At 68.2% G+C, this 56,530-nt stretch carries 58 protein-coding genes (2 of these 58 cut by a window edge); 28 read left to right on the forward strand and 30 right to left on the reverse strand.

Translation table 11 applies throughout. From position 1 onward, the window contains the following. The 3 genes in view from VNF71_01310 to VNF71_01320 are tightly spaced (at most 58 nt apart) and all read left to right on the forward strand, a layout consistent with a single transcriptional unit that may run on beyond the window. A protein-coding gene (locus tag VNF71_01310) for a hypothetical protein (GenBank protein ID HVA73188.1) crosses the window boundary here: on the forward strand, positions 1-71 show its end. It extends 850 nt beyond the left edge of the window; the window shows 71 of its 921 coding nt (coding positions 851-921); its start codon lies off the left edge, out of view; its stop codon occupies positions 69-71. Positions 72-129: 58 nt separating this feature from the next. Beyond that, positions 130-567, forward strand: a complete 438-nt coding sequence (locus VNF71_01315; GenBank protein ID HVA73189.1) for a VOC family protein — start codon at positions 130-132, stop codon at positions 565-567. Between the two features lie 11 nt (positions 568-578). Then, positions 579-869, forward strand: coding sequence for a hypothetical protein (locus tag VNF71_01320; GenBank protein ID HVA73190.1), 291 nt, complete (start codon positions 579-581; stop codon positions 867-869). Positions 870-892: 23 nt separating this feature from the next. Here VNF71_01320 and VNF71_01325 read toward each other — a convergent pair whose 3' ends face one another. Beyond that, a complete protein-coding gene (locus VNF71_01325; GenBank protein HVA73191.1) occupies positions 893-1,351 on the reverse strand; it encodes a response regulator transcription factor in 459 nt (152 codons plus the stop codon). A gap of 221 nt (positions 1,352-1,572) precedes the next feature. On the opposite strand from VNF71_01325, the gene VNF71_01330 reads away from it, so the two are divergent. Then, positions 1,573-3,147: a PP2C family protein-serine/threonine phosphatase gene (locus VNF71_01330; protein HVA73192.1), complete on the forward strand. Its 1,575-nt coding sequence runs from the start codon at positions 1,573-1,575 to the stop codon at positions 3,145-3,147. A gap of 38 nt (positions 3,148-3,185) precedes the next feature. Here VNF71_01330 and VNF71_01335 read toward each other — a convergent pair whose 3' ends face one another. Together VNF71_01335 and VNF71_01340 are read right to left on the reverse strand one after the other, a co-directional pair. After that, positions 3,186-4,685: an MFS transporter gene (locus VNF71_01335; protein HVA73193.1), complete on the reverse strand. Its 1,500-nt coding sequence runs from the start codon at positions 4,683-4,685 to the stop codon at positions 3,186-3,188. Beyond that, on the reverse strand, positions 4,682-5,317 hold the full coding sequence (locus VNF71_01340) for a TetR/AcrR family transcriptional regulator (GenBank protein HVA73194.1): 636 nt from the start codon (positions 5,315-5,317) through the stop codon (positions 4,682-4,684). Before VNF71_01340 ends, VNF71_01335 begins: the two co-directional genes overlap by 4 nt. A 95-nt stretch (positions 5,318-5,412) precedes the next feature. Between VNF71_01340 and VNF71_01345 the strand changes: the two genes are divergently transcribed. Beyond that, on the forward strand, positions 5,413-6,975 hold the full coding sequence (locus VNF71_01345; GenBank protein HVA73195.1) for a gamma-glutamyltransferase: 1,563 nt from the start codon (positions 5,413-5,415) through the stop codon (positions 6,973-6,975). A gap of 23 nt (positions 6,976-6,998) precedes the next feature. On the opposite strand, the gene VNF71_01350 is transcribed toward VNF71_01345, so the two are convergent. The 8 genes from VNF71_01350 to VNF71_01385 form a co-directional block, all read right to left on the reverse strand. Beyond that, positions 6,999-7,352, reverse strand: a complete 354-nt coding sequence (locus VNF71_01350; GenBank protein HVA73196.1) for a VOC family protein — start codon at positions 7,350-7,352, stop codon at positions 6,999-7,001. A 129-nt stretch (positions 7,353-7,481) separates the two neighbouring features. Then, entirely contained in the window at positions 7,482-8,594 is a 1,113-nt protein-coding gene (menC, locus tag VNF71_01355; protein HVA73197.1) for an o-succinylbenzoate synthase, read from the reverse strand. Next, entirely contained in the window at positions 8,575-9,369 is a 795-nt protein-coding gene (locus VNF71_01360; protein HVA73198.1) for a GNAT family N-acetyltransferase, read from the reverse strand. The genes menC and VNF71_01360 overlap by 20 nt, the downstream gene beginning before the upstream one ends. Before the next feature lie 7 nt (positions 9,370-9,376). Continuing rightward, positions 9,377-10,495: a M20 family metallopeptidase gene (locus tag VNF71_01365; protein ID HVA73199.1), complete on the reverse strand. Its 1,119-nt coding sequence runs from the start codon at positions 10,493-10,495 to the stop codon at positions 9,377-9,379. Between the two features lie 10 nt (positions 10,496-10,505). Beyond that, on the reverse strand, positions 10,506-11,324 hold the full coding sequence (locus tag VNF71_01370; GenBank protein HVA73200.1) for an alpha/beta hydrolase: 819 nt from the start codon (positions 11,322-11,324) through the stop codon (positions 10,506-10,508). Further along, on the reverse strand, positions 11,321-12,727 hold the full coding sequence (locus tag VNF71_01375) for a tryptophan 7-halogenase (GenBank protein ID HVA73201.1): 1,407 nt from the start codon (positions 12,725-12,727) through the stop codon (positions 11,321-11,323). The genes VNF71_01370 and VNF71_01375 overlap by 4 nt, the downstream gene beginning before the upstream one ends. Positions 12,728-12,798: 71 nt before the next feature. Then, on the reverse strand, positions 12,799-14,247 hold the full coding sequence (locus VNF71_01380; GenBank protein HVA73202.1) for an MFS transporter: 1,449 nt from the start codon (positions 14,245-14,247) through the stop codon (positions 12,799-12,801). A gap of 19 nt (positions 14,248-14,266) precedes the next feature. Then, on the reverse strand, positions 14,267-14,818 hold the full coding sequence (locus VNF71_01385; protein ID HVA73203.1) for a PadR family transcriptional regulator: 552 nt from the start codon (positions 14,816-14,818) through the stop codon (positions 14,267-14,269). Positions 14,819-14,895: 77 nt separating this feature from the next. On the opposite strand from VNF71_01385, the gene VNF71_01390 reads away from it, so the two are divergent. Then, positions 14,896-15,360 carry a limonene-1,2-epoxide hydrolase family protein gene (locus tag VNF71_01390; protein HVA73204.1) on the forward strand — a complete coding sequence of 155 codons (465 nt, stop codon included), beginning with the start codon at positions 14,896-14,898 and terminating at the stop codon, positions 15,358-15,360. Here the strand turns inward: VNF71_01390 and VNF71_01395 are convergent. The 4 genes from VNF71_01395 to VNF71_01410 form a co-directional block, all read right to left on the reverse strand. Then, entirely contained in the window at positions 15,357-16,274 is a 918-nt protein-coding gene (locus tag VNF71_01395; GenBank protein ID HVA73205.1) for an alpha/beta hydrolase, read from the reverse strand. The genes VNF71_01390 and VNF71_01395 overlap by 4 nt on opposite strands. An 11-nt stretch (positions 16,275-16,285) precedes the next feature. Further along, positions 16,286-16,975, reverse strand: coding sequence for a TIGR02206 family membrane protein (locus VNF71_01400; protein ID HVA73206.1), 690 nt, complete (start codon positions 16,973-16,975; stop codon positions 16,286-16,288). 106 nt (positions 16,976-17,081) lie between these two features. Continuing rightward, positions 17,082-17,807: a hypothetical protein gene (locus tag VNF71_01405; GenBank protein ID HVA73207.1), complete on the reverse strand. Its 726-nt coding sequence runs from the start codon at positions 17,805-17,807 to the stop codon at positions 17,082-17,084. Between the two features lie 18 nt (positions 17,808-17,825). Next, a complete protein-coding gene (locus VNF71_01410; protein HVA73208.1) occupies positions 17,826-18,587 on the reverse strand; it encodes a class I SAM-dependent methyltransferase in 762 nt (253 codons plus the stop codon). Between the two features lie 63 nt (positions 18,588-18,650). Between VNF71_01410 and VNF71_01415 the strand changes: the two genes are divergently transcribed. Then, complete coding sequence (locus VNF71_01415; GenBank protein ID HVA73209.1) at positions 18,651-20,042, forward strand: geranylgeranyl reductase family protein; 1,392 nt, start codon at positions 18,651-18,653, stop codon at positions 20,040-20,042. Here VNF71_01415 and VNF71_01420 read toward each other — a convergent pair. The 3 genes from VNF71_01420 to VNF71_01430 are packed head-to-tail and all read right to left on the reverse strand — an operon-like array spanning position 19,926 to position 23,500. After that, entirely contained in the window at positions 19,926-20,405 is a 480-nt protein-coding gene (locus VNF71_01420; protein HVA73210.1) for a hypothetical protein, read from the reverse strand. The genes VNF71_01415 and VNF71_01420 overlap by 117 nt on opposite strands. Before the next feature lie 53 nt (positions 20,406-20,458). Further along, positions 20,459-21,730, reverse strand: a complete 1,272-nt coding sequence (locus VNF71_01425) for an acyl-CoA dehydrogenase family protein (GenBank protein ID HVA73211.1) — start codon at positions 21,728-21,730, stop codon at positions 20,459-20,461. A 60-nt stretch (positions 21,731-21,790) separates the two neighbouring features. Further along, positions 21,791-23,500 (reverse strand): MFS transporter, encoded by a 1,710-nt coding sequence (locus tag VNF71_01430; GenBank protein ID HVA73212.1) that lies wholly within the window; start codon positions 23,498-23,500, stop codon positions 21,791-21,793. 47 nt (positions 23,501-23,547) lie between these two features. On the opposite strand from VNF71_01430, the gene VNF71_01435 reads away from it, so the two are divergent. Next, positions 23,548-25,308: an MFS transporter gene (locus VNF71_01435; protein ID HVA73213.1), complete on the forward strand. Its 1,761-nt coding sequence runs from the start codon at positions 23,548-23,550 to the stop codon at positions 25,306-25,308. A gap of 3 nt (positions 25,309-25,311) precedes the next feature. On the opposite strand, the gene VNF71_01440 is transcribed toward VNF71_01435, so the two are convergent. After that, positions 25,312-25,929: a TetR/AcrR family transcriptional regulator gene (locus tag VNF71_01440; GenBank protein HVA73214.1), complete on the reverse strand. Its 618-nt coding sequence runs from the start codon at positions 25,927-25,929 to the stop codon at positions 25,312-25,314. 144 nt (positions 25,930-26,073) lie between these two features. Between VNF71_01440 and VNF71_01445 the strand changes: the two genes are divergently transcribed. Genes VNF71_01445 through VNF71_01455 form a run of 3 tightly spaced genes read left to right on the forward strand, consistent with a single transcriptional unit; the run spans position 26,074 to position 29,535 of the window. Beyond that, entirely contained in the window at positions 26,074-26,451 is a 378-nt protein-coding gene (locus tag VNF71_01445) for an SCP2 sterol-binding domain-containing protein (protein HVA73215.1), read from the forward strand. Positions 26,452-26,465: 14 nt separating this feature from the next. Beyond that, positions 26,466-28,196, forward strand: coding sequence for an amidohydrolase family protein (locus tag VNF71_01450; GenBank protein ID HVA73216.1), 1,731 nt, complete (start codon positions 26,466-26,468; stop codon positions 28,194-28,196). Between the two features lie 19 nt (positions 28,197-28,215). Continuing rightward, complete coding sequence (locus VNF71_01455; protein ID HVA73217.1) at positions 28,216-29,535, forward strand: FAD-dependent oxidoreductase; 1,320 nt, start codon at positions 28,216-28,218, stop codon at positions 29,533-29,535. Between the two features lie 231 nt (positions 29,536-29,766). On the opposite strand, the gene VNF71_01460 is transcribed toward VNF71_01455, so the two are convergent. Both VNF71_01460 and VNF71_01465 read right to left on the reverse strand, forming a co-directional pair. Then, on the reverse strand, positions 29,767-30,735 hold the full coding sequence (locus VNF71_01460) for a helix-turn-helix domain-containing protein (GenBank protein ID HVA73218.1): 969 nt from the start codon (positions 30,733-30,735) through the stop codon (positions 29,767-29,769). Further along, entirely contained in the window at positions 30,723-30,929 is a 207-nt protein-coding gene (locus VNF71_01465; protein ID HVA73219.1) for a hypothetical protein, read from the reverse strand. The genes VNF71_01460 and VNF71_01465 overlap by 13 nt, the downstream gene beginning before the upstream one ends. A 295-nt stretch (positions 30,930-31,224) precedes the next feature. Here VNF71_01465 and VNF71_01470 point away from each other — a divergent pair, with 295 nt between their 5' ends. Genes VNF71_01470 through VNF71_01530 form a run of 13 tightly spaced genes read left to right on the forward strand, consistent with a single transcriptional unit; the run spans position 31,225 to position 43,226 of the window. Continuing rightward, on the forward strand, positions 31,225-32,616 hold the full coding sequence (locus VNF71_01470; protein ID HVA73220.1) for an ABC transporter substrate-binding protein: 1,392 nt from the start codon (positions 31,225-31,227) through the stop codon (positions 32,614-32,616). A 3-nt stretch (positions 32,617-32,619) separates the two neighbouring features. Next, positions 32,620-33,363: an ABC transporter ATP-binding protein gene (locus VNF71_01475; GenBank protein HVA73221.1), complete on the forward strand. Its 744-nt coding sequence runs from the start codon at positions 32,620-32,622 to the stop codon at positions 33,361-33,363. Further along, a complete protein-coding gene (locus VNF71_01480) occupies positions 33,360-34,088 on the forward strand; it encodes an ABC transporter ATP-binding protein (GenBank protein ID HVA73222.1) in 729 nt (242 codons plus the stop codon). Before VNF71_01475 ends, VNF71_01480 begins: the two co-directional genes overlap by 4 nt. Then, the gene (locus tag VNF71_01485; GenBank protein HVA73223.1) at positions 34,085-34,954 is read left to right on the forward strand and encodes a branched-chain amino acid ABC transporter permease; all 870 of its coding nucleotides are present in this window, start codon (positions 34,085-34,087) and stop codon (positions 34,952-34,954) included. The genes VNF71_01480 and VNF71_01485 overlap by 4 nt, the downstream gene beginning before the upstream one ends. Beyond that, positions 34,951-36,000 (forward strand): branched-chain amino acid ABC transporter permease, encoded by a 1,050-nt coding sequence (locus tag VNF71_01490; GenBank protein ID HVA73224.1) that lies wholly within the window; start codon positions 34,951-34,953, stop codon positions 35,998-36,000. Before VNF71_01485 ends, VNF71_01490 begins: the two co-directional genes overlap by 4 nt. Beyond that, positions 36,001-36,813, forward strand: a complete 813-nt coding sequence (locus VNF71_01495) for a CoA-transferase (GenBank protein ID HVA73225.1) — start codon at positions 36,001-36,003, stop codon at positions 36,811-36,813. Further along, on the forward strand, positions 36,810-37,556 hold the full coding sequence (locus VNF71_01500) for a CoA-transferase subunit beta (protein ID HVA73226.1): 747 nt from the start codon (positions 36,810-36,812) through the stop codon (positions 37,554-37,556). The genes VNF71_01495 and VNF71_01500 overlap by 4 nt, the downstream gene beginning before the upstream one ends. A 1-nt stretch (position 37,557) precedes the next feature. Continuing rightward, on the forward strand, positions 37,558-38,751 hold the full coding sequence (locus VNF71_01505) for an acetyl-CoA C-acyltransferase (GenBank protein HVA73227.1): 1,194 nt from the start codon (positions 37,558-37,560) through the stop codon (positions 38,749-38,751). A 5-nt stretch (positions 38,752-38,756) separates the two neighbouring features. Beyond that, entirely contained in the window at positions 38,757-39,461 is a 705-nt protein-coding gene (gene pcaH / locus VNF71_01510; GenBank protein ID HVA73228.1) for a protocatechuate 3,4-dioxygenase subunit beta, read from the forward strand. After that, positions 39,458-39,952 (forward strand): hypothetical protein, encoded by a 495-nt coding sequence (locus VNF71_01515; protein HVA73229.1) that lies wholly within the window; start codon positions 39,458-39,460, stop codon positions 39,950-39,952. Before pcaH ends, VNF71_01515 begins: the two co-directional genes overlap by 4 nt. Further along, entirely contained in the window at positions 39,942-41,288 is a 1,347-nt protein-coding gene (pcaB, locus tag VNF71_01520) for a 3-carboxy-cis,cis-muconate cycloisomerase (GenBank protein HVA73230.1), read from the forward strand. Before VNF71_01515 ends, pcaB begins: the two co-directional genes overlap by 11 nt. Beyond that, positions 41,285-42,433 (forward strand): 3-oxoadipate enol-lactonase, encoded by a 1,149-nt coding sequence (gene pcaD, locus VNF71_01525; GenBank protein ID HVA73231.1) that lies wholly within the window; start codon positions 41,285-41,287, stop codon positions 42,431-42,433. Before pcaB ends, pcaD begins: the two co-directional genes overlap by 4 nt. Beyond that, the gene (locus VNF71_01530) at positions 42,426-43,226 is read left to right on the forward strand and encodes an IclR family transcriptional regulator (GenBank protein ID HVA73232.1); all 801 of its coding nucleotides are present in this window, start codon (positions 42,426-42,428) and stop codon (positions 43,224-43,226) included. Before pcaD ends, VNF71_01530 begins: the two co-directional genes overlap by 8 nt. On the opposite strand, the gene VNF71_01535 is transcribed toward VNF71_01530, so the two are convergent. Together VNF71_01535 and VNF71_01540 are read right to left on the reverse strand one after the other, a co-directional pair. Beyond that, entirely contained in the window at positions 43,223-44,278 is a 1,056-nt protein-coding gene (locus VNF71_01535) for an aromatic ring-hydroxylating dioxygenase subunit alpha (GenBank protein ID HVA73233.1), read from the reverse strand. The genes VNF71_01530 and VNF71_01535 overlap by 4 nt on opposite strands. 27 nt (positions 44,279-44,305) lie before the next feature. Continuing rightward, positions 44,306-45,481 (reverse strand): 4-hydroxybenzoate 3-monooxygenase, encoded by a 1,176-nt coding sequence (locus VNF71_01540; GenBank protein ID HVA73234.1) that lies wholly within the window; start codon positions 45,479-45,481, stop codon positions 44,306-44,308. 142 nt (positions 45,482-45,623) lie between these two features. Here VNF71_01540 and VNF71_01545 point away from each other — a divergent pair, with 142 nt between their 5' ends. Beyond that, positions 45,624-46,562: a TIGR03560 family F420-dependent LLM class oxidoreductase gene (locus tag VNF71_01545; protein HVA73235.1), complete on the forward strand. Its 939-nt coding sequence runs from the start codon at positions 45,624-45,626 to the stop codon at positions 46,560-46,562. Between the two features lie 1,323 nt (positions 46,563-47,885). Here VNF71_01545 and VNF71_01550 read toward each other — a convergent pair. Then, a complete protein-coding gene (locus tag VNF71_01550; GenBank protein ID HVA73236.1) occupies positions 47,886-48,920 on the reverse strand; it encodes an aldo/keto reductase in 1,035 nt (344 codons plus the stop codon). A gap of 37 nt (positions 48,921-48,957) precedes the next feature. On the opposite strand from VNF71_01550, the gene VNF71_01555 reads away from it, so the two are divergent. Then, complete coding sequence (locus tag VNF71_01555) at positions 48,958-49,269, forward strand: hypothetical protein (GenBank protein ID HVA73237.1); 312 nt, start codon at positions 48,958-48,960, stop codon at positions 49,267-49,269. Beyond that, positions 49,269-49,568 carry a putative quinol monooxygenase gene (locus VNF71_01560; protein HVA73238.1) on the forward strand — a complete coding sequence of 100 codons (300 nt, stop codon included), beginning with the start codon at positions 49,269-49,271 and terminating at the stop codon, positions 49,566-49,568. The genes VNF71_01555 and VNF71_01560 overlap by 1 nt, the downstream gene beginning before the upstream one ends. Before the next feature lie 244 nt (positions 49,569-49,812). Here the strand turns inward: VNF71_01560 and VNF71_01565 are convergent, their stop codons facing one another. Beyond that, a complete protein-coding gene (locus VNF71_01565; GenBank protein ID HVA73239.1) occupies positions 49,813-51,132 on the reverse strand; it encodes an EAL domain-containing protein in 1,320 nt (439 codons plus the stop codon). A 185-nt stretch (positions 51,133-51,317) separates the two neighbouring features. Next, the gene (locus VNF71_01570) at positions 51,318-51,443 is read right to left on the reverse strand and encodes a hypothetical protein (protein HVA73240.1); all 126 of its coding nucleotides are present in this window, start codon (positions 51,441-51,443) and stop codon (positions 51,318-51,320) included. 262 nt (positions 51,444-51,705) lie between these two features. On the opposite strand from VNF71_01570, the gene VNF71_01575 reads away from it, so the two are divergent. Next, positions 51,706-51,936: a 4-oxalocrotonate tautomerase family protein gene (locus tag VNF71_01575; GenBank protein ID HVA73241.1), complete on the forward strand. Its 231-nt coding sequence runs from the start codon at positions 51,706-51,708 to the stop codon at positions 51,934-51,936. Between the two features lie 246 nt (positions 51,937-52,182). Here VNF71_01575 and VNF71_01580 read toward each other — a convergent pair whose 3' ends face one another. The 4 genes in view from VNF71_01580 to VNF71_01595 are tightly spaced (at most 54 nt apart) and all read right to left on the reverse strand, a layout consistent with a single transcriptional unit that may run on beyond the window. After that, a complete protein-coding gene (locus tag VNF71_01580) occupies positions 52,183-52,905 on the reverse strand; it encodes an MBL fold metallo-hydrolase (GenBank protein ID HVA73242.1) in 723 nt (240 codons plus the stop codon). A gap of 14 nt (positions 52,906-52,919) precedes the next feature. Beyond that, the gene (locus tag VNF71_01585; GenBank protein ID HVA73243.1) at positions 52,920-54,395 is read right to left on the reverse strand and encodes an FAD-binding oxidoreductase; all 1,476 of its coding nucleotides are present in this window, start codon (positions 54,393-54,395) and stop codon (positions 52,920-52,922) included. A gap of 54 nt (positions 54,396-54,449) precedes the next feature. Further along, positions 54,450-54,575 carry a hypothetical protein gene (locus VNF71_01590; protein HVA73244.1) on the reverse strand — a complete coding sequence of 42 codons (126 nt, stop codon included), beginning with the start codon at positions 54,573-54,575 and terminating at the stop codon, positions 54,450-54,452. A gap of 30 nt (positions 54,576-54,605) precedes the next feature. Then, a protein-coding gene (locus tag VNF71_01595) for a cation-translocating P-type ATPase (protein ID HVA73245.1) crosses the window boundary here: on the reverse strand, positions 54,606-56,530 show its 3' portion. Its footprint extends 748 nt past the window's final position; the window shows 1,925 of its 2,673 coding nt (coding positions 749-2,673); the start codon falls outside the window, past its right edge; it ends in the stop codon at positions 54,606-54,608.

Below are 56,530 nucleotides of genomic sequence, written 5' to 3' on the forward strand. Positions count from 1 at the left end.
CGCTGCTGGCTTCCCTCGGGCTGTTCCTGTTCCTCGGCCTTCGAGGGTTCCGCCGGCGCGTGCTGGCCTAGCCGTGACCGTCCGACGGTTCGGCTGCGGCGCGGCCGCGATGAGCGTATCGTCTGGCGCATGACCGACAGCCGGCGCGCCATCACCGGGATCCACCATTTCGCTTCCACCGTCCGCGACGTCGAGGCGAGCGCGCAGTGGTACCAGGAGGTCTTCGGCCTCGAGAGGGTTCCGGTGACATTCCCGCATCACGAGCGAGAGGAGACCGGATATGCCGTCCTCCTTATCGATCCCAAGAGCGGCCTGGCCTTCGGGCTTCACCAGAACACAGGCAATCAGGGTGAGAAGTTCGACGAGTGCCGTACCGGACTCGACCACATCGGTTTCAACGTCGCAGACCGGGCGGAGATGGATAGGTGGGCGGAGCATCTCACCAGCCTCGGCGTCGAGCACACCGGCATCCGTGACATCACCGGCCCGATAACCTTCTCGACCCTCGTGTTCCGCGATCCCGACAACATCCAGCTCGAGTTCTTCACGATGGGACAGCCGGGGTAGGCGCGGCAGCTGTGATAGAGATCCTCGCCTTCAACCTCGTCGAGGGGGCCGATGAGGAGACGTTCGTGCTCGCCGACAAGCGGGTGCAGACGGACTTCGCATACCAGCAGCCCGGACTGCTGCGCAGAACGACGGCGCGCAGCGCCGACGGCAGCTGGGTGGTCATCGATCTGTGGCGCAACGCCGAGGACGCTGACGCGGCCGAGGCCCGGTGGGCCGACGACCCTGCGGCCGTCGAGTTCATGTCGTTTGTCGACGGGGCGACCGTGCGATCGAAGCGGTACTTCGAGCGCGAGGAGTAGCCCGCCGGCGCCGAAGTCCCGGGTCAGGGTCGCCCGTTCCCCTTCCGCCCGACAGTCCGGTCCCGGAGATCGATCTCCGAGGCGCTGCCGCGTGAGGATCCGCGCTGGTCGCGCACGTCGACGATCCGGTGAAGCGTGGGTAGCAGCGACTCGGACAGCTCCGGCCCCTTATGCAGGAAAGCGGACGCACCGGAGCGAATCGCAGCGGATCTAACCGTGTCGTCTTGGACGCCGGTGACCATGACCACTGAGGCACCGGGCGCTGCAGCGCGGATCGCCGGAAGCGACGCCAAACCACCCGTTCCCGGCATCGTAAGGTCCAGCACCACGAGGTCGGGTTGCTTGGCCGCGGCGAGATCTGTGCCGGTCTCCCCGGTGTCGGCTTCGCCGACGAGGGCGAGCGACGGGTCGGCGTCGATGAGTACGGAGAAGAGCGCCCGCATGTCCGGATCGTCATCGATTACGACCACCGTGAACGGCATAGAGCTCTACCTGCCCCCCTCCACGTTTCCCTCGGGAAGGACCTGGCATCCCTTCCTGGTGCCATGATCCGGGATCGTTCTCAACACTTCCCCAATCATGCACCAATGTTTTGCTCGCGGCTCGACCGGGATGCCAGGCTTGTGGTGATACAGGCGTACATGTGCCTTCTAGGCGCGAGAAGTGGGGCTTAGTGTTGGACTCGTCCTCGACATCATCGACGGTGGAAACGCGGCCGTGGTGGCGCGCCGGCGCCGCTGCCCTGACCGTCCTGATCGTCGGGCTCGGCACCACTGCAGCGGGGGCGGTTCTCGCGTCGGTCAGCTACCAGCATTCCGAACAGCGCCTCGTGAACCTCGAGGCGAGGCTGTCAGGTTTGGCCCTCACCGGCGCCGCGTCCGACATCCAGCTGCAACTGGCTCCCCCCGCCCGCATCGCCGCCGAGGGCGGAACTGCGAGCGGTATAGAGCGCTCTCTTCCTTCGCCCTTGGCCCCCGGCGGCTTCGCGCTCACAGAGGTCCTTCACGTCTCAGGCTCGGATCCACAAGAAGTGGCCTCCACTGGGCAGGCAGCCGCCTCGGTCGTGTCGTCCCATCAGAGGACGCAGGTGGTCGACGCTGCCGCCGCACACCCGTCGTCACTCGTCGTCGGGCGACTCGGCACCGGCAACTCGCAGCACCTCCTGTACGCCCTGGGCGCGCAGGGGCAAGCGGGTATTTTCGTCGTGTTCGCCGAGCAAGCGGTGCCGGGTGGGCGTCGTGTGAGGGTCGATCCCACCAACCCGGGAGCGAATCTCAACTTCGCGATCTATTTCGGAAGGTCGACCGATGCGGACTCGCTGCTGGAGACGAACGCCGCGCAGCTGCCCATCCGCGGCACCCGGGCCTCGACCACCGTGCCGTTCGGGGACGAATCGCTGAGCCTCGTGATCTCGCCCCGCGACTCGCTCGCCGGCGGGCTGTCCGAGTACGCGATGTGGATGGTCCTCGGCGTAGGCCTGCTGTTCACTGGCGTCGCCGCTGGCCTGGTCGAAAGGACGGCTCGCGGCCGCCGGCACGCCGAGGCGCTCGCCCTGCAGAATCGCGAGCTGTTCGAGGCGCAGCGCGACGTGGCCCAGAGCCTCCAGCACGCACTCCTCCCGAAGACGCTGCCCGACCGTCCAGATCTCGAGATAGCGGTCCGCTACCTGGCGGGGACCGCCGGCATGGAGGTCGGGGGAGACTGGTACGACGTCATCGAAGTGGACGGGAACTCCGTGTTCTTCACGGTGGGCGACGTCGCCGGGCGTGGTCTGGACGCAGCGATCCTCATGGGTTCCCTTCGCAGCGCCATCAACGCGTATGCGGCCGAAGGTGACAACCCGGAGGCGGTCCTCTCGAAGCTCGACCGGCTGGTGGACCTCGCCACGGACGGGCGCTTCGCCACCGTCATATGCGGGCGCATCGACCTCGCGACCGGAGTGATCCGGATCGCCAACGCCGGCCATCCGCACCCACTGCTGGTGCACGACGGCAAGGCAGAGGTGGTCGCGGTCTCCTCCGGGCCGCCCGTCGGCGTCGGCCGGGATTACGAGGCCACCACGCTCTCGTTGCCCCCTGGAGGAGCGCTGCTCGCCTACACCGACGGCTTGGTGGAACGGCGTTCGGAGTCGATCAATCGCGGGATCGACCGGCTTCGAGTTGCGGCCGCCACGACAGGACCGCTGTCGGAGATGCTCGATCGCGTCCTCGACGAGCTCGTGCCGGAGCACCGTTCGGACGACGACGTGGCACTGCTCGGCATCCGCTGGACGCCGTAACGCCGGCGAGCGCCTGAGCGACGGCGGTCGGCCGGCGCTCAGCCGGCGGCCACCGGAGTGGCCGGCGCGCCCCCGGCGTGACCGCCTTGCACCGCGACGTCCTTGGGCACCCTGATCGCGACGATCGAGATCAACAGGGCCACGCCCATCATGATCGACGCCACCATGAACGCCGCGCTGTCCCCGTGCACCTGGGCGGCGTTCAGCAGCGCGGTTGTGGGCGCGTGCCCGGCCTGGATCGCCGACGTGGCGTAATGGCGTGCGGAGGAGATCGCGATCGTGCCGAGCACAGCCAGGCCGAGCGCGCCGCCGACCTGCTGGCCGGTGTTCACGAGTGCCGAAGCGATCCCCGCCTCCTCGGGTGCCACGCCGGACACGGCCGTCACGGTCAGCGGGACGAAGCACTGGCCCATGCCGAGGGCCAGGAGGAGCAGCGGAGCGAGGATGAAGCCGTAGCTCGTGCTCGGCGTGAGCTGGGTCAGCCAGAGCAATCCCGCGAGGGCGAATACAGGGCCGACGAGGAGTGGGATCCGGATCCCGATGCGGGCGAGCCACCGGGAGGTGACGATGGCTGCGAACATGATCCCGAACGTCATGGGCACGAAGCCGAGGCCCGTGCGCACCGCGCTGTAATGGTGGATGTTCTGCAGGTAGAGCGTCAGGAAGAAGAACATCGAGAACACCGCCATCCCGAGGAACAGCATCATCGCGTAGACGCCTGAACGGTTGCGCGACTCGAAGATCGACAGCGGCATCAGCGGAGCGTCAGCGCGCAGCTCAACCCAGATGAACGCTGCGAGCAGAACGCCGGCGGCTATGAGGGGAACGACGGTTCCTGCCGACCCCCACGAGTGGTCGGCGGCGTGGGTGAGCCCGTAGACCAGGCTGAGCATGCCGGCCGTCGCGGTGATCGCACCGGGTGTGTCGAGGCGCCCCGGCTTCGGCTCCGCTTCGACGAGCACACGCGGGGCGAGGATGAGGCCGAGCGCACCGATCGGCACGTTGACGAAGAAGATCCACCGCCACGACACGTAGCTCGTGAGAACCCCGCCCAGCAGCAGGCCGATCGCGCCGCCGGCGCCGGACATCGCGGAGTAGACGCCCATTGCACGGTTGCGCTCAGGACCTTCGGCGAAGTTGATCGCGATCAACGAAAGCGCCGTCGGTGACGCAATAGCTCCGCCTACTCCCTGCAGGCCTCGGGTGATGATGAGCCAGGCCTGATCCTGGGCGAGCCCGCCGAGAAGGGATGCGCCGGCGAAGATGGCTATGCCGACCATGAACATCCGCCGTTTGCCGTAGAGGTCGCCGGTGCGGCCTCCGAACAGCAGCAGGCCGCCGAAAGTCAGTGCATAGGCCGTCACAAGCCATTCCAGGTTCGCGGTCGAGAAGCCGAGTGAACGACGGATCGTCGGCAGCGCGACGTTGACGATCGTGGCGTCGAGGATGACCATGAGCTGCGCGCACGAGATCACCACGAGGGCGAGGCCGGGCCGGCGGTGCACGTGCGAGGGGACCTGAGCGGTGGTGGGGGTCATGGGCGTCCCTTCTTGCCATTCGGTCTTGTGGGGGTCTTTGGGTGCTGGAGCGCTGGGAGGATGACCGAGTCGATCACTGATTCGAAGAACTGCCTGTCCGGGGCGGCACCGGTCTTCATCAGACGGAACATGCACATGCCCGGTATGACGGAGAGGATGGTGTCGAGGTCGGCCGGAACCGCGATGTCACCTCTTTCCACCGCCCGCTGGATTATGGCGGTGGCCATCGCCGGCGGAGCCGACATGGTCCGAAGTGCATCGCGGAGCTCCGGGTTGGCGAGCATCGCCGAGAGCATTCCCGCCATGACGGCGCTGCGCGGGACATGCTCGTCGTCGAGCCAGATCCGCTCCGCGAGAGCCAGGAGGTCGGCCCGGAGCTCCCCCGTGTCGGGAGCCTCCACGCCCTTGAACCCGCTGCATGCGAACGCGTCTGCGACCAGCTCAGCCTTGCTCGTCCAGCGCCGGTAGACGGTCGCCTTGCTCGCCTTGACGCGGGCGGCAACCGCGTCGATGGTCAGGCGGTCGTAGCCGATCTCGGCGACCAGCTCGAGTGCCGCCTGGCGCAGCGCGTCATCGCGGGTGCCGTCGAGCGGGCGGCCGGTACCCCCACGATCGAGCGCTGTTCTCGACATGGAAACGATACTGTCTCGTTTCGTTAAGGAGGTCAATAGGCCTGAGGCGCGCCGGCCGTGCGAGCATGGCTTGCTCAAGGGAGGGATCGGGCGAGTTGGTACTGCAATCGCGGTTCTCGAGGTCGGCGATGGTCTGCAGCATCGACCATCTCGCCTCCCATGCCGGAGTGTCGATCATGAGCCGCGGCGGCAATGCGGTCGACGCCGCCATAGCTACGAACGCGGTCCTCGCCGTCACCAGCCAGCACATGTGTGGCCTGGGCGGTGACCTGTTTGCCCTCGTGCACGAGCCTGGCGCCGCGCGCCCGCACTCACTGAACGCGAGCGGCCGCAGCGGATCGGGTGCGGACCCGGAACACCTGCGCGCCGAGGGACATCGACGGATGCCGGCCAAGGGCGACATCCGGTCCGTGCCCGTGCCGGGATGCGTGGACGGCTGGATGGCTCTGCACGACCGGTTCGGGCGCCTACCGATGGAGACCGTGCTGGATGCAGCCGTCCATTACGCGTCGGACGGTTTTCCCGCGTCGCCGCTTCTGGCGTTCATGGCACCTACCGTGGCAGGTATACGCGGCGGCGCGGACTTCGCTGCCGCGACCGGCGTGGGTGCCGTCGTCCGCCGTCCGGGGGTGGCGCGGGCGCTGGACGCCGTCGCCGGTGACGGCCGGCACGGGTTCTACCAGGGCGAGTTCGGGCAGGGTCTCCTGGAGCTCGGCCGAGGCGAGTACTCGGCGCAGGATCTGATCGAGGGGAACGCCGATTGGGTCGATCCTCTCCATGTCGACGCGTGGGGGAGCCGGGTGTGGACGGTTCCTCCGAACTCTCAGGGTTACCTCGCGCTTGCAGGCGCGTGGATCGCAGACGGACTTCCGCTTCCGCCGGACGCGAATGACCCATCCTGGGTGCACCTTCTGATCGAGTCGGCTCGGGCTGCCGGCTTCGACCGCCCGGACGTGTTGAGCGAGACGGCCGACGGAGCAGCCCTGATCTCCGAGGAACGGCTGTCGCCTCGCCGCGATGAGATCAGGCTGGACAGAGCGGCCGACCTTGGCGGTTCTTACGACGCCGGCGACACCACTTACCTGTGTGCCGTTGACCCCGACGGTTGGGCGGTCTCACTCATCCAGTCCAACGCCGCCGGTTTCGGAGCGGAGCTGGCGGAACCTTCCACGGGGATATTCCTCCATAACCGCGGCATCGGATTCTCACTGCAGCCCGGCCATCCAGCCGAGTACGGGCCGCGAAGGAGACCCCCGCACACGCTTTCGCCGCTCATGGTTACCGATCCGAAGGGAAGCCTGAAGGCGGTGCTGGGAACCATGGGCGGCGACGCGCAGCCGCAGGTGCTCCTGCAGCTTCTCGACCGCCTCCTACGCCTTCGCGAACCTGTTGGTGCGGCGATCTCGGCGCCCCGCTGGATCCTGCAGGCCCGACACCAGCCCCGCGGTTTTGACACGTGGGACGAGCGGGGGGCGGTGCACGTGACTCTCGAGCCGGGGTGCCCCAGCAGCTGGCCGGCGGGGCTGATCGAGCGCGGTCACTCTGCCTCGGTCGCCGGCGCCAACTTCGGGCATGCCCACGCGATCGTTCGCCATGACGACGTCTTAGAGGGCGCCGCCGACCCGCGTGCACTTACAGGGGAAGCGGCAGGTTTCTGAAGGGGCTGCCCGTATCGCCGGCGCTACTGCTGGACGAGGCCGATGGCGTTGCCCTCGGGATCCGCGATCGACGCGATCGTCGCTCCCGCAGGCAGGTCGAACGGCTCGGCGAGAACACGGCCGCCGAGGTCGACCGCCTGCTCCAGCGACGCCTTCAGGTCGCGAACCTGTACGTAGAGGATCACCGCGCTGTGCTCTCCGGCGCGCATGTGCCCCCCGGGCCCGGGCTCGGGGCCCCCGATCCCGGCCGGGATGAACATGATCGGGCCCGGCCCCATCTCCCAGTTGAACATCGCCTTGTAGAACGCCGCTTGGAGATCGGGGTCCCTCGCGACGATCTCCCAGTGCACCACCGGCCTGGCCCAGTCCGCTCCCATGGTCATGAGGGTAGACCCCGCCGGCCGGGAAAGGTATAGGAGGTGTACGGCAAAAAGTGGTGTCGTTTGCCCGCATGCTCATGCCCGAGGCCGGCGGGACCGAAGGGTCCGCCGGGGCGAAAGCTACGGTCAGCCCCCCCACGGAAACTCGCGGGATGACGTGGTGACGGCAGCGAGCGCGTCAGGGTCGGGCTTCACGCCCAGCCCCGGGCCGGTCGGCACACGGATGCGCCCGTCCTCGAGGACGAACGGGGCCGTGATGTCCGTGTGCCAGTAACGGTCCGATGCGGAGATATCACCGGGAAGCGAGAAGCCCGGCAGAGCAGCGAGGGCGAGGTTGGCGGCACGGCCCAACCCGGTCTCGAGCATCCCCCCGCACCAGACGGGCACGCCGTGCGCCGCGCACACATCGTGCACCCGCCGCGCTTCGAGGTAGCCGCCGACGCGTCCCGCCTTGATGTTGACGACCGAGCATGCTCCGCGCGCGATGGCATCGGCCGCCGCACCGGCAGAGGTGATCGACTCGTCGAGGCAGATCGGGGTGCGCACGACCTTCGCCAACTTCGCGTGGCCTGCGACGTCGTCCTCGGGAAGCGGCTGCTCGACCAGCAGAAGGTCGAAAGCGTCGAGCTTGGCAAGGTGGCGCGCGTCGGCGAGGGTGTAGGCGGTGTTGGCGTCGACCTGGAGGAGTACGTCGTCGCCGAAGCGCTCCCTCACGGCTCGCACCGGTTCGAGGTCCCAACCGGGTTCGATCTTCAGCTTGATCCTGACGTACCCGGCGTCGAGGTAGCCCGCCACCACATCGATCAGTTCGCCTACTGACCCGGTGATCCCCACCGACACCCCGCTCGGGACCGACTCGGCCACCGCGCCGAGATGGGCGGCCAACGACTCACCCCGCGCGCACAGTTCCGCGTCGAGCAACGCCATCTCCACCGCCGCCTTGGCCATCGGGTGGCCCTTCACCGCGGCGAGACGCCCCGAAACCTGCTCAGCCGACACCTCCGCGCCGTCCCACAACCGCGGAAGAAGGAACTTCTCGATTACGTCCTGGGCGTCGTCGACGTACTCTGCCGAATACAGCGGCTCGTTCATCGCCACGCACTCGCCCCAGCCATCCGCGTCCGGTCCTTTTACATGAACCAGGAGCACGTCACGCGCGGTCTGCGTCCCGAACGACGTCCGGAACGGCGAGACCAGGGGCATCGCCACCCGGACCAGCTCAACCGCTTCGATCTTCACCGGGACTCCTCTCGAGGATGTAACAGCCGTCTCGGGTGATCGCCGACGCCACGAAACCCGCGTCGATGGCCGCACCCATGGTCTGGCGCAAGGCCTGGCGCCACCTCAGGGCGAGTGCCGGATCGGAACGGCGGATCCCGAGGATGTCGCGAGGCACCTGGCACGACACGACACGAGCCTCTGGAGGCCGGTCGGCCGTCACCACCGGAATGTCGCCGTGGCCGCAGGCGAGCAGGTTCACCGCCGGCGCGCGATCCACCTGAATCGGCGAGGGGGAGGTGCCCGGCTCGACGTCCCACACGGTGAGGCAGCGGTCGGTGGGGTCGCCGGCGTTGATGCCGTCGTTCATGGGCCCGTAGAAGTCGGGCTGGTACTCCTCGATTCGCGCCCCGAGCTTGGTGAGGTTGAACCACGCGTTGCGCTGGACCAGCGGGTCGAACGTCCACGTAATCCGCTCGTAGCCGTGCCCGGCTGCCCAGGCCCGCTGGTGAAGCTTCAGCTCGTACCCGATTCCGCGCCCCTGCCAGGCGTCGAGCACGCCGGAGATGTGCGAGTGGAGATTGCGTGCCGAGAGGTCGCCCCAAGCGAAGGCGAGAGACGCCCCGACGAGCTGATCTTGCTCCCACGCACCTGCGATGTAGTTGCGGGCGTGGGCCATGGCCTTCATCACGTTCATCGGTACCGCGCCGTACTCTTCGCCGCCCCAGATCTGGTTGAACAGACCGAACGCGAGCGAGATCTCCCGAACAGTCTCGAGTTCACGGATCCGGGGCATCAAGCCATCAGAGAAGGCGGCGTACGAGCTCGGTGAGCAGCGCCGCGCGCTCGGCCATGGACGGCACGTGGACCCACTCGCCCTCCCCGTGGGCGTTGCCGCCGACCGCTCCGAGGCCGTCGAGGGTTGGCACTCCGGCGCCGGCGGTGAAGTTCCCGTCCGATCCGCCGCCGACGGCCACACCTTCCAGCGGGCCGAGGCGGAGATCGGATGCGACCTGCGCGGCCAGCTGGAGGAGCCCCGCCGACGAGTCCTTCGGGAACGGCGCGCGGTTGGGGCCGCCTGCGACGACGAGCCTGGTGCCCGGGACCTGGGCGTGGAGGGAGCGGATGGCTGCATCGACTCGATCTTGTTCAGCGATGGTCTCCGCGCGGACGTCGACGTGGAGGAGCGCGTGGGCGGGGACGGTGTTGGTGGTGGTCCCCGCGGCGGCGACGGTGGGGGTGACCGTGGTCCCGACGTCGGGGCGGCCGAGTTCGTTGATGGCGAGCACCTGGTGGGCGAGCTCGACCGTGGCGTTGGCGCCCTTCTCGGGCTCGAGCCCGGCGTGGGCGGCCCGGCCCTCGACGGCGACCTCGTACATGGACGTTCCCTTGCGGGCGATCTTCAGCGCCCCGCCGTCAGCGCTCGGTTCGAGTACGAGAGCCGCCGACGCGCCGGACGCGAGGTCCTCGACCAGCCGGCGGGATGTCTGCGAGCCGAGCTCCTCGTCGGAGGTGAGGACCGCGGTGATCCCGTCAGTGGAGCCGGTCTGGGCGAGAGCGGCGAGAGCGTGGAACATCTGCACGATCCCCGCCTTCATGTCGAACGCACCCGGCCCCGTCGCGCGGTCTGCTGTCTCATCCACCGAGAAAGGCCAGCGCGCGAGCGTGCCGCGCGGCCAGACGGTGTCGAAGTGGCCGACCAGCAGGACCTTCGTCGGGGATGCGCCGAGGTGCCACACCAGGTGGACCCGCCCGTCCTCGGCGTGAACCGTCTCCGCCTTCACGCCGGTGATCCCGTGGCCCAGCTTCTCGATCACCGCGGCGCAGTCGATGATCCCTTCGATGTCGGACGAGCCGGACTCGGCCTCCACGAGGGCGGCGAGCTGCTCGAGCATCGCCGGTTGGCGCTGGCGGAGATCCACCCCGTGAAAGCTACTTGGCGAGGAAGTCGAGCAGAAGCTCGTTCACCTGCCCCGGCGCCTCCCACTGCATCCAGTGCCCCGGGCCTTCGATGCGCTCGTAACGCCATGGCCCGTCGACGAATTCGGCTGATCCGGTCATCTGCTTCTCGGTCAGGGCGAAGTCGCCGCTGCTCCACACGCCCATCGCCGGCGCCTGCACCTTCGGCAGCTCCAGGGGCGGTTCGACGAGGGTGCGCGGGTGGACGTTGGCGCGGTAGTAGTTGAGCCCGGGTGTGAGCGACCTGTTCCGCTCGAGTTCCGCTATCACCGCGTCGGCGTCGGGGTGGCGCGCCCACTCACGGAAGTTCGCCCAGCCGTCGGCGGACAGCCACTGCTCGGCGATCCCCTCGAACTGGAACAGCAGCATGTACCAGGACTTCTCGCGCTGATCGAACCCGGCGCCGGCAAACGACCCCGGGTGGCCCACCGACAGCGCCGCGACCTTCTCCACCCGTTCCGGGGCGAGTGAGGCGATTCCCCACACGACAGCCGCACCCCAGTCGTGCCCCACCACGCTCGCCTTGGCAACGCCGAGGTGGTCGAGCACGGCGCCCATGTCGGCCGCGAGGAACATCAGGTTGTACGAGTCGACCCCGTCGGGCTTACCGGACTTCCCGTAACCCCTGAGGTCCGGGACGATGACCCGGTATCCGGCCTCCGTCAGCGGCCCCACCTGCTTGGACCACAGCCGGCCCGTATCCGGGAACCCGTGAACGAGCAGAACCGGGCTGCCGCCGTCCGGACCCGACACCTCGACGCTGATGGCGACACCACCGCTGTCGACGATCATCCGAGCACCTCCAGCACCTGACTGCGATTAGGTCCCAACTGCGCTCCGCCTTGACCGGCGGCGACGCCCTCCAGCTTGCCCGCCACCACCGGGTCCGCGAGCACCTCGTCGATCCGGCGCAGGCACATCGCCACGTCGATGTTGGCTCGCAGCAGGTCGCCGTCCAGAAGGCCGGAGGTTTCGAGCCGGCGTGTGCCCAGCCATTCCTCATCGTCGGTCTCGTACGGGCGGCCGTCGATCAGCGCGTGAATCTGGTCCAGACGGTGCCGGTCGTAGCGCACAGTCGCGTCGTACCACGGCTGCAGCTCCGACTTCGTCACCTCCGACCACTCGGCGGCGAGCTTCACGGGGTCGAGGTCGCCCGAACGGCGAACCAGGTCGCGAAGCTCGACGGCATGAGTCATGCCGATGCTCACGCCGCGCCCGAGCGACGGGTTCGTGCACGACCATGAGTCAGCGACGGGCAGCAAACCGGTGACCACGGGATGGCCGCCAGGAGCGAAGTCCCGGATGCGGTCCTCGATCTTTGTCATCATCGCCACCCCGTCGTCGATCGGCTCCGCGTCGATCCAGTGCGCGGCCAGCGGGAGCATCCGCACGACCTCCGCCCATTTCGCGGGGTCCATCACGGCGCGCATGGCCGCATCCTTGGAGCTGGCGATCAGCGTCACCGACCAGGTGCCGTTGTCCGCGGGGAGCGTCAGAACACTGATGCTGCCGTAGTCCTGCTTCAGCGACCCGAGCATGAACGGAAGAGACCCGTCGCCGGAACGGAAATGCCGCCCGTAGTAGATGAACCCGGAGTCCTCCAGTGCTTCGCTCGCGCCGCCGGCTCCGATGTCCGACAGCCAGCGAAGCAGCGGAGAGCGCCTGCCGGTGGCGTCGACCACCAGGTCGGCTTCGATCCGCTCACCGTCCTCGAGCTCGACCCCCGTCACGTGCGGCGCGCCACCGCCGGCGGAAGGCGAGGCCAGCAGGCCGGCGACGGCGGCGCCCCGGCGTACGGTCACCCCCGGTGTCTCCTCGGCGACACTGGCGGTGACAGCCTCGACCACCGTGCGCCGACCGGTGATGCAGTCGAACCGGTCATCGCCTTCCCGGACGCCGCCCTTCATCTCGTCGGGGATGTTGGCGACAATGTTGTAACGGCATGCGCCGGCAGCCGTCAGCGCGGCGGCCAGCTCCGGCAGCTCCGCCTCGGCGAGCGAGCGGAACCGCGCGAGGAAGAAGTGGGCGAGACGGAGTTGGTTGACTCCCCGCCGCTCCCAGGATTCCCAGGCCAGGGACGGATCAGGCGGCTCGGCCGGGTCGCGCTCGACGACCAGCACCTCGTGCCCGTCCTGGGCCAGCAGCATGGCGGAGCACAGCCCCATCATTCCGGCCCCAGTCACCAGGACTTTCATGGTGCAAGAGGCTAAACGGCGCTGCCCGCGATGACCAGGCAAAAGACACGATCAGCCACCTTCCCCGTGGCTCAGTCGGCCGGAGTGAACGCCGGCTCTGGCTGAGAATCCGGCTGCCGGGAGCGCACCCGCGGAATCAGGCTGGCGACCGCCACGCCGACGAGGCTGAGCACGGCAGCGACCAGGAACGCACGGTCGTAGCCGGAGGTCAGCGCCTGCTTGACCCCGCGGCTGTGCGCCTCCTGCGCGGCGCGGCTGCTGGCGATGGTCGCGAGCGCAGCGAGGCCGATCGACCCGCCCACCTGGCGCGACGTGTTCAACAAACCTGACGCCAGTCCAGCCATGTGCACCGGCACGCCACCCGTTGCCGTCTGCGCCAGCGGGGTGAACGACAACCCCATCCCGAGCGACGTCAGCAACGTCCCCGGCAGGACACCGAGCACGTAGCTGCTCGAGGCGTGCAACTGCGCGATCCACAAGTACCCGCCGGCGGCTAACACCAGCCCGCCGATGAGCACTGCCGGCGGACCGAAACGACCCACCAACCTGATGCTCGACTGCGCGCCCACCACGATCGCAGCCGCCATCGGGACGAAGAGCAGGCCCGCCTTCAGCGGCCCGTAGCCGTGCACGACCTGCAGGTACAGCGTCAGGAAGTACCACATAGAGAAGAAGCACGCTCCGACCACGAGCATGGTCAGGTTGGCGACGCTCAAAGCGCGCGACCGGAAGAGCGACAGCGGCATCAGCGGTGCGGACGCCACGCGAACCTGGATGAAGACGAACACGCCGATCAACGCTGCAGCCGCAGCGAGCAGCAGGATCGTCCGTGCTGAACCCCAGGGGTGTGTGTCGGTGCTGACGATCGCGTACACCAGCAGCGCCAAGCCGCCGGTTGCAGTGACGGCGCCGGCTATGTCGAGGCGCCCGCCGGCGAGCCGGCGCTCCTCCGTCAGCACCAGGATGGTGAGGACGACCGCGAGCGCACCGATAGGTAGGTTGACGAAGAAGACCCACCGCCAGTTGAGGTAACCGGTCAACAACCCGCCGAAGATCGCGCCCGCCGCCCCGCCGGCGCCGCCGACAGAACTCCAGATGCCGAGAGCTTTGGTGCGCGACAGCCCGTCTTTGAACGTGGTGGTGATGATGGTCAGCGTCGCGGGGGAGAGGATCGCGCCGCCGAGCCCCTGCACCGCCCGGGCTGCCGTCAGCTCGCCGGACGTCTGCGCGATGCCCGCAGCGAGGCTGGCGAGGGTGAACACCCCGAGGCCGGCGAGGAACACCTTCTTGCGCCCGAAGATGTCGGCCGCGCGACCGCCCAGCAGCAGGAAGCCGGCGAAGGTGAGGACGTACGCGTTGACGACCCACTGCAACCCGATGGACGAATAGTGCAGCTCGCGGCCGATCGGGGGAAGGGCGACGTTGACGATCGACACGTCGAGCACGACCATGAACTGGGCCAGGCAGGCGAGCGCCAGGACTGTGTTGTCTGAGCCGTGTCGGGAGCGCAGCCTCGGCATGCGGCGCAGGATACCGGGATCAGTCCTCGGCGAGGATCTGGTAGAGCGACTGCCGGGCCTGGCGCAGCACGGCGGCTGCCCTGTCCACCTGGTCGGCCGTTCCCGACGTCGCGACCTGGCGGGCGGCCATGTGCAGCTGCACCATCGCGTTGCGCGCGGCGAGGCGGCCGCCCATCTCCTGGTTGTCCCAGTCACGGTCTTCGCCACCCGATTGCTCGGCTTCGGTGCGGCCCTCGTCGGTGAGCTCGTAGGTGCGCCGGCCGTCCTGCTCGGACGCCCGGACCAGGCCGGCGTCCTCGAGCATCTGCAGGGTGGGGTACACCGACCCCGGGCTCGGGCGCCACATGCCGCCACTCTTCTCCTCGAGCCGGCGGATCACCTCGTAGCCGTGTGCCGGCCCGTCGACCAGAGCGGAAAGCACCTCTGCTTTGACGTCGCCCCGGCGCATCCTGCGGCCGCCACCGCCCCACGCCCTCTCGAAGAATCGCTGCTCCACTACATCGCCCAGCCGGAAATCGGCCCAAGGCGGACCTCCATGCCGGTGGGACCTGGGTCCTCCATGCCTGCCCATGCTGCATACCTCCTGATCATGACGAGCCGATATTCAGTATCGACTGTCGCCATCATATCGCGATATATCGTTAACGGTTGCTGTTCTTCGGGTCCGGGGGTAGGTTCGGGGCGATGGATGCCGCCGGCGTGGTCACGGACTTCCTGAAGCTGCTCGAGGTGCGCGACGTGGACGCGGCCTGCGACCTTCTGGCGGACGACGTCGAATATATGAACGTGTCGCTGCCGACGATCCACGGCCGGGAGCGGGTGCGGCGGATCTTCACGCGGATGATGGCCCGCAGGTCCGCCGGCTTCGAGGTCTACTTCCACAACGTCGCCGTCGACGGCACGTCTGTGCTGACGGAGCGGACCGACGTGCTCATCTTCGGGCCCGTCAGGGTGCAGATCTGGGTGTGGGGCCACTTCGACGTCGCCGCCGGGCAGATCACCGTGTGGAAGGACTACTTCGACTGGTGGAACGTGGCGGCCGCGACCGTGAGGGGGTTGGTCGGGGCGGTGGTGCCGTCGTTGAGGCCGAGGCCGCCAGTTTTGACGGTCTAGGGAAGGCCGGAGGCGAAGCTCTCGATGAGGCGGGCCAGCTCCACGGGCTGATCTCCTTGGACGCTGTGGCCCGCGTCGACGTGCTCGATCCGCGCGTGAGGCACCCGGCGCGCAAGCTCGGCCTCGTCCGCATCGTCGACCACCGACTGAGGCCTCGTACCCCGCACGAGCATCAGCGGGACCTTGATCTCTGCGAGGGCGTCCCACAGCTCCTTGAAGGTCGCGAACCTGGTTGTGTCGTCCGGTGGTGGTTGAACGCTGCGGTGGCGCGCGTAGCGCCAGACCCAGCTTCCGTCCTCGCGCTGCTCGGCGTTGTGCAGGATCACGCGCCGCAGCGACGCCACGCTGCGGGTCGGGTTGTGCTCGATCGTGCGGGCGAGGATGGCATCGAAGTCGGGAAAGCTCTCCGGGCCGTTCACGAAGGCCGTGATCGCCTGTGACTTCTGGTTGTTCACACCTGGAGTGATGTCGACGAGCACCACGGAGCGCACCAGCTCCGGATGGTGGTGGGCGAGCGCGATGGTGGTGAGGCCACCGAGCGACATGCCCACGACTGTCTTCGCTCGCGGGGCGAGCTCGCGTATGACCTTCGCGACGTCCTCGGCGTTGTCGTGGAGGTCGAGGTAGCCCTTCGCGCCGCCATCGGAGTGCCCGTGTCCGGGCAGGTCGATCGCCAGCGCCGGCCGGTCGAGAGCGAGCAGGACCGTGTCCCAGGTGTGGGCGTTCTGCGCGCCGCCGTGGAGAAACACGACCTCCGGTGCTCTCGTGCCCCAGATCAGGCAGCTGAGCGCGCGGCCGTCTCCGAGTTCGACGCGCTCGCGCCTCACCGCCGGCGGGCCGGGGTAGGCGATGCCGTGCTCCTCGGCGTTCTCGTGGAACATCGCGAACTCGTCGTAAGGGACCATCCGGGTCATGCCGGGGAAACCTACAGGGCGTGGTGGGTTCGGTGCCGGGCGACCCAGAACGGCGAGTCGAGGAGGAGTAGCAGGATCAGCGCTACGCCGGCGGCGCTGACGATGTACCACGGCCACGGCCCGAGAACCTTGAGCAGCGTCCACTCCGAAGGTGGCCGGCGGAGGAACATGTAGTCGGCTCCAGTCGTTGCGTCGACGACGCCGATGAAGGCTGTGTACATGGCAGTGATCGCGAACACGCGGAGGACCGACCCCGGACGCGGCACGTACCGCAGGCCGATCACGAGGAACAGCGCGACGACCACGATCCCGACGTGGCCGACGAGGTACTCGATGAACGCGAGATGCGGGAAGGGAGTGGTCACGTCCGGCGTGGCCACCGCCTGGAGGGTGCCGGCCAATCCCCAGAAGTAGGTCAGCTCGACGAGGGTGGGGCGCGGCCACCAGCAGGCCGCCGCGGCGACGAGGGCGGCGACGTCGCACAGCGCGAGCGGGAGCGAGGTTGACGGCGACCAACCCGAGATGCTCTTCCCGGTCGTGTACATGACGGCGTCGGCCGCCAGAATGAGGCCCAGCACGCGAGCGGCGGTCTTTGTCCAAGGACCGGGCCGCCGTCGTGCCTCGGAACAGAGCAGAGCGCAGCCGGCTGCAGCGACGACGACAGCGGCCCAATACGCCCCCGGTGACACGATGGCGAGCATCTAGGTACCAGCCTCGCGCGGGAGTAGGTTCAAGTCATGGCGTTGGCACGCCTCTTCGCCGCGTGACGGGCTCCCCGGCCCCGGTCATCATCTGAGGACCAGGTGATCATCTGACGATCAGTGCGATGCCGAGAGCGCACGTCGACCACGACAGCGCGACCAGCGCTCGCTCGATCGGCCGCAGGATCGTGTCGCGCGTGATCGCGGTGCTCGATCCGTCCTGGTAGGTCTTCTGGCCGGCGACCCCAACGACGCGCCGCCGCACCTCCCGAGCCTCACTACTCAGGTGCCGTTGCGCGCGTGAGAGGCCGAACGCGTAGACCGCAGCGAGGACGGCAGCCGCGCTCATCGTGCGGGCCTGCGCGTAGTACGCGGTGAGTACCGGGAAGGAGCCCCAGGCGAGCGCGAAGGTGGCGTCGTTGTGCAAGCGGCCACCGGCGAGCTCGAGGTTGTAGGCGAGGACGAGCGCCGCGCCGACCGCGATGAAGATTACGAGCCCCCAGCCGACGCGGTCTATCCCGACGACGCCGAGGACGATCGCCCCGGCGAGCGCGGCTCCCGAAACCGTGGCGAGGGTGCGGGAGGGGATCGTGGTCCCCAGCGGCCTGCCGTGCAGCTCGTCGAGGCCGTGCGCCGCGACCCCGACGGCGAGCGCGAACGCCAGGAGAGTGGCCAGCAGCCGCTCGACCGAAAGGTTGGCCGCGAGGCCGGCGCCGACGAGCACGTAGCCGAGGTGCCACGCGGTGTAGGGCGGGTGCAGGACGCTGATCCAGTCCCTCCCCGGTCCCGCAGCGACCGCGTACCAGGCGGGCCGGACGGCGGGCTCATCCATCGCGGTCAGCCATCGCGGTCATCCACCTGGACGCGGCTGCTTCCGGCCGTGCATGACCAGGCCGCCGCCGAGGCTCATGAGCTTCACGTGCACGTCGGGGATGCCGGCCTGGTTCCAGGCTTGGACGTGCCACTCGAGCGGCCAGCTCTTGTAGTGGTCGGAGATCGACGGCCCGAGGAAGCGCCCCACCTCGAACCACTCGCGGCCGCCGGTGACGAAGCCCGCCGCCGGCAGCACCACCCGGGTGTAGAGCACCCAGAGCGGATGCCAGATCGGCGAAGGCGGCACGTGGAACTCGAGGTTGGCGAGGGTGCCCCCCGGCTTGAGCACCCGCGCCAGCTCGCCGACAGCGGCGGCAGGATCGTCGACATAACGAAGCAGATACGTGAAGGTCACCGCATCGAAGCACTCGTCCGGGAACGGCAGTTGCTCGCCGCGACCGATCAGCAGCGATATCCGCGCGGCGTAGGGGCTGGCGCCGACGTTGGCCGCTCCAGCTCTGAGCATCTCGGGCGTGAGGTCGATACCGGTGACCCACGCGCCTGTCCGCTCCGCCAACTCCAGCGCGACACCCGCCGGCCCCGTGGCGACATCGAGGACCGTCCCCGGCGAGGATGCGACTACTGCGTCGACCATGGCGCGGCGCCACCGGCGGTTCTGGCCGAGGGAGAGGATCTCGGCCAGCCGGTTGTACCTGTCCGGCAGTCCGTCGAAAAGCTCTCTCGCGACGTGATTGGGCTCGAGCCGCGAGTCCCCCGTGTGCATGGGGCTTGTCTGCATGGGGCGCTCCTCTGTGAGAATCTCAACTGTGAGGTGCCTGGGTTTGCTTGACAGCGAGAGTAGGTGACCGCCGACCACTACGACGCGCTGGTCGTCGGCGCCGGCCCGGCAGGCAGCATCGCCGCCCTCGTCCTCGCCCGCGCCGGCGCCAGGGTGGCCCTGGTCGACAAGGCGCGGTTCCCGAGGGACAAGGCATGCGGGGATCTCGTCGGCCCCCGAGGTGTGCAGACCCTCACCGATCTCGGCATCGAAGTCGCAGGGCCGCGGGTCGGGGACATGGAGGTCGTCGGGCCGTCGGGGCGGCAGGTGCTGCTGCGCGCCTTTCCCGGCTTGACCTACCCGGGACACGCCTTGGTGGTTCCCCGCGTCGAGTTCGACGACCAGTTGCGGCAGGCGGCGATCACAGCCGGCGCCGCGCAAGTTGCCGGCCGGGCTTCATCCCCGTTGTTCGGCGAATCGGGGGAGCTTCGAGGGTTCTCCGTGGACGCGGAAGACACCTCAGGGGCGGGGAAAGACCGGCCCTTGCGCTTAACGGCCGACGTGGTGGTCGGAGCGGACGGCGCCACGAGCCGGGTCGCCGCCGCGGCCGGACTCGTCAACGAACGGCAGGTGTTGTGGGGCTTCGCCGTGCGCAGCTACGGGGTCGTCGACCCGCCGCCGCCCTTGCCGCGGATCTACTTCTGGGAGCCGCAGCGCTGGTCGGGCTACCCGGGATACGGGTGGGTGTTCCCGGGGTCGGGTGGGACCTTCAACGCCGGTGTCGGGGTCGGCGCCCGAGGTGACCGGCGGGTCGGGATGCGCGCGTCCAAGGACCTCCCGGCGTTCCTCGCGTCGGCGGGCATCGACCCGGGCCGCGCCGGCCGGCCTCTCGGGGGGTGGCTGAAGATGGGCATGACCGGCACAATCCCCGCCGGCGGGCGGACACTCCTCGTCGGCGACGCGGCCGGGCTGGTGAACTCGCTCCAGGGGGAAGGCATTTCGCAGGCGCTCGGCAGCGGCCGATGCGCCGCCGAGGCGATCCTGTCGGCCGGCCCGGGTGGAGCCGCCCGGGTGTACAAGGCCGACCTCGCGCGGCTCTACGCCCCGTACGCGTGCGCGACCGCGCCCATCACCGCGTGGATGCTCCGCCATCACCGGGCCGTGTCGGGTCTCGGAAGGGTCCTCACCAATCCCGCAGCCGCGGCGATCCTCGCCGGCGGGTGGTCGGTCTACTGGAACGACCTCCTCGACGGTGCCTCCCCAGGTCGTGCCCGCCGGACTGCTGCGGTGGCGGCGCGGGCAGCCGGGTTGCTGACTGCCCGCGCTTCGGATCGTCGCTGCGTGCTCGAAAGCCTGGAATCATCCGCGGCCGGAGGCCAACTGTGCCCGGAACCCGGCGACGGTGGCCTCGACGACACGGTCGTGACCCCATCGCAAGAAGGGGTACGCCAAACGGGCGGCGACCCGCATCGGTAGCTGCTTCATCTCGAGCGACCAGCCCACTAGCGCGACCGTCCTGCTCCCATCGGGCCCATAGGGTTGCAGCCGCAAGCTGGCGGGCCCGTCGAGATCGCCGGTCACCGCGGCGTCGATGAGCTGCCCCGGCAGGCACCGGCCGAGCTCGACTGCTACCCGCATCCGGTAGGGGACAGGCGGCGCGACCGTTCCGCGCAGGACCGAACCGGTTCGCAGCCCACCGCCGTCCAGCTTCAGGTCACCGAGCCACTTCCACCAGAGCTCGAACTGATCGATCCGCTCGATCGCCGCCCACAACTCGAGCGGGGCGACCGGGAACGTGAACCTGCCGGCGTAGTCCATCACGTAGCAGGACGCGACCACCCCGGCGATGCTACGACCGCCCCGTGCCTATGCGTGACCGACAGCCGGCGAGTTCAGCGGTTCCGGGCCTCGCGGTAGGGGAGTCCCTTCGCGGGGTCGGGGTCCTTGGGCAGTCCGAGGAACCTCTCCCCGAGGATGTTGCGCTGGATCTGGTCGGTCCCGCCGGCGATGGACTGCCCCGGGACCGAGATCAGTATCTCGGCGATCACCCCCTGCAGCGGGCTGAGCGGATCGTCGCCGGCGAGCATGGCGCCGGCACCGGCGATCATGGCGTGGACCTTGGCTGCTTGTCTCGCCACGTTGCTCAGCGCGAGCTTCCCGATCGAGCCCTCCGGACCCGGGGGGCGCCCGATCGCTCGGCTGGCCTTGGCACGCTCGGCAGTCCACTGGCTGGAGCGGTGCAGGGCGAGGAGGCGCGCGATCTCCTGGCGGACGAGGGGATCGCGCTCGACGCCGGCTGTGCGCGCGTGCTCGACGACCAGGTCGGCACGGCCGGCCCGCTGGGGGTACCACGAGTAAACCTTCGAGATCTCCGCGGCTTCCTGGCGCGCCTCGTCGAGCGCCTGCCCGGGGTCGACGCCTTCGAAACGACCCAGTTCGGCGAACAGGCTGAACCGGCGCTCGTGCGCGAGAGTCGCGAGCGCGGCCGTCCAGCCCTGGTTGACCTCGCCGACGACCCAGTCTCTCGGGATGCGGGCGTCGGTCAGGAACACCTCGTTGAACGAAGCGTGATAGTTCATCTGGCGCAGCGGCCGTACCTCCACGCCCGGCTGCTTCATCGGCAGGACGAAGTACGTGATCCCCTGGTGCTTAGGAGCGTCCCAGCTGGTGCGCGCGAGCAGCATCCCCATGTCGGCGTGATGGGCGCTGGTGTTCCAGACCTTCTGCCCGTTGACGATCCACTCGTCGCCGTCGAGCAATGCAGTCGCGGTGAGTCCCGCGAGGTCCGAGCCCGCTGAGGGTTCGCTGAACAGCTGGCACCACACCTCCTCTCCTGTCAACAGCGGTCGAAGAAATCGCTCCCGGGTACTGTCAGGCCCCTGCTCGAGAATGGTCGGCCCAGCCAGCCCAGCCGGCCCGGTGGCGACCGATGAGACGGCGCCGCACCTGTGGATCTCGCTTCTAACCACGTCGTCCGTCCACGCCGGCAATCCCTTCCCGTACCACCTCTCGGGCCAGGACGGAACCGCCCAGCCGGATTCGACGAGCTGCTCCCTCCACGCCCGCAGCGATAGGGATGGGTCCCAGGTGGCCTCGACCCACGAACGCACCTCGGCGCGCAGGTCCTCCTCCGTCGTCAGGGTCGAAGTCGTGTCACGGGTCATCCGATCGCACGCTACTTCGGTCACGGAGCACGTGAAATGTTGGGTGACCCCGGAGCCGGGTTATTCGACCGGCAGCTTCCCTCTCGACCACGAGGCCCCCGCGGCGACCAGGCAGGCGACGATCGCGAACAGGAACGCCTCGGTGAGTCCCGAGTGGAACGCCGACGAGATCAGCTTCGGGAAGTACGAGTGGCCGGTCAACGCCGCCCGGTTGGCCGCCGAGAGATGCCCCAGCGCCTGCGACCCCACAAGGGTCTGGATGGGGTTGTAACCCAGGAAGGCGGCGAACAACACCGACACCGGCGGCAGATGCCCGACCCGCGCCGCGACCGAAGGATCGACGCCGTGCTGGATCAGACCGTGAGTCAGGTCGGTCGAGAGCGCCGATGACAGCCCGAGGATCATCAAGGTGAAGAAGATCCCGATACTCAGCACCTGGGCCGAGTTCTGGAAGGTTGCTTGCATGCCGCCACCGACACCTCTTTCTGCGGGAGGCAAGCTGTTCATCACACCTGCACGGTTGGGTGAGGCGAACGCCCCCATCGAGATGCCGCTGAGCAACAGGATGAGCGCGAACTGCCAGTAGGAGAAGTCGACGGGAAGCAGCAGAAGGAACGCGAACGACACCGCGGCGCCGACCATGCCGCCGGTCGCGAACGGCCGCGCGCCGAAACGATCGGACAGGAATCCCGACGCGGGCCCGGCGACCAGGATCCCGAATGTCAAGGGCAGCATGTAGATGCCTGCCCACAACGGAGTGTTCTCGAAGCTGTAGCCGTGCTCGGGCAGCCAGATGCCCTGCAGCCAGATGATCAGCATGAACATCAGGCCGCCGCGCCCGATCGCCGACAGGAAGCTCGACAGCGTGCCGGCGGTGAACGCCCGGATCTTGAACAGCGGCAGGCGGAACATCGGGTTGGCGACGTTGAGCTCGATGATGCAGAAGGCAATCAGGCAGCCGACGCCGACGGCGAGCTCGGTGATGACCTTCGGGCTCGTCCAGCCCATGTTGTGACCACCGGCCGGCTCGATGCCGTAGGTGATCCCGATCATCAACATGGTGAGCCCGACCGCGAAGGTGGTGTTGCCGGCCCAGTCGATAGGCGCCCGTTTGCGTATCCCGCGCTCCTCGAGCTTCATGTACGCCCACACCGTGCCGAACAACCCGAACGGCACCGACACGAGGAACACGAGACGCCAGTCGATCGGCCCGAGGATCCCGCCGAGGATGAGACCGATGAAGGTTCCGCTGATGCCGGCGATGTTGTTGATCCCGAGGGCCAGCCCGCGCTGATTGGGAGGGAACGCGTCGGTCAGGATTGCCGACGAGTTGGCGACCAGGAACGCCGCGCCGACTCCCTGCGCGAGACGCCCGATGATCAACCAGAGCGCGCCCGAACGACCCTTCATCGGATCGATGGTCAGCACCAGCGACGCGACCGTGTACACGACGAACCCGAGGTTGTACATCCGCACCCGGCCGAACATGTCGCCGAGGCGGCCCAGGGATACGACGAGCACCGACGATACGATCAGGAACCCGAGGATCATCCACAGCAGGTAGAAGCTGTTGCCCGGCGCGAGCGGGTCGAGCCCGATGCCCCGGAAGATGTCGGGCATCGCTATGAGCATGATCGACGAGTCGAGCGTTGCCAGCAGGACGCCGACGGTCGTGTTGGACAGGGCGATCCACTTGTAGCGGTCGTTGTGGGTGCCGGCGAGCTGGGGGGCCGGGAGGTTCGTGATCTGCTGTTGGCCGACTGTGGTCACCGGAAGAGCTTTCGAACTAGTTTGTGCTGCTAAATATGATGGCAGAGATGACAGCGGCGGACACACAGACGGCCCAGACCAGGGGAGCGGGCGGACAAACCGACGATCATCACAAGCGGGTAGCGCTGATCCTCGCCACGCTCGGCGTGGTGATGGTGACCATAAACCAGTCCATACTGCTCATATCACTGCCCGACATCTTCCGCGGGATACACCTGAACCCCCTCACGCCGGCGAACGTGTCCTACTTCCTCTGGGTGTTCATGGGGTTCCTGCTGGTGACCGCGGTGCTCGTCGTGTCGCTCGGCAGGGTGGGGGACATCTTCGGGCGGGCGAGGATGTTCAACCTCGGCTTCGCGCTGTTCACCTTTTTCTCGATCCTGCTGTCCGTGACGTTCTGGACGGGGACGTCGGCGGCGCTGTGGATCATTGTCATGCGGGTATTCCAAGGCGTCGGCGGAGCGTTCCTTTTCGCCAACTCCACGGCCATCCTCACCGATGCTTTCCCGGCCAGCGAGCGGGGGCGGGCGTTGGGGATCAACGGGGTGGGCGCGGTGAGCGGGTCGTTTCTGGGGCTGATACTCGGCGGCCTCCTCGGACCGGTGGAGTGGCGGCTGGTGTTCCTCGTGTCGGTGCCCGTCGGGCTGGTCGGGACGATCTGGGGTTACAGGAGCCTGCGCGACAACGGCGTGCGCACCCAGGCGCGCATCGACTGGCTCGGGAATGCGACGTTCGCCGTGGGACTGATCGCGTTGCTCACCGGGATGATCTACTCGCTGCTCCCGTACGGCGGGCACCCGACCGGCTGGTCGAACCCGTGGGTGCTGGCCGGCGTGTTCGGCGGTATCGCCATGCTCATCGTGTTCCTCTGGGTCGAGACGCGCGTCCCGGACCCGATGTTCAACCTGAGCCTTTTCAGGATCCGCGCGTTCAGCGCCGGCAACCTCGCCGGCCTGATGACCGCGCTCGGCCGCGGCGGCATGCAGCTGATGCTCATCATCTGGCTGCAGGGCATCTGGCTGCCACAGCACGGCTACAGCTTCAGCCAGACACCGCTATGGGCGGGCATCTACATGATCCCGTTGACACTCGGCCTGTTCATCGGGCCCTATTCCGGGAGGCTTTCCGACCGCTACGGCGCGCGCGGTCTGACCGTTGCGGGACTGATCCTGTCGACCTCGAGCTTCCTGCTGCTCGAGGCGCTGCCGATGAACTTCAACTATTGGTGGTTCGCGATCCTGATCCTCATCTTCGCGATCGGCATGGGCCTGTTCTTCTCGCCCAACCAAGCCGCGATCATGAACAGCCTGCCGCCGGACCAGCGCGGGGCCGGCGCCGGCATGTCGATGACGTTCTTCAACGCCGGCAACGTGCTGTCGATGGGACTGTTCTTCACCATCGTCACCCTCGGGCTGGCGTCCGGGTTGCCGTCGCATCTCTACAACGGGCTCACCGCGGCGGGGGTCGATCCTGCCGCGGCGCACCGGGTCGCCGGCGAGCCACCGGTCGGGAGCCTCTTCTCGGCCTTCCTGGGCTACAACCCGATCCAGCAGCTGCTGGGACCGACCGGCGCGCTGAACCATCTCCCTCCGCACCAGGTCGCATACATCACGGGGCGGTCTTTCTTCCCGTCCCTGATAGAGCAGCCCTTCGCCAACGGCCTGCACCTGGCGTTCGCCTTCGCGGCGGGGGCCACGATCGTCGCGCTCATCGCCTCGGCGCTCATGGGTGGCCGCTACGTGCACGACGAGGATCGGGAGAAAGACGCAGCCGTTGGCGTACCGGCGGCCGCCGCGGAGGCACTCTGACTTTTAGCGGCCGGAGAGGATCGCCGGCAGGAACATGCGCCGCAAGTGCTCACGTCGCTCCGCCCGCCCGCGCTGTTGCACGTCACCCATCGCAGCAAACGACACGATCGTTCGCATCGCCCACTCGGTGATATCCGCATCCGTGATGTCCGAGCGGATGAGGCCAGCTTTGCGTGCCGGGGCGAGGCGCTGGCTCATGAACTCGACGAAGCTCTGGAACCACTCGTCCTGGTGCGGCGCGGTGCTCGTGTGCACGGCGACTATGTCCTCGATGCCGAAAGCGGCAGCCATGATCTCGCTGTTGCGGCACTCGTCGATGCTCAACATGAGGCCCTCGACGAGAGCGTCCTCGACGTCGCGCATCTTGGCCAGCCGCTTGTCCAGCCGCTCGAGGAAACGGGTCCACTCGCGGTAGACGACCGCGGCGATCAGATCGTTTTTGGTGCCGACGTAGCGGTAGGCGGTGGTGCGGGGTACCCGGGCCGCCCGGATGACGTCGTCCATGGTGGTCTGGGTGATGCCGAGCTGGTGGAAGCACGACTCGGCCGCGTCGAGCAAACGGGTGTGGACATCCTCCCGGCGCCGTACGCGGGGTGCGGGAGCGGTCGTGTCTACCGGCATCGGCGCCAATCCTAGCTGCCGTAGTGGAACAAAACCGTCTTGACGTACCACTCGCCGGAAAGTAACAATGTGGAACACATAGACGATTTTGATCCATCTGCTCCGGGGCCGGCCCGGGCCGGTGGGAGGAAGGAGTTGGATCGAATGGGCCACCCGTTTCTGTCGGAGGACTGGTTCACCGCGGTGAAGGCACTCGACGCGCCGGAGCCGCCCGCGGCGATGCAGGGCCTGCTCGTGAACATGGAGGTGACCGACGGGCCCGACGGGGACGTGCGGATCCATCTCGACTCGGGGCGCTTCGAGCTGGGCCACGTCGAAGGGGCGCCGACCACCGTCGCGGTTCCATACGCGGTGGCCAAGCAGATGTTCGTGGACCAGGACCAGCAGGCGGCGATGCAGGCATTCATGTCCGGCAAGATCAGGGTCACGGGCGACATGACCAAGCTGATGACGCTGCAGATGGTTCAGCCCACGCCCGAGCAGGTGGCGTTCCAGGCCAAGATCATCGACCTGACGGCGTAAGGAGAAGCTCCCATATGCACGACCTCGTGATCCGCGGCGGCAAGATCGTGGACGGCACCGGCGGCCCGTCTTTTACCGGAGACATCGCCGTAGACGGCGGCCGCATCACCGCCGTCGGTGAGGTCACCGGCGCCGGCAGGCGGGAGATCGACGCCGACGGCCTGATCGTCACCCCCGGCTGGGTCGACGTCCACACCCACTACGACGGGCAGGTGACGTGGGACCCGGAGGTGTCGCCTTCGGGCTGGCACGGTGTGACCACCGTCGTGGTCGGCAACTGCGGGGTCGGCTTCGCGCCGGCGCGCCCCGGCGAACGGGACTGGCTCATCCAGCTGATGGAGGGTGTCGAGGACATCCCCGGCACCGCCCTCGCCGAGGGCATGACGTGGCGGTGGGAGACGTTCGGCGAGTACCTCGACGAGGTCGAGCGCATGCCGAGGATCCTCGACGTGGCGGCGATGGTGCCCCACGGCGCCCTTCGGGCGTACGTGCTCGGCGGCGACCGCAACAACGACGCAGCCTCCGACGAAGACATCGCTCTCATGGCCAAGCTCGCTGCGGAAGCGGTGGACGCCGGCGCGGTCGGCGTGTCGACGACCCGGACGCTCGCCCACATGGCCAAGGACGGCTCGCCGGCCGCCGGCACGTTCGCGCCACCGGAGGAGTTGATCGCGATCGGGCTGGCACTCAAGGGCGCCGGCCGGCGGGTGTTCTCGGTTGTCAGTGAGAACCTCTTCGACTCGCGTGCGGAGCCTGAGTTCCAGTGGATGGCGGAGCTGTCGCGCCGCGCCCGCATCCCGGTCACCTACATGGTCCTCGACATCCCCTTCCAGCCCGGAGGATGGCGGCGCGCGCTCGATCGCGGCCTCGAGTTGAACCGCGACGGTGCATGGTTGGTGCCGCAGGTGGCCGGGAAGCCGGCGTCGCTCATGGTCGGGTGGGAGTCGACCTACCACCTCTTCACGGGTCACGAGCACTACCAGCCGCTCGCGGATCTGCCCCACGACGAGAAGATCGCCCGCCTGCGCGACCCCGAGGTGCGCCGGGCCATCCTCTCGGAACCGCTGAGCTTCACCAACCCGTTCGTCGCGATCGTCCACGCGCAGCTCGCAAACCGCAACCTCTACCCGCTGGGTGACCCGCCCGACTACGAGCCTCGCCGAGAGGACAGTGTCGCGGCGATCGCCGAGCGGCTCGGGGTCCCGCCAGTCGAGGCCGCATACGACCTGATGCTCGAGCGCGACGGGCACGAGCTGCTGTACACGCCTTTGCTGGGTTACACCGACGGCAACCTCGACGCCATTCGCGAAGGGCTCGTGCACCCGTCGACGGTGCTGGGGCTGTCGGATGGCGGCGCGCACGTCGGGTTCATATGCGACGGGACCATGCCCACGTTCATGCTGACCCACTGGGTGCGCGACCGCAGCCAGGGTGAGCGCATCCCGCTCGAGCACGCCGTGCACGCGCAGACCGAGCGGACCGCGCGGTTGTTCGGGTTCGACGACAGGGGAGTGCTCAAGCCCGGTTACGTCGCCGACGTGAACGTCATCGACCTCGACAACCTCGCACTCGGCCCGGTTCGCTTCGCGTACGACCTGCCCGCCGGCGGCAAGCGCCTGATGCAGAAGGCGACCGGGTACGTGGCGACGGTGAAGTCGGGTGCCGTGGTGCGCGAGCGCGACGAGTCGACCGGCGAGCGCCCGGGCGTCCTGCTGCGCGGCCCGCAGCCGGCGCCGGCGGCTTGACCGGCAAATCATGCCGGTCATGAACGTCGTCGTGGTGGGCGCGGGCGCCGGAGGGCTCGCGGCGGCACTGACGTTGTCGCGCGCGGGTCACCGGGTGACGGTCCTGGAGCGCGACACGACCGAGGTACCGGCCCGGTTCGAGGACGCGTTCGCCTGGAACCGCAAGGGAGCCCCGCAGTTCCACCACTCGCACGTCTTCCTGCCGCGGCTGCGCAACACGTTGCGCGATCGCTACCCGGACGTGCTCGAGGGGCTGGCCGATCACGGTGTTCCCGAGGCTTCGATGGCCCCGCTGATGGGCATCGACGCGGGTACGCCCGGTGCCGGCGATCTCGTTGCGCTGCCTTGCCGGCGGACCACCTACGAGTGGGTGCTTCGCAAGATGGTGATGGCCGACGACTCGGTGCAGTTCCGGAGCGGGACCGTCACCGGGGTCGCGGCCGACACGTCGCGCTCGGGTCCTGCCCACGTGACGGGTGTCTTGGTAGAAGACGGCAGTCGGGTGGCTGCAGATCTTGTTGTCGCGAGCACCGGCCGGCGCGGCGACGTGCCCGGCTGGTTGGCTGAGCTCGGCATCAACGTTGGCGAGGAGTCGCAGGAATCGCCGGCCACCTACGCCACCCGCTTCTACCGGCTGCGTGACGGCGCCGAGGCGCGCCCCGGTGGGTACCGGCTAGGGCGCTACGACGGGGTGGGCTTCGGGATCTTCCCGGCCGACAACGACACCCACTCGGTGAGCCTCTTCGTGCGTCCCGACGACACCGCACGGCGCCGGCGGGTCCTCGACACTGAACGCTTCGACGAGGCTTGCTTGGGCGTACCTGAGGCAGCGCCGTACGTCGATCCCGACGCGGTGGAGCCGATAACCCCGGTCAACCCCATGGCCGGGTTGATCAACCGGTTGCGCACGTTCACCGACAGCAGCGGGCTGCCGCTGGTCGCTGGGTTCGTGGCGCTGGGCGACGCGTACCAGGTGACCAACCCCACCTACGGCAGGGGTTGTTCGCTGGCGATGATGCAGGCCGTCCATCTGGCCGACGCCCTTAGCGATCACGGCGGCGACGAGGTCGCAGTGGTCCAGGCCTACGAGGCGGCCGCTGCCCTCGAGATCCGGCCTTGGTACTACCTGTCGGTGCTGGCCGACCAGGTGTCGGCGGCGTCGGACAGGGGAGGGGACCTGACCCTTGGGTCGAACGTGATGCCGCGGGCGGGTGACCCTGAGACGCAGCTGGCTTTCGCGAGGGTGTTCTCGTTGCTCGATCCGCCGGACCAGCTCTACCGGAACCCGGAGCTGACCAGGCTCCTCACCCAGCCGCCGCTGCAGCTCAGCCCCGCCTGAGTCCCCGCGGGTCGATCACCCCTTGGCGAACCGGTCGATGGTCGTCGAGGTATTTGAGTGGATGGCGGCCGTCGACGTTGCCGAGCAACCCGATGACGTTGTAGCCGAGGAGCTCCTGCGGGCGCCGCGGTGGCGGTCGAAGGGACCGGTTTGGCCGGCGAGCAGGAGTTTCCAGCGGCGGATGTGCTCGACGTTCTGGGCGGTCTTCCTGGCCTTCTTTGTAGGCCTGCCCTACCCCGCGTGGGTCTGGAACGTCCGGCGGTACGAGGTCGGCGAGGTCCCGAGGACGCCACGGAACTGGGTGCGCATGTTCGTCGCGCTGCCGAGACCGCTCGCGTCGGCAACCTGGTCGACCGCCAGATCTGTCGTCTCGAGAAGACGTTGCGCAAGAAGGACTCTTTGACGCAGGACCCACTGGTGCGGCGTCATGCCGATCGACTCCCGGAAACGGCGTGCGAAGGTCCGCGAGCTCATCGCGGCTCGGTGAGCGAGTTGCTCGACGCTCAGGTCATCGTCCAGGTGCGACGCCGCCCATTCGAGGGTCCCGGCGAAGAGGTCAACGCCGGAGGCGGTCGGGATGGGCGACGAGATGAACTGCGCCTGACCTCCTGAGCGGTGCGGTGGCATGACGAGCTCGCGCGCAACCTCGTTGGCTACGTGCGCGCCGAAATCACGTTGGACGATGTGCAGGCAGAGGTCGATGCACGCGGCGCTGCCCGCGGATGTGAGGATGTCCTGCCCGTCCACGTAAAGCACGCAGGGGTCGACGTTGATCGACGGGTAACGCTTGGCGAGGTTGCTCGTCTGGCTCCAGTGGGTGGTCGCGGTGCGCCCGTCGAGCAGACCGGCCTCGGCGAGCACGAAGGCCCCCGTGCACAGCGACAGGATGCGAGCGCCCCGGCGGTGGGCCTGGCGGAGCGCTGCGAACAGCTCGGGGTCCTTCTGGGTCATCGGTGGCACCACGACCGTTCCCGCCCGGCGGAGCGCGGTCAGAGGCTCCACGTCGGTGATCGTCAGGCCGGGCATCTGCGTTGCGAACGGCGGCTCGGCGGCGCTGCAGAGGACGGAGCGGTACCACGGGACGCCGAGGTAGGAGAAGTCGGTGCCGAACACCTCCCAGGCGGCCGCGAGCTCGAAGACGCTCACACCCGGCCCCGTCACCATCGCGACGAGCGGGCGCCGGGTTGTCAGCCGGCGCACGCGGCTGCCTGCCGGTCGTTCGCGAGGGCGGTGCCCCATCGGACGAGCACGCGTCCGACGGCCGCCCTCACCGTCGTTGCGTGGTGAGGTCCGGTGGTGGGTCGCGGTGGGGTCGCGCCGGTGGTGGTGCCGAGGGCGCGGAGCTGGTTGGCGTGCTCCCGGGCCACGTCCAGGAGGAATTCTGCGGGGATCATGACTCCATTCTGGAGGTGGCGGGGTGCCTCTGCCACTGGCAGATGTGCCATCGTCCGAAATAATTCTGCCACTCTTCCACGTCTCTATGTCGGTGAGGGCAGATCGGTCGCAAGAGTGTCAGTCGGGTCGCGGCCGCGTGTATCCGCCCTGACGATTGACACCCAGGCCCCGATGGAGCACACTGCGGGTGTTCACATAGCGGTTAAGCGTTCGCCATACGAACAGTAGGCCGCCTGAGTCAGGGGGACTCACATGGATCAGGAGGCAGCACCGGATCGGGAGTCACTATTTCCCGTGACGTCCACAGAGGGTCAGGGGACAGGAGGTGCTGCTCCGCTCACCCGGCGGAACGCGCTCAAGATCTTCGGGTCCGGCGTCGTGGCCCTCGGCATGGGTGGCCTCCTCGAGGCTTGCACCTCGTCTACGAAGACGCCAGGGACATCCGGTACCACGGCAGCCGGTGGAGGCAGCGGAGGCAACGTCATCCGCATCGGCTACGTGAGCCCCAAGACGGGGGCGCTCGCCGGCTTTTCGCTGTCGGACGATTTCGTCTTGAGCAAGGTTCGATCGACGGCTGCGTACAAGGGGCTCAAGATCGGGGGCACCACCTACTCGATCCAGATCATCGAGGCCGACAGCCAGTCGGACCCGAACCGGGCCGCACAGGTCGCTCAGCAACTGATCAACCAGAACCACGTCGACATCATCGTCACGAGCTCCGCTCCGGAGACGACGAACCCGGTGGCGACCGCGTGCGAGCAGCTGCAGACTCCGTGCCTGTCGACCGTCGTACCGTGGGAAGCATGGTACGGGGGTCTCGGCGGGAACCCAGGGTCGCCGACAAAGACGTTCACCTACAACACGATGTTCTTCTTCGGCATGAAGGAGTTCGCTGGAACCTTCCTGCCGATGTGGGACCGCATCCAGTCGTCGACGGGAGCGGCGAAGGTGTTCGGAGGGGCGTTTCCCAACGACACCGACGGCAACGCGTTCAGGGCGGGGTTCCCTCCCTTTGCCGAGGCGAAGGGCTACCGGTTCGTCGACGGGGGCGCGTACACCGACGGCACCACCGACTTCAGCTCGATGATCGACAAGCTCAAGTCGTCGGGCTCGCAGTTCTTCGTCAACGCGCCGCTGCCCCCCGACTTCAACACATTCTGGAAGCAGGCATCGCAGCGGGGATACCGGCCGAAGCTTGCCACCGTGGCGAAGGTGCTGCTGTTCCCTGCAGACGTGGTGGCGCTCGGAAGTCTTGCGAGCAACATCGCCACCGACGCATGGTGGACCCCGTTCGCCCCCAACAAGTCGTCGCTCAGCGGTGAGACGGCCAAGCAGTTCGCCCTCGACTACCAGAACCAGTCGGGGAGCCAGTGGGTGCAGTCGATGGGCTCCGCTTACTCGCTCTTCGAGGTCGCGGTCGAGGCGCTTAAGGCCGTCACCGACCCGCACGACAAGGCGGCGGTCGCCGACGCGCTCCACAAGGTCCACTACTCCGGCATGTGCGGATCGATCGACTTCACTTCGGGACCCGCCCCGGGCGTCGGGATCATCCCGCCCGTCGGCATCCAGTGGAAGCCGGGTACGGGCACGCTCGGCAAGGCCTACCAGTTCGAGGCGTTCGTCGTGGACAACTCGATGAACCCGTCGACACCGCTCAACGGGACGCTCACAGCTACGTTCTCCTGAGCGGTGCCGGCGCTCCTCGAGCTGCGCTCGCTGTCAAAGCGGTTCGGACAGGTCGTCATCGCCGACGACCTGTCCCTGACCGTTCGGGAAGGCGAGACGGTCGGGATCGTCGGGCCGAATGGGGCCGGCAAGACCACGTTGTTCGGGCTCATCTCCGGGGATCTCGAGGTCGACTCGGGCTCGGTACTGCTGGACGGCCTGGACCTCGCCGGCGCCGGCGCGGCCCAGCGGTGCCGGCGGGGGATCGGCCGCACGTACCAGGTGCCCCGCCCGTTCGAGGGGTTGACCGTCTTCGAGAACGTCCTGGTCGCCGCCCAGCAGGGCGGCGGGCTGGGGCGCCAGGACAGCTACCGCCGCGCCCTGGAGACCCTCGAACGCGCCCGGCTCGGAGGCTCCGCCAACCGGCTGGCCGGGTCGCTGGGGCTCCTCGAGCGCAAGCGGCTCGAGCTTGCGCGGGCTCTCGCGACCCGGCCCCGGCTTCTTCTCCTCGACGAGGTCGCCGGCGGTCTCACGGATCCCGAGGTGACCGAGCTCGTCGACATAGTGCGCGGTGCCCGCGAGGAGGGCATGGCTGTGATCTGGATCGAGCACGTCGTGCGCGCCCTGCTCGCCACAGTCGAGAGGCTCATCTGCCTCGCGGCTGGCCACCTGGTGGCGGATGGCGTCCCAGGCGAGGTGATCGAGGACCCGAGAGTGCGCGAGCTGTATCTGGGAGCCGACACGGCGGTCGGGGCGATCCCGGAATGACCTCGTCCCTGCTGAGCGTCAGAGACCTGACCGTCCACCACGGGCAGTTGTGTGCGGTCCGGGACTTCTCCCTCGACGTGGCCGAGGGCGAGGTCGTCGCGATCATCGGGGCGAACGGCGCCGGAAAGTCCACCCTCCTCAGGACCATGGCCGGCCTGCACTCCCAGACCTCGGGCAGCATCGCCCTCGGCGGCAAGGACCTCGGGAAGCTGCGGCCGGACCAGCGGCTCGCGGAGGGATTGGCTCTTGTGCCCGAAGGGCGGCGCCTCTTCCCGTCGCTCACAGTCGAGGAGAACCTGCGCGTGGGCACCCACCGCGCACGCAGTGGTCCGTTCGACATCGAGAAGGTCTACGAGACCTTTCCCTGGATGCTCGAACGGCGCCGGCAGCCGGCCGCCCTGCTGTCGGGCGGCGAGCAGCAGGCGGTGGCGGTCGGCCGGGCGCTCGTCGCCAATCCGAGGGTGCTGCTGTTCGACGAGCTGTCACTCGGCCTGTCACCCATCGCTGCCAAGACCATCTACTCGATCCTGCCCAAGCTGGTGGACGGAGGCATGACGATCGTCATCGTCGAGCAGGACCTCGGTCTGGCGCTTCAAGCCGCTTCCCGGGTGCAGTGCCTCCTCGAGGGGCGGGTGGTTCTCGAAGGAGAGGCCAGTGGCCTCGACCGCGTGGCGATCGAGGCGGCGTACTTCGGTGTGGGAACCCGGGCAGGGACGTCGCTGTGAGCTGGGTCAACGCGATCGTTCAGGGCATCCTCATCGGTGGTTTCTACGCGCTGTTCGCGTGTGGTCTGTCGCTTCTGTTCGGGGTCATGGGCGTCATCAACCTCGCCCACGGCGACCTGGCGGTCATCGCCGGCTACGTGGCCGTTGTCCTCGTCCCATCGACGCATCTTTCGATGGTCTGGTCCTTCGTGGTCGTGGTCCCGATCTTCGCTGTAGGTGGTTACATCCTGCAGCGGACGCTCCTCCAGAAGGCGCTCGATCAGGGGGCGTTCACGACGCTCCTCGTGACGTTCGGACTTTCGGTGATCACGGAGAACGCGCTTCTCGAGAATTTCACCTCCAACGGGCAGTCCATCAACATCGGCAACCTCATCGCCGACTCGTGGAACCCGAACAGCACGGTGTCGATCGCTTTCATCAACGTGGTCGTCCTCGGGGTAGCCGTGGTGGTGATCCTGGGGTTGCATCTGTTTCTCACGCGGACCCCCACCGGCCGGCTTATCCGTGCAGTCGCGGACGACAAGGAAGCAGCCCAGCTGTCCGGGGCCAACTTCCGTCACCTGTTCGGGATCGCAACGGCTATCGCGATGGCGACGGTCGCGCTCGCCGGCATCGCATCCGGCATGCAGACCGAGTTCTTCCCCACCTCGGGGACGGCCAATTTGCTGTTCGCGTTCGAAGCCGTCGTGATCGGCGGCATCGGGTCGTTGCGGGGAACACTCCTCGGGGCCATCCTCCTCGGCGTCGCGCAGGAGATCGGAGCGCAGATCAACCCCTCGTACCAGATCCTCGCGGGCCACCTTCTCTTCCTCGCGATCCTGGCACTACGGCCGCAGGGACTTCTGGGGGTGAGGGAAGCGATATGAGCGTCCAGGCGGCACCCGCTCCGTTTTCGCTCGAAGGCGTCAGGGTCAAGCGTTCGGCGCGCCCGACGGCATGGCTACTCGTGCCCGGAGCCGCTCTGCTGGCCGTGCTGGCAGCCATGCCCTCACTCGTCTCGACGGCCAACACAGACCTGCTCGTCAACGTGTTCATCCTGCTCACGGTGTCGGCGATGTGGAACCTGCTAGCCGGCTACGCCGGGATGATCTCGATCGGTCAGCAGGCCTTCATCGGTCTGGGTGCGTACAGCGTGCTCGTGATCGCGATGGGTCATGTCAGCCCATTCGCCGCGATCCCGCTCGCGATGCTTGTATGCGGGGCTCTCGCGATCCCGATCTCGTATGTGGTGTTCCGCCTGCGCGGCGGGTACTTCGCCATAGCCACCTGGGTGGTCGCCGAGACCGCCCGGCTGATCATCAGCTCCATCCAGTCCCTGGGCGGGGGGACGGGGAAGAAGGTGCAGGGGTTGTCGGGCCTGAGCCCCAAGGCGTTCACCTACGACACCTACTGGGCCGCCCTGGTGGTGGCGGTCTTGGCCGTCGGTGGCTCCTACCTGGTGCTGCGGAGCCGTCTCGGCCTGCAGCTTTCCGCCATGAGGGACAACGAGATCGGGGCGCGCAGCGCCGGCGTCCGCGTCGACAGGGCCAGGCGGATCGTGTTCGTGGTGGCCGCCCTCGGGTGTGCCGGCGCCGGCGCGCTTCTCGCGGTGAGCCAGCTGCAGGTCCAGCCGACCTCGGTGTTCAGCGTGCAGTGGTCGGCCGAAATGATTTTCGCGTGCCTCATAGGAGGCCTCGGAACGCTCGAGGGACCACTCGTCGGAACCGTCATCTTCTTCGTGCTGCAGCAGAACCTGTCTTCCCACGGCGCCTGGTACCTGATCATCTTCGGCTCCGCCGCCGTGGTGATCGCCATCTGGCTACCGCGCGGGCTCTGGGGGTCGGTGGTCCAAAGGACACGGCTCGAGGTGCTGCCCGTGGGTTACCACATCCGGGGAGCGAAGCAGGCCGCGCGCGGGAAGGCATCGGGTTAGATGGGCCAGGTGATGTCCCTCGGTGAGGCGGTCGAGTCCCTCGTGCACGACGGCGACGTGGTGGCGATGGAGGGGTTCACCCACCTGATCCCCTTCGCCGCCGGCCACGAGATCATCCGCCAGGGTCGCCGGAACCTCAGCCTCGTGCGCCTCACCCCGGACCTGGTCTTCGACCAGATGATCGGCGCCGGATGCGCCGACCGGCTGGTCTTCTCGTGGGGAGGCAACCCGGGGGTGGGGTCGCTGCACCGCTTCCGCGACGCCGTGGAGCACGGATGGCCGGGGCCGCTCGAGATCGAGGAGCACAGCCACGCGGGCCTCACGGCCCGATACGTGGCCGGTGCAGCGGGCCTGCCGTTCGGGATCCTGAGGGGTTACTCCGGCACCGGCCTCCCGGCCCACACCAAGAACATCGCCACGGTCGCCTGCCCCTTCACGGGAGAGGAGATCGCGGCGGTGCCGGCCCTCAACCCCGACGTCGGGATCGTGCACGCCCAGCAGGCGGACCGCGAGGGCAACGTGCAGATGTGGGGCATCACCGGCGTACAGAAGGAAGCGATTCTCGCGTCCTCGAGATCCCTGGTCACCGTCGAGGAGGTCGTGGAGCGGATCGACCTCCGACCGGGGGGTGTGATCATCCCGCACTGGGTTGTAACGGCGGTCGCGCACGCGCCCGGTGGTTCGCACCCGTCCTACGCGGCGGGTTACTCCGTCCGTGACAACGCGTTCTACGAGAGCTGGGACGCGATCAGCCGCGACCGCGACCTGTTCGGTGATTGGATCCGCCGGCACGTGACCGGAGCCGCGCGATGAACGGCGCGTCGGCGGACATGATGGCCGTGGCTGCCGCGCGGGCGCTGCGGGACGGGCAGAGCTGCTTCGTCGGAATCGGTGCTCCCAGCACCGCGGCCAACCTCGCGAGGGTGACGCACGCGCCGAACCTGGTGCTGATCTACGAGTCGGGATGCATAGGCTCGAAGCCGAAGAAGTTGCCGCTGTCCATCGGGGACGGAGAGCTTGCCGACACCGCGGACGCCGTGGTGTCGGTGCCGGAGATATTCAGCTACTGGCTCCAGCCGGGCCGGATCGACATCGGCTTCCTGGGCGCCGCCCAGATAGACAGATTCGGCAACCTCAACAGCACGGTGATCGGTCCGTACGACAACCCGGCCACGCGCCTGCCCGGCGCCGGCGGCGCGCCCGAGATCGCCGCGTCGTGCAAAGAGGTGCTGATCATGATCCACCAAAGCAGGCGCACATTTGTCGACAAGCTCGACTTCCGGACATCCGTCGGCTACGGCGACGGCCCCGGCGACCGGGAGCGTTTCGGCTTGCGCGGCCGCGGACCGACCATGGTGATAACGGACCTGGGGATCATGCACCCCGACCCCTACACCTGTGAGCTCGTGCTCACGCACGTGCACCCTGGCGTGGAACCCGCAGATGTGCTGGAGGCGACCGGGTGGGGCTTGAAGATCGCGGGTGACGTGGCGCGTACGGAGCCGCCCACCGAGCGGGAGCTGGTGGCATTGCGCCGGCTGCAGGAGGGGACCTGACGTGCCCATCCCGGACGTCTGGATAGCGGACGCGGTCCGCACGCCTGTCGGGCGCCACGGCGGGTCGCTGTCCGGGGTGAGGCCCGACGACCTGGCCGCCGGCGTGCTGACAGCCTTGAAGGAGAGGAACCCGGCGTTCGATCCAGGCCTCGTCGACGACGTGGTATTCGGCGACGCCAACGGCGCCGGGGAGGACAACCGCAACGTGGCCCGCATGGCGGCCCTGCTCGCCGGCTACCCCGTCGGCGTGCCGGGAGCGACGGTCAACCGCCTGTGCGGTTCGGGGATGGAGGCGGTGGTCGAGGCGAGCCGGGCGGTCGCAGTCGGTGACGCCTCGCTGTGCGTGGCGGGCGGAGTCGAATCGATGAGCCGGGCGCCGTGGGTCGTCACCAAGCCCGAGGCGGGATTCGCCCGCACCAGCCAGACGATGTGGTCCACAACCCTCGGTTGGCGGATGACGAACCCGGTGATGCCCGCGGAGTGGACGGCGGCGCTCGGGGAAGGGGCGGAGCTGCTCGCGGACCGCTACTCCATCGGCCGGGAGGAGCAGGACAGCTTCGCTCTCAGAAGTCACCTGAACGCGGCCGCGGCGTGGGACGACGGACAGTTCGCCGAGGAAGTCACCGCTGTGGACGGCGTCGACCTCGCCCGGGACGAGAGCATCCGCGCCGACACCACGATGGAGAAGCTCGGCCGGTTGAAGCCGTCCTTCCGACCGGATGGCACGGTGACAGCGGGCAACTCGTCGCCGCTCAACGACGGGGCCGCCGCGCTGATCATCGCCGATGACACCGGTATCGCTTCGATCGGGCGGGAACCTCTCGGGCGCATCGCTGCGCGAGGCGTCAGCGGCGTGGAACCCCAGTACTACGGAATCGGCCCGGTGGAGGCGGCGCGCACCGCGTTGAAGCGTGCGGGCATCGGTTGGGGCGACCTCTCGAGTGTGGAGCTCAACGAGGCCTTCGCCGCTCAGTCGCTGGCGTGCCTGCGGGAATGGCCGGAGCTCGACCCGGGGATCGTGAACCCGGCCGGGGGAGCCATCGCCATCGGGCATCCCCTCGGCTGCTCCGGCGCCCGGATCCTGGCGACCCTCGCGTGGCGGATGCACCGCAGCGGCAGCCGGTGGGGCCTCGCCGCCATGTGCATTGGTGTCGGGCAGGGGATAGCGGTAGTGCTCGAAGGTCCTGGGAGGTAAAAGACGTGACCGCCGTGGCAGGAAAGCCTTCGCTCGTGATCGATCCGGCGTACGACTCGCCGGAGTACCGCTCGACGTCGGCACGGGCACCCAAGCAGCCCCTCGTGATGCTGGCACCGGGGATGATCGACCGCGACGGTCCGGTGCTCGGCGAGGGGCGCGTGGGACCCGAGGACGCGGACCTCACCCGCCAGCACAGCGGGGAGCCGATAGGGGAGAGGATCAACGTCAACGGCAGGCTGCTCGACTCCGGGGGGCACCCCGTCGCCGGGCAGCTGGTGGAGGTGTGGCAGTGCAACGCCGCAGGGCGGTACCGCCACGCGGTCGATCAGCACCCTGCACCTCTCGACCCGAACTTCACCGGCGCCGGGCGTTGCATCACCGGGCCAGACGGCGGATACCGGTTCGTGACCATCAAGCCCGGCGCTTACCCGTGGGGCAACCACCCCAACGCGTGGAGGCCGTGCCACATCCACTTCTCGGTGTTCGGCCGGGTCTTCACCGAGCGACTGGTCACCCAGATGTACTTTCCCGGCGATCCCCTCCTCGAGTTCGACCCCATCTTCAACTCGGTGCGCGACGAACGCGCCCGCGGGCGGCTGATCTCGTCGTTCGATTGGTCCACGACCGAGGAGGAGTGGGCCCTCGGATACCGGTTCGACATCGTGGTCGGTGGTCATCTGGCGACCCCAATCGAGGAGCCGGCGTGAGCGAGAGCCCCTCCCAAACCACCCCGTCCCAAACGATCGGTCCTTTCTTCAGCTTCGGGCTCGAATGGATGGCCGCGCCGGACCTGGTGGATCCTGCCTCCCCGGGGGCGATCGAGCTGGTGGGCACCGTGTACGACGGCGCCGGGGCGGGCGTGCCCGACGCCGTCGTGGAGATCTGGCAGCCCCCCCTTTTCGGCCGCGCGCTGACCGGGGCCGACGGCTCGTTCCGGTTCACGACGGTCAAGCCGGCGCCCGGCGCCAAGGGCGATGCGCCGCATGTCGACGTGTCGTTGTTCGCGCGCGGCCTCCTGCAGCGGGTTGTGACACGCATCTACTTCCCGGACGAGGAGACGGCCAATGCCTCCGACCCGGTCCTCGCGGAGGTGCCGGAGGACCGCCGGGCGACCCTCGTCGCTGTTAGCAAGGACGGGTGCCTACGCTTCGACCTGCACCTGCAAGGCCCCCGGGAAACAGTCTTCTTTGCCTACTGACCATCTCTTCTCGCACATCGTCACCACCGACGAGCTGCTGGCCGCGACGGGCGACAGCGCGTGGCTGGCCGCGATGCTCGACGCGGAGGCCGCCCTCGCCCGGGCGGAGGCCCACGCGGGTGTGATCAGCGCGGAGGTCGCGTCTGCGATCGCCGCCGGCTGCAAGTCCGAGGCGTTCGACGTCGAGGAGATCGGCAGACAGGCACGCGACGGAGGGAACCCCGTCATTCCGCTCGTGTCGAGACTGAGGGAAGTTGTCGGCCCCGGCGCGCGCGACTTCGTGCACTGGGGGGCGACGAGCCAGGACATCCTCGACACCGCCGCCGTGCTCGTGGCGCGGCGCTCGGGGCGCGTGATCGACGCCGGCCTCCTCCGCCTGGCCGACAGCTGCGCGACCCTGGCGGACAGCCACCGCTCGACGGTCATGGCGGGCAGGACGTTGCTGCAGCCCGCAGTGCCCATCACCTTCGGGATGAAGGCGGCCGGCTGGCTGGGCGGAGTGATCGACGCCAGGCAGGCGTTGGCGGCGGCAGTCGACGGGCTCGCCGTGCAGCTCGGAGGGGCGGCGGGGACTCTCGCCTCGCTCGGCTCCCGCGGCCCCGAGGTCGTGTCGGCGTTCGCCGGCGAGCTCGGCCTGCCGGAACCGGTGATGCCGTGGCACACCGCGCGCGAGCGAACCGCCTCTCTGGCCGCCGCGCTCGGTCTCGTCGCGGGGACTTCCGCGAAGATCGCCGGCGACGTGGCGCTGCTCATGCAGCACGAGGTCGGCGAGGCGTTCGAGCCCGGCGGGCCGGGACAGGGTGGGTCCTCGACGATGCCGCACAAGAGCAACCCCGTCGGCGCCGCGGCCGTCGGCGCGGCTACCCGCCGGGCACACGCGCTGGTCTGTCTTTTCTTCGAGTCCCTTTCCGGCGAGCACGAGCGCCACGTCACCTCTTGGCCCGTCGAATGGCAGTCGCTCGGGGAACTGCTCGCTCTCACCGGCGGAGCGGTCGCTCGCACGGCGGAGACCGTGGGCGGCCTGGAGGTCGTCGCCGGTGCCATGGCGGAGCGGGTGCGCGCCCTGGCCGGGCTCCTGCTCGCCGAGCGGGTGAGCCTCGCGCTGGCCCCGCGGATGGGTCGCTCCGAGGCCGCGGCGGCGGTCGCCGAGGCGGGGCGTCGCGCGACGGACACCTCCGCCGGCGCGCTCGTGGCCTCGCTGATGTCGGACCCCCGGGTTGCCGAAGTGATCCAGGCCCCGGAGCTCGAGGACCTGATGGACCCGGCGGGCTACCTGGGCTCGTCGGAGGTGTGGATCGACCGGGTCCTCGCCCGGCACGCGGAGATGTCGCGATGAGCCTCCAGGGCGTGCGCGTCGACGGGCCGCCCGGCGCCCCGGCTCTCGTTCTCAGCAACTCCCTGGGGTGCAGCGCGGACATGTGGGCACCGCAGATGCCCGCGCTCACCCAGCGGTTCCGGGTCGTCCGCTACGAACATCGCGGCCACGGCGGGGCCGGAACCCCGGACGGCGCGTGGACCGTCGACGATCTGGGTCGCGACCTCCTGGCGGTCATGGACGCGGCAGGATTCGAACGGGCCTCGGTCATGGGGTTGTCGCTCGGCGGAACCGTGGCGATGTGGCTCGCCATCAACCACCCCGCGCGGGTCGACCGGCTGGTGATCGCGTGCAGCAGGGCGTCCTGGCCGCCCAAGGAGATGTGGGCGGGACGCATCGAGGCCATGCGAACCGGCCGGCCCGCCGACCTCCTCTCCGCGCTGCTCGGCCGCTGGTTCACCCCGGGTTTCGCGGGTGTTCACCCGGATGCGGTTGCGCTGGTCGCCTCGATGCTCGACACGGCAAGCCCACAGGGTTACGCCGGGTGCTGCGAGGCACTGTCGGAGGTGGACCTGAGCGCGGACCTCGGGTCCATCACCGCCCCGACACTCGTGCTCGCCGGCTCACTGGATCCGGGCGTGCCGATCGCGGTGGCAGCGTCGTTGGCCGAGGCGATCCCGGGCAGCTCCCTGCAGGTGATCTCGCCGGGCGCCCACCTCATCAACGTCGAGCAGCCCGGAAGGTTCAATGCGGCCGTGATCGACCACCTTGCGGGCGACGCCCTGGAGCGCGGGAGGGCGACGCGGCGTGCGGTGCTGGGCGACTCGCACGTTGAAGCGTCGGAGACCGGCGCGGGCCCGATCACCTCGTCGTTCGTCGATCTGATCACGCGTTACGCCTGGGGTGACGTGTGGACCCGGCCAGGGCTCGACAAGCGAACCCGCTCGTGCATCACCCTGGCCATGCTCGTCGCCATGGGACGTTTCGACGAGCTCGGCATGCACCTCCTCGGGGCACGGCGCAACGGGTTGAGCGACGAAGAGATCGTGGAGGTGCTGCTCCAGACGGCGATCTACTGCGGGGTCCCGGCGGCGAACTCGGCGTTCGCTGTCGCCCGGCGGGTGCTGGAGGACGATGCTGGTGCAGCCGGCGGAGCCGGTGACTGAGTCCGGCCGCAGCAACGACTTCGTCCAGTCGCTCGAACGCGGTCTCGCGGTGATCCGGGCGTTCGGGCCGGACCGCCCGTCGCTCACGCTGTCGGAGGTCGCCCGCCAGACGGGGCTGACTCGGGCGGCGGCAAGGCGGTTCCTCCTCACCCTGACCGAGCTCGGCTACGTGCACTCCGACGGCCGCATGTTCTCGCTCCGCCCGAGAGTCCTGGAGCTCGGCTACGCCTACCTGTCGACTCTCGGGCTGAACGAGGTGGCGGCGCCGCACATGGAGCAGCTGGTCGCCGAGACGAAGGAGTCCTCTTCAATCGCCGTGCTCGACGGTGACGACGTCGCGTACGTCGTCCGGGTGCCGACCCAGCGCATCATGACCGTGACCATCGCGGTCGGGACCAGGTTCCCCGCATATGCCACCTCGATGGGCCGGGTCCTCCTCGCGAACCTGCCGGCTGCAGAACTGGGCACCTATCTCGGGCGGGTGGAGCTTCAGCCGTTGACCGGCAGGACGATCGTCGACAAGACGAAGCTGCGGGCCGAGCTGGCCGAGATTGCGGCGCAGGGCTACGCCGTCGTCGACCAGGAGTTGGAGGACGGGCTGCGCTCTGTGGCCGTACCGATCCGCGACTCGTCGGGACGGGTCGTGGCTGCGCTGAACATGTCCGCGCATGCCAGCCGGGCGACACTCGAGCATCTTCGCCGCCGCGTGCTACCGAAGTTGCTCGAGACGGCGAGGCACATAGAGGTGGACCTCGGCGCGCTCGGCTCAGCACCGAGGAAGGTCAGCCGCTAACCCTCCGACTGCACGATCCGCTCCACCATGCGGCGGGCGGCCAGCCCTCCCCGGTCGATCTTGATGTTCAACTCGAACGGGTCGGGGTCGCGGCTCACCCGCTTCTCGAGGACGTTCAGGGCGTTGACATCCTGCTGCACGACCGTCTCGTTGAGCTTGTAGAGGTGGTCGGAGATCTCCGCGTCGTCGAATGCGAAGTCGCGCGACACCGCCCAGAAGTCGTACGTCGACGTCGCCGTCGACGGCGTGATCCCGTAGCTGATCTTCATGTGGAACGCTTCTGCGTCCGTGCCGTCCGCCGATGGCGCCACACCGCACGGGGCGATACGCGAATGCAGGAGGTAGTAGCCGGGCGGGAAGTACTCGATGTCCTGCCAGCGGTCGATGCGGCCCTCGATTCCGGTTGAGCGCGAATAGAAGGGAGGGCACTCGACGTCTTGCATGTGGCGGTTAACCCTCACGATCCCCGCTTCCTCGTCGACGTCGGCCTCGATGGGCGTGGCGGCCACCTCGGGCGTGCCGATGTACCCGGCGTGCAGGTAGGTCTCGTGGGAGAGGTCGAGGAGGTTGTCGATCAGGAGCATGTAGCGCGCCTGCAACGGCGCCATCGACGTGACGACCCGCCAGTCGGCTCCGTCCACGAGCCACGGTGTCACCGGAAGTCGCCCGTGGTCGGGCTGCTCCGGGTCGCCCATCCAGATCCAGGTCCACACGCCCTGCTCGACCAGCGGATAGCTGCGCACGCGCGCGCGTCCCGGGATCTGCTCCTGCCCGGGTACCGCGACGCACGTGCCTTCGCAGTCGAAGGTGAAGCCGTGGTAACCACAGACGAGCAGGTCCCCGTCGAGCCGGCCGAGTGACAGGGGGAAGCGCCGGTGGGGGCATCGGTCAGCGAGGGCCACGGGGCGGCCGCCGGTGGTGCGGTAGAGCACGACGTTCTCCCCGAGCACGGTCCGGCCGAGGGGGGCCGCGGTCACCTCGCTGGACAGCGCCACCACGTACCAGCGGTCGTGAGCGAACATCGTATCGGGCTCTGTCTGTGCTGTTTCCATTTCAGTAGTCCATTTCAGAAGTCCATGTCAGAAGTCATCGGTTGCGGGCAGGCCGACGTAGTTCTCTGCGAAGACCATCTCGGCGGCCTCCGAGCGTTGCAGGTAGTTGAGCCTCGAGATCTGGAGCTGCTCGATGTAGGGCCCCTCGCCGAGCTGGTGGAGCAGAGTCGTCATGTAATTGGAGAAGTCCTGTGCGCGCCATACCCGGCGCAGTGCAGTCGAGCTGTAGCCCTCGAGCCTTTCCGTGCTGCCGTCCCGGTACCAGTCGAGGAGGGCGGCGGCGAGGAGGCGGACGTCGTTGGCCGCCAGGTTGAGGCCCTTGGCGCCCGTAGGCGGGACGATGTGTGCGGCGTCGCCGGCGAGGAAGAGCCGCCCCAGTTGCATCGGCTCGCACACGTAGCTCCGCATGGTGGTGATGCCCTTCTCGAGGACGGGTCCCTCATTGAGCTCCCAACCTTCCGACGCCATCCGGATCTGCAGCTCCTTCCAGATGCGTTCGTCGGGCCACGCCCCGATGTCCTCGCCGGGAGGAACCTGGATGTAGAGGCGGCTGATGTGCTCGGACCGCATGGAATGGAGGGCGAAGCCCCTCTCGTGCCACGCGTAGATCAGCTCGTCGGTCGCCGGTGCCGCCTCGGCCAGGATGCCCAGCCAGTCGAAGGGGTACTGGAGGTCGAACTCGGTGTAGGAGCCATCCGGCAGCGAGGCCCTGCTGACACCGTGGAACCCGTCGCAGCCGGCGATGAAGTCGCATTCGACGGTAACCGTGCGTCCTTGCTCCGTGAAGGCGATGCTCGGATGGTCGCTGTCGAAATCGTGCAGCACGACGTCCTCGACCTCGAAGCGGACGTCGATGCCGCGCTCGCCGGCCGCGGTATAGAGGTCCTTCATGACCTCTTGCTGGCCGTAGATGGTCAGGAAGCGACCGGTCAGCCTCTCCATCTCGATGTGCTGCGTGCGGCCCGGCCGGCGTACGTAGACGCCCGTGTGGTGAAGCCCCTCGCGCGCCAGCCGGTCACCAACTCCGAGCCGGTGCATGAGGTCGACGGTGTTCTGCTCGAGCAGCCCGGCACGCACCCGCTTCTCGACGTACTCGCGCGGCTTGGCTTCCAGGACCACGGAATCGACGCCGGCCTGCTGCAACAGGAGTGCCAAAAGCAGCCCCGCTGGGCCCCCTCCGACGATTCCGACCTTGGTGCGCACCAGGCAGGCCCTCCCTTGTGGATCGGGGCCATCTTAAGCCCGATGTTCGGCCACCGACACTGTGTGCGCATGTCGCACGAAGCACACCCCTGTGTCGCGACGTCAACCTCTTTTCCAAAGAAAATTGGCTAGAACGAGGCCCATGGGACTCCGCATCTTCACCGAGCCGCAGCAGGGCGCTTCGTACGACCAGCTTCTCGCGGTGGCCCGCACGGCCGAGGAGTGCGGGTTCGACGCTTTCTTCCGCTCGGATCACTACTTGAAGATGGGGTCGGCCAGCGGGCTGCCGGAGTACACCGACGCGTGGACGACCCTCGCGGGGCTCGCCCGGGACACTGCTCGCATCCGGCTGGGCACGCTGGTCACCCCGGTGACGTTCCGGGCGGTCGGGACCTTTCCCGCTGTGGTCACCCAGGTGGATCACATGAGCGGTGGCCGTGTCGATGTGGGGCTCGGGGCGGGGTGGTACGAGGCGGAGCATGAGGCGTACGGGTTGTCGTTTCCGCCGGCTGGGGCGCGCTACGACCTGCTCGAGGACCAGCTCAACATCTTGCACGGGGTGTGGTCGGCGCCGGCGGGCGCGACCTTCGAGCACAAGGGGTTCACCTGCTCTGTCAGCCTGGCGGCGGACTCACTGCGGCCGGCTCAGTCGCCGCACCCGCCGATCATCATGGGCGGGCGAGGCGGGACCCGCAACGCCCGGCTCGCCGCCACCTTCGCCGACGAGTTCAACACAGCGTTCGTGCCTCGTGAGCAGATGAGGTCGACGCATGACGCGGTGCGCCGGGCGTGTGAGGCTGCGGGGCGGGACCCGGCGTCGGTCGTGTGGTCGGTCGCGCTGGTCGTGTGTTGCGGTTCGACCGAGCAGGAGGTGGCGCGAAGAGCGGCGGCCATCGGCAGGGACGTGGACGAGCTGCGGCGCAACGGGCTCGCTGGGTCGCCGGACGAGGTGGTCGACAAGCTTGGCCTGTACGCGGAGTCGGGGGCGCAGCGCTGCTACCTGCAGGTGCTCGACCTGTCGGACCTCGACCATCTGCGTCTCATCGGGGAGGAGGTGCAGCCGCATTGGGGCGGTCGTTGAGGCCTACTTGGCGTTCATCGGGTCGTGAAGCTCGGTCGTGGTGAAACGGACCGCGTCCCACGCCCCTTCAGAGACTCTGCTCCACACTCCCGGCGGAGTTCCAGACCGCTCACGGCTGCGATCTGTTGCAGGGACACCTCTACGGTGAGCCCAGACCGACCGACGAGATGACCGAGTTCCTGCACGCCGCGGTCGGCCGCGATGCGCTCGGCATCGCCACCTCCGTCGTCTGACTATTGGGAATGGCCGGTCAGCACGGTGGTTCACCCATAGCAACTCCGCCGTTTGATAGCCCGTTGCACGGGCACCCGGTGGCCTTCAATCGGCGGGACCCCTTTCGGACAGTGATCGATGGGAGCTCGCCGGTGCCTCACGGTTGCTGGCGACGATAAATCGCTGGCCCCTTCTGCACCCCGTCGGTTACAAATGCTCCTGACCGACATGGAAAGGAGGAGCGCAATGGCCAATGACTCGTTTATGACTGCCGCAACCACCGTGGCTTACGACGGCCCGATGCTCCTCGGCACCTCGGTTGCCATCACGGCCTAGAGCGGTCCTTCTCGCCAGCCCCGGCTAACCAACCTGACCGAAGCGTCTTCTCCGTCGAGCGTCGTCCGTTCCCGCGCTCGGTCTCTTGGTGCCCCCGTTCGCCCGCACGCCACCCGAAGGAGGTGACATCATGTACATGCATCCCTATCTGGCTCATCAATTGGCCCTCAGCCAACAGGAAGAGCTTCGGCGACAAGCGATCCGACACCCGAAGCGGCTGAGCCGGCCGCGCCAAAAGCCCTCGTTTCGCCGGCTCAGCCCCGGGTCTCTCAATGCTCCTCCACCGCGGTCGGCGCCGGCGAGCCAATGACTATCGAGGTCTGAAGGGGTGTGCAGCATGACGCACACAAGGTCATGCTGCACACCCCTCCGCCAGACTGGGAACACCGCCGCCCCCGGTCGAACCCCGTATCCAACCGTCCGGACGGCGGACACGTTGACGCCATCTTGGGGAACTGTTGCACGGTCGATCATGGGAGCCGGCGAGGCGACGCAGGAGGGTGCCGTTCTGTATCCGGCCGACCGCCACCGGGCTCTGATTATCGATAGTGCATTCCAATTCTGGACTGCCCGTGTAACGGCGCTTCGATGGCGGCGGGAGGGACCGGGCCACGGAGGTGGTCGGGGCCGTGGCCCGTCGGCCGCTCTGAGAGCCAGTGTGGACGGCCAAGAGGAGGTTCCGGGGCGTCGGGGCGGCCCATGCAATGGATGACACCTTGCCATCTAGGGTTGATGGGGGCTGCCCATGGTCGTCGACGGCCTGCCCCCCCGCTGCTAGGGGCGCACGGGCCGCCGCCTCATCCACGGCGCCGCAATACCCGGCGGTTCGTAGCCGGCGTCGGCGAGGGAGAAGTTGGTGCCCGGCTTGACGATCTGGTCGATGCGGTCCAACACGTCCGCCGGCAGCTGGACCTCGGTGGCGCCGAGCTGGCCCTCGAGGTGCTCGGCCGTGCGGGGCCCGATGATGGCCGACGTGACCGCGGGGTGCTCGAGGACGAACGCCAGCGCCATGTGGATCAGGCTGATGCCGGACTCGTCGGCCAGCTCGGCCAGGGCGGTCGCGGCGTCGAGCTTGGCCTTGTTCTCAGGCCTGGTCAGGTCGTAGCGGGCCGGAATGCGCGACGCCCGCCGGCTGGTGAGGTCCGGCGCCCCTGTCCGCCACCGGCCCGACAACCAACCGCCGGCGAGCGGGCTCCACGGGATCACCCCCATCCCGTACTTCTGGCACAGGGGCAGCACCTCTGCTTCGATCCCCCGCACCAGCATCGAGTACGGCGGCTGTTCGCAGACGAACCGCTCCCGGCCCCGCCGCTCGGCCACCCACTGGGCCTCGACGATGTCGCCGGGCGGGAACGTGGACGACCCGAGGTAGCGGACCTTCCCTTGGCGCACCAGGTCGGTGAGGGCGCCGAGCGTCTCGTCGATGCCGATGTGGGGGTCGGGCCTGTGGATCTGGTACAGGTCGATGTAGTCGGTGCCGAGCCGGCGCAGGCTGTGCTCGCACTCCTGGATGATCCAACGCCGGGAGTTGCCCATCATGTTGGGGTCCTCCCCCATGGTCCCGTGGACCTTGGTGGCGATGACGAGCTGGTCGCGCCGGCCGGCGATGGCCTTGGCGACGATCTCCTCGGACTCACCGGCCGAGTACACGTCGGCGGTGTCGATGAAGTTGATTCCCGCGTCGAGGGCAGAGCGGATGATGCGGACCGATTCGTCGTGGTCGGGGTTCCCCCACGAGCCGAACATCATGGCGCCGAGGCACAGAGGGCTGACGCGAACTCCAGTGTTGCCGAGATTGCGATATTTCACACTTCCGGAAACTACTCCCATCCGGTGGCCAGCGATGATGGGTGCACACCCTGAGGAGGACTCCGGCGACGTCAGGTGGATGCTCAACCCGCAACGCAGCGACCGAGGTGCCGGCGGCGACGCCCCTGGACGCCTTGGCCCTCCCACAGGGCGGCGGATCAACGAGCGGAACCTGGAACCGTACGTTGCCGAGCCGCTCTGCGTTGTCTACTGTGCCGGTCCCCACCGCCAGGGGGCCGACATGGCGGCCGTCCGGGTGGCCGAGCTCGGCCGGGCGGTCAAGAAGATGATCGGCGCTATGACGGGCTGGGTGGACGAAGGCTTCGAGATCGAGACAGGAGGCGCGTGATGACAAACGTGATCGTGCAGGGGGTGTTCGTGGTGGATCCGGGAGAACGGGACCAGTTCATCGAGGCAAGCATCGAGGGGATGCGAGCCTCACGGGCGGAGGCAGGCTGTCTGGAGTACGTCTTCGCCGCCGACCCGCTCGACTCGGGCCGGGTCGTGCTCTCGGAGCGCTGGGAGTCGATGGAGCTCCTTCAGCAGCACCTGAATGGACAGTCATCGCGTTCGGCGGGAGACAGGCCGAAGCCAACGTCGGCGGAGATCGTCATGTACGAGGTGGCGTCGGCCACCAAGCTGATCTGAGACCGCCGATGTGACGGTCCGTCTCGGCGCGCTACTGAACGCCGGGTCGGCGAGGACGCCAGAGGTGATGCCGATCTGCGCTCCGATGGACGTTGTCATCGTCGGGTTACAGACGCCCGGAGCCGCGTCGGGGTTGGCGACGCACACTTCGCACTCCAAGCCGTCGAGGTCCGGAAGAAGACACTGAGAATCGACCTATGCGATTGGGAGTCGTGGATCGACCAGTCCCGGGAGGAACGCACTCCTACTGGGCTCCAGAAGCTGACCCACACGGATCCTGCCGCGGCTCACCGATGAGGAGGTAAGGGCCGAGAAGGTTGCCGAGGTTGGCTGCGGCCGTGGCGAGAACGAGGGCTACATGCGGGGGGAATGCGTCGGGTTCGACGGAATCGAGTTGCAGCAACCCCACCGGCTTTCCCGTCAGGAATATCGGCACCGCCAGATAGCTACGCGTGTGCCGTGATGTCGATTCGGCCCGCCGGTGCGCGGGGACAGCTGCAGCAGGCACGGTGATGTCAGCCAGGTAGCGCATCTTGCCGCTCGCGATCACCGCCCCCGCGACGCCTTGGCCCTCCGGGATTCGAGCGGCCCGCGCAGTGGCTGTCGGCGGTGGGTAGGCCGCGCCCAGCCGGATTCCGTCACTGCCGAGGAGTTGAATGCTTGCGCCGGTAAACGCGACGACTTTCCGCACGGTGCGCAGCGTGAGGGCAAGCGCGCTGTCGAGGTCGATCGCGGACTGCAGGTCAGCGGTCAGGTCGACGAGGAGTTGAGGGTCAAGTTCTGAGCCACGACGCAACCGCCCGCGCGCCCGCATCGTCGCAGCCGGTGTTGCCGCACCTGTGGGCATGACCGGCGCTGGCTGACCGAAGAGGAAGCCTTGACCTTCGGTCACGCCAAAGCGCCTCAACGCATGGCTTTGATCGGCGGTTTCGACACCTTCGGCCACCACGGTCATGTCGAGGCCCGAGGCCATCCCGATGATGGCCCGGATGACGTGCTCGGCGCGCCTGTCATGCCCGAGATCGGCGACAAACGAACGGTCGATCTTGAGAATGTCGCACGGCAATGTAGTCAGGTAGCTAAGGGTGGAATGTCCGGTACCGAAGTCGTCGAGGGCGACCCATAGCCCATCCGCCCGCAGCCTGGTCAAGGTCTCCGAGGCGGCACCAGGATCAGTGAGCAGGCCCGTTTCGGTTACTTCCAGACACAGCCGCCCACCGGACAGTCCGGTGCTCGCAAGCTCGTCCAGGACGGTGTCGGCGTAAGCGGGGTCGCTCAGTTCAGGCCCTGACACGTTGATTGAGACCCTCTGAGAGGCGAACGCGCGCCTGACCGCGGTACCGAACACCTCACGGCGGACAAACGCGCCCAACGCCCCGATCAGCCCCGCTTCTTCGGCGAGGGGCACGAACTTCCCAGGCGAGATCGGCCCGTAGTAACTGTGATTCCAGCGGACGAGTGCCTCCGCACCGGTCGGGCTGGCATCGGCAAGCAACACCGTTGGCATGTAGACGACGGAGAGCCCGCGGCCACCATCATGCAGGGCTCGGTCGAGCTCCGTCATCAACACTCGGTCTTGGTCGGTCAACACCTGCCCCCGACCTCACTTGCCATTCGAGGGGGATCCAAGGGCCCCATATACCTCCGAGGATAAGCCGTCTTGACTTCGGCCAACGGCTGCCTCTGACGATTAGACAGACCTCTGTGTAGAACCGGCGGAGGAGTACATCAGGTGAGCGAGCGGCAAGTTCACGTCAGCCAGCCGGTGGAAGTCCGCTCCGAGGAGACGCCAAGGTCCTCGGTAGCGAAACCCCCGGCGTCGGTCGAGAGGTCGGCGTCGGAGCGGGGTGGAGGCAACTGGCCGGTCCGCAGCATGAAGCGAAGCCTGCAGCGTCGTTATTTTGCCCGAAAGGAACCAGAGAGGGCCGAGCCTGTACCAGCGGTGGCGAAGGCCACGGAAGGCACTTGGGATCTTGGAGCGGATGCCCAGGGACTCTCCGGCGTAGGGGGCGTGGAACGGTCAGAAGGGTGGCGCGCGATTTCCATCCAATCTCCAGACAAACGCCACCGAGCCTGCTCCTGAGTCACCTGTGATACATCTCGGTTCGGGATGGTCCCGGCCGAAGGAGGACAAGCCATGCCGATCATCGACGTGAAGGTGATGGAAGGGGTGCTCACCACCGAGCAGAAGCAGAAGATTGCCCGAGGCATGACCGACGTGTTCGCCGACGTTGTCGGTTCGCGGGCGCGTTCGGTGACCTGGGTCGTCATCCAGGACGTCGCTAGCGGAGAGTGGACTATGGGTGGCGACCCAATTACGACCGAAGGTGTCAAGGAGCTCCTGAGCGGCGAGCCCGCCAACGTTTAGCCATCCTGCTCCACCATTTTCCCGGCTCTTGAGCTGGAGATAGACGCGAGAGTGGCCTTGCCGTGAGGGAAACTGTGGTTGTCGAGCTTCGCAAATCTCTCACGGTAAGGTGCTCTCTCGATAGGTGGTGGGTGACTGCTTGACAACAATGAAGGCGTGGATGGTTTGGTCCCGCCCCACTCGGCATCGCGGTTGTCTAACGGCCGTGTGTTGTTCGGAATGGGGGCTGTCCGCGGCGAGGCGGAATCACACCGAGGATTCGATACGCCGCTGGTAGTCGGCTGCCAGGGCTAATAGGGCACCTTGGCAGTCACCGGTGAACGATGATCCGTGCATCAGGGCAAGGGTCTGCGGCGCGAGCGCGGCCAGCCGCTCAACGGTGCTAGGCGTGGCAGGTGCCAGACTGCTGGCCCGGAACAGGTCCTCGGCCTCCGACGCCGCCTCGACGATGTCGGATTCGGTCAGCGGCGGGCCGTCCCCCAGGTGGGTGAAGAGGTCGCCGCACAAAAGGGTTCCCGTCGTCTCCTCGTACAGCACGCGTGCTTCCCATCCGTGCGGCACGTGGGGGGTGTCGATGTGGCGAACCTTTTTGGCCCCGAGGTCAATAAGTTCGCCCTCGGAGAGCGACCGGGGCGGGCGATCCGCCATTTCGTTGAGCGAAACCAAGCAGCCGATGGCCCCGTGGGCAACCTGAGCCTGCGGGGCGACGGCCAGGAACTCGTTCATCGTGCCGCACTCATCGGACTCGACATGCCCGAAGGTGATCCAGCGCAGTTGCTCCACCGGCATGACCCTTTGGATGGCGTCACGTACCGAGCCAAACATCGACCGGTGGCCCGTATGGAACAAGAGCGGCTCCTCATCGAGCACGAGGAACTGGTTGAACGTAAAGCCGGTAGGCCCGATCTCCGGCACGAGAGTAGATAGGCGGTAGATGTCGGGCGCTATCTCGTCCACCTTCGTCTCCACGCTTCTCTCCTTTTCTAAGCCTCCACAGAGTCTGATCGATCACCACAGCATGTGCCACCCGATCCGGCAAGGGCCGGCGCCGAGATGCTGGTCGCTGCCGCGGACCCGCGGACAAAGGCATCGGCGGCGAGCACGCCGTCGGGGTCGTACCGCTCGGCAACGGCGGCCAAGCGGGCGAGCGTGGGCTCATCGTAGGCGCGGCGTGCGCTGGTGGCGTCGTGCGGTGGGCCGTAGTTCGGCCAGACCCCGCCGGTGTCCCAGTCTGCCAGTGCCGCGAACAGCCGCTGCGCGTGCGGCACGACGGCTGGGTCCAGTGCGACGCCCACGGCCAGCACGCTGTACGCGGCGCTACGGTGTACGAACGCGCTGGGGTGGGCACCCTTGCGGGCGTACGCCCCTCCGAGCTGGCGAACCTCCACGATGATCTGCGGTGAGTCCGACTCGGGCCCCGCCACAGCGAGCAGCCGCTCCACGGTCTCGTCGGTGAAGTCGGTGAGCAGCATGGCCGGGTCACGCACCGGCATCGGGTCGACGGGGTCGGCGTGGACGGAGTCCACCTCCGTGTACGGCTTCACGGCTGCGTCGTCGACCAGCACGGGCGCGACGGTGCGCATCTGATCGAGCAGCCGTGACCCGTCGTCGGGGTCGCCGACCCACAAGAAGCGAACGCTGATCGCCATCCTGCCGACGAGCGGGGGCGGAGCGTCGGCCGCGTCAGGCGGCACCTGCAGGATCGCGAACGACGTGGTCGCCTGCTCCGGCAGAGTCCGCGACCACGCCCGCCAGCGGTCGATGACCGTCGGCGCGTCCTCGCCGGCGAAGTAGACCGCGCCGCCGTAGAAGCCGGCCAGTGGCAGCAGGTCGAACTCGACCGCGGTTACGATCCCGCCGGCGCCCTTGCCGCCGCGCAGCGCGAAGAACAAGTCCGGATGCTCGTCGGGAGTGACCCGGCGCAGCACGCCGTCGCCGGTGACGACATCGAACGCGCGGACGCGGTCGGCGGCGATGCCGAACGTACGGGTCATCGGACCGACACCGCCGCCGGTCGTGTAACCGATGACGCCCACGTCGCTCGAGGAGCCGTTCAGCGGGGCGAGCCCGTAGGGCGCCGCCGCTTCGATGACTCGCCGCCACTTCACCCCGGCACCAACCCGCGCCCAACGCTCCTCGGGATGGATCGTCACCTCGTCGAGGTGCCCGGTGACAAGCAGGATGTGCCCTGCCAGGGAGCTCACCGCGCCGTGCCCGGTCGCCTGCACGCCGACCGTCATCTTCTGCGCTCGAGCGAACGCGACGGTCGCGGACACGTCCGCCGCAGACAGCGGCGCCACAACCGCAGCCGGGCGCATCTCCACGGCCAGGTTCCACGGCCTGACTAACTCCTCATACGTTGGCTCACGCGGCTCGGCGACGGTCCCGGGCACTCGCGCGCGCAGCTCGTCGAGCAGTGCGCGACGGTAGGCCGGGGTCTCGGTGCGAACGGAATTCATGACTGCCTCCAGGGGGACGAAACCGGGACCGGACATCAGGCCCCGGACCGGCGGTCATCCAAGCGGCGCGCTCTGCAGATCCGACAAAGACGACGTGGAGGCGGCGTGGAGAGTCGACGCCCCCAAGCCGGCTGGGTGGCGGGCACCGGGATCGGACTCGGTCTCGTGCAAGTCGAGCATCGGCCGGTTCCTGGCGAAGGCATCGGCTTTCTAGGTGGGTGACCGCCTCCTGCGCACCACCTTTTCGATTTCGACTACGAGGAAGACGATGGTCGACGCGGCGATGACGGTGGCGAGCTCTGCCGGGCGGAGGGAGGCGGTGTGGAATATCCCGTGTAGGGCGGGGGTGTAGATGAGTGCCAACTGGACGGCCACGGTTCCGGCGACGGCGGCCATCAGCCACCGGTTGGGGGCGTCTCTCGGGCGAAGCGTGCTGTGCAGTTCTGAGCGGACGGCCAGGGCGTGGCCTAGTTGGAGGAATGCCAGGGTGGTGAAGACCATGGTCTGCCAGTGCCATCCGGCTGCTCGGGCGATCGCTTGGAGCGGCAGGACGATGGCGGCCATCAGCATGCCGATGAGCAGGGCGTGCTGCCACAGACCGTGGGCGAATAGTGACTCGCTCGCGTTTCGGGGCTGGCGGCGCATGGTGTCGGGTTCGGCGCGCTGGAGCCCGAGGGCGATGGCCGGGAGGCTGTCGGTGACCAGGTTGATCCACAGGATCTGCACCGGGACCAGCGGCAGTGGCAGGGCGAGGATAGGGGCCAGGAACATGACCCACACCTCGCCGGAGTTGGTTGTGAGGAGGTAGCGGACGGTGCGGCGGATGTTGTCGTAGATGCGCCGTCCTTCTTCTACGGCGTGCACGATGGTGGCAAAGTTGTCGTCGGCGAGGACCATGTCGGCCGCTTCTTTGCTGACGTCCGTGCCGGTCCGCCCCATGGTCACGCCGATATCGGCCTGGCGCAGGGCGGGGGCGTCGTTGACGCCGTCGCCGGTCATGGCGACGGTCCCGCCGCGGGCGTGCCAGGCGTTGATCACGCGCAGCTTCTGTTCCGGGTTGACCCGGGCGAATACCCGGGTTCGCTGCACTCGCCCGGTCAGCTGGTCATCTGTGAGCCGGCGGAGCTCGTCGCCGGTCATGACCGCCCCGTCATCGATGGGGATTCCGATACGGGCGGCAATGGCAGCGGCCGTGGCCGGGTGGTCTCCGGTGATCATGACTACCTGGATTCCGGCGTCGCGGCACGCGGCGATGGCGGCCGCGGACTCGGACCGCGGCGGGTCGGCGAGGGCCACCAGGCCAACGAGGTGCAGGTCGGCTTCCGGTCGCTCGGGGATCTGGTCGAGATGCCGGTCGGCCAGGGCCAGGACCCGGAAGCCCTCGGTGGCCCATCGCTCCGCGGTGGCGGCGGCCCGAGCGCAGATCTCCCGCTCCTGGGTGCGGACCAGAGGCAGGACGGTTTCGACCGCCCCTTTGGTCGCAACCACGATCCTGCCCCCGGCTCGGTGAATGGTCGTCATCCGCCGGCGTTGGGCGTCGAAGGCCAGCTCGGCGGTGCGCGGCCACGCGGCGCGTATGACCTCCGGGTCGCTGCCGAGTCTGCCGGCAAGCGCCAGAAGCGCACCTTCGGTGGGGTCGCCGCTGAGCTGCCACTCGCCACCGGGTGCTGAAGGCGCCCGGAGCGAGGCGTCGTTGCACGCCGCGGCCACGAGGGCGAGCCGGGCCAGATGTTCGTCGTACGGCGCGGTCGGTGTCGGTGCGACAGAGCCGGTCGGGTCGTAGCCAGGCCCCTCGATGCGGAACTCGCCTGCTGCGGTCCATACCTTTTCTGCCGCCATTCGGTTCTCGGTCAGGGTGCCGGTCTTGTCGCTGCAGATCACGTTCACCGAGCCGAGGGTCTCGACCGCGGTCAGCTTGCGGACGATGGCGTGACGGCGGGCCATGCGCTGGGCGCCGAGCGCCAGGGCGACGGTGATGACCGCGGGCAGGCCTTCTGGGATGGCGGCCACCGCCAGACTCACGGAGGTGAGGAACATGGTATGTACCAGCTCTCCACGTGCGACTCCCACCGCGAAGACGACTGCGCACACCGCGACGGCACCCGCGGCGAGGCGCCGGGCGAGGCCCGTTAGGC

Source organism: Acidimicrobiales bacterium, from assembly GCA_035533095.1.
Taxonomy (GTDB): domain Bacteria; phylum Actinomycetota; class Acidimicrobiia; order Acidimicrobiales; family Palsa-688; genus DATLUM01.

Bases quoted from the DNA above. Each gene is read 5' to 3' on its own strand.
- VNF71_01535 (HVA73233.1), bottom strand. From the start codon at position 44,278: ATGGAAACAGCACAGACAGAGCCCGATACGATGTTCGCTCACGACCGC.
- VNF71_01480 (HVA73222.1), top strand. From the start codon at position 33,360: ATGACCTCGTCCCTGCTGAGCGTCAGAGACCTGACCGTCCACCACGGG.
- VNF71_01385 (HVA73203.1), bottom strand. From the start codon at position 14,818: ATGGGCAGGCATGGAGGACCCAGGTCCCACCGGCATGGAGGTCCGCCT.
- VNF71_01410 (HVA73208.1), bottom strand. From the start codon at position 18,587: ATGCAGACAAGCCCCATGCACACGGGGGACTCGCGGCTCGAGCCCAAT.
- VNF71_01560 (HVA73238.1), top strand. From the start codon at position 49,269: ATGACAAACGTGATCGTGCAGGGGGTGTTCGTGGTGGATCCGGGAGAA.
- VNF71_01380 (HVA73202.1), bottom strand. From the start codon at position 14,247: ATGCCGAGGCTGCGCTCCCGACACGGCTCAGACAACACAGTCCTGGCG.
- VNF71_01545 (HVA73235.1), top strand. From the start codon at position 45,624: ATGGGACTCCGCATCTTCACCGAGCCGCAGCAGGGCGCTTCGTACGAC.
- VNF71_01350 (HVA73196.1), bottom strand. From the start codon at position 7,352: ATGGGAGCGGACTGGGCCAGGCCGGTGGTGCACTGGGAGATCGTCGCG.
- VNF71_01490 (HVA73224.1), top strand. From the start codon at position 34,951: ATGAGCGTCCAGGCGGCACCCGCTCCGTTTTCGCTCGAAGGCGTCAGG.
- VNF71_01370 (HVA73200.1), bottom strand. From the start codon at position 11,324: ATGATCGTCGACAGCGGTGGTGTCGCCATCAGCGTCGAGGTGTCGGGT.
- VNF71_01570 (HVA73240.1), bottom strand. From the start codon at position 51,443: ATGCTGCGGACCGGCCAGTTGCCTCCACCCCGCTCCGACGCCGACCTC.
- VNF71_01325 (HVA73191.1), bottom strand. From the start codon at position 1,351: ATGCCGTTCACGGTGGTCGTAATCGATGACGATCCGGACATGCGGGCG.
- pcaD (HVA73231.1), top strand. From the start codon at position 41,285: ATGAGCCTCCAGGGCGTGCGCGTCGACGGGCCGCCCGGCGCCCCGGCT.
- VNF71_01585 (HVA73243.1), bottom strand. From the start codon at position 54,395: ATGAATTCCGTTCGCACCGAGACCCCGGCCTACCGTCGCGCACTGCTC.
- VNF71_01400 (HVA73206.1), bottom strand. From the start codon at position 16,975: ATGCTCGCCATCGTGTCACCGGGGGCGTATTGGGCCGCTGTCGTCGTC.
- VNF71_01440 (HVA73214.1), bottom strand. From the start codon at position 25,929: ATGCCGGTAGACACGACCGCTCCCGCACCCCGCGTACGGCGCCGGGAG.
- VNF71_01450 (HVA73216.1), top strand. From the start codon at position 26,466: ATGCACGACCTCGTGATCCGCGGCGGCAAGATCGTGGACGGCACCGGC.
- VNF71_01565 (HVA73239.1), bottom strand. From the start codon at position 51,132: ATGACGGAGCTCGACCGAGCCCTGCATGATGGTGGCCGCGGGCTCTCC.
- VNF71_01495 (HVA73225.1), top strand. From the start codon at position 36,001: ATGGGCCAGGTGATGTCCCTCGGTGAGGCGGTCGAGTCCCTCGTGCAC.
- VNF71_01315 (HVA73189.1), top strand. From the start codon at position 130: ATGACCGACAGCCGGCGCGCCATCACCGGGATCCACCATTTCGCTTCC.
- VNF71_01395 (HVA73205.1), bottom strand. From the start codon at position 16,274: ATGACCCGGATGGTCCCTTACGACGAGTTCGCGATGTTCCACGAGAAC.
- VNF71_01500 (HVA73226.1), top strand. From the start codon at position 36,810: ATGAACGGCGCGTCGGCGGACATGATGGCCGTGGCTGCCGCGCGGGCG.
- VNF71_01435 (HVA73213.1), top strand. From the start codon at position 23,548: ATGACAGCGGCGGACACACAGACGGCCCAGACCAGGGGAGCGGGCGGA.
- VNF71_01455 (HVA73217.1), top strand. From the start codon at position 28,216: ATGAACGTCGTCGTGGTGGGCGCGGGCGCCGGAGGGCTCGCGGCGGCA.
- VNF71_01335 (HVA73193.1), bottom strand. From the start codon at position 4,685: ATGACCCCCACCACCGCTCAGGTCCCCTCGCACGTGCACCGCCGGCCC.
- VNF71_01425 (HVA73211.1), bottom strand. From the start codon at position 21,730: ATGACCCGTGACACGACTTCGACCCTGACGACGGAGGAGGACCTGCGC.
- VNF71_01340 (HVA73194.1), bottom strand. From the start codon at position 5,317: ATGTCGAGAACAGCGCTCGATCGTGGGGGTACCGGCCGCCCGCTCGAC.
- VNF71_01375 (HVA73201.1), bottom strand. From the start codon at position 12,727: ATGAAAGTCCTGGTGACTGGGGCCGGAATGATGGGGCTGTGCTCCGCC.
- VNF71_01405 (HVA73207.1), bottom strand. From the start codon at position 17,807: ATGGATGAGCCCGCCGTCCGGCCCGCCTGGTACGCGGTCGCTGCGGGA.
- VNF71_01590 (HVA73244.1), bottom strand. From the start codon at position 54,575: ATGCTCGACTTGCACGAGACCGAGTCCGATCCCGGTGCCCGCCACCCA.
- VNF71_01555 (HVA73237.1), top strand. From the start codon at position 48,958: ATGGGTGCACACCCTGAGGAGGACTCCGGCGACGTCAGGTGGATGCTC.
- VNF71_01360 (HVA73198.1), bottom strand. From the start codon at position 9,369: ATGCCCCGGATCCGTGAACTCGAGACTGTTCGGGAGATCTCGCTCGCG.
- VNF71_01575 (HVA73241.1), top strand. From the start codon at position 51,706: ATGCCGATCATCGACGTGAAGGTGATGGAAGGGGTGCTCACCACCGAG.
- VNF71_01465 (HVA73219.1), bottom strand. From the start codon at position 30,929: ATGATCCCCGCAGAATTCCTCCTGGACGTGGCCCGGGAGCACGCCAAC.
- VNF71_01445 (HVA73215.1), top strand. From the start codon at position 26,074: ATGGGCCACCCGTTTCTGTCGGAGGACTGGTTCACCGCGGTGAAGGCA.